Origin of the sequence: Vagococcus lutrae (assembly GCF_003987555.1) — a bacterium.
Lineage (GTDB): Bacteria > Bacillota > Bacilli > Lactobacillales > Vagococcaceae > Vagococcus_A > Vagococcus_A lutrae.
In genome coordinates this window covers 1-57,671 of sequence record NZ_NGJW01000006.1, presented here as the reverse complement: position 1 = coordinate 57,671, position 57,671 = coordinate 1, and the positions used below count along the sequence as shown (strand labels likewise).

The 57,671-nt window shown below is 38.8% G+C and carries 59 protein-coding genes, 1 other RNA gene, 2 riboswitches and 1 other annotated feature (1 of these 63 running past the window's edge); of the genes, 14 read left to right on the top strand and 46 right to left on the bottom strand.

The annotated features are described in order from the left end of the window. From radA to CBF33_RS05535, 7 genes are all read right to left on the bottom strand, one after another. On the bottom strand, positions 1-16 hold the beginning of the coding sequence (gene radA, locus CBF33_RS05565) for a DNA repair protein RadA (protein ID WP_126762355.1). Its footprint begins 1,355 nt before the window's first position; only the first 16 of its 1,371 coding nucleotides appear in the window; the start codon lies at positions 14-16; the stop codon falls past the left edge of the window. A 104-nt stretch (positions 17-120) separates the two neighbouring features. Then, positions 121-654, bottom strand: coding sequence for a dCTP deaminase/dUTPase family protein (locus CBF33_RS05560; protein WP_126762352.1), 534 nt, complete (start codon positions 652-654; stop codon positions 121-123). Between the two features lie 115 nt (positions 655-769). Next, on the bottom strand, positions 770-1,027 hold the full coding sequence (locus CBF33_RS05555) for a metal-sensing transcriptional repressor (protein WP_126762350.1): 258 nt from the start codon (positions 1,025-1,027) through the stop codon (positions 770-772). A gap of 14 nt (positions 1,028-1,041) precedes the next feature. Further along, a complete protein-coding gene (locus tag CBF33_RS05550; RefSeq protein WP_126762348.1) occupies positions 1,042-2,688 on the bottom strand; it encodes an FAD-dependent oxidoreductase in 1,647 nt (548 codons plus the stop codon). Further along, entirely contained in the window at positions 2,689-3,003 is a 315-nt protein-coding gene (locus CBF33_RS05545) for a rhodanese-like domain-containing protein (protein ID WP_023607060.1), read from the bottom strand. A gap of 113 nt (positions 3,004-3,116) precedes the next feature. Further along, complete coding sequence (locus CBF33_RS05540; RefSeq protein ID WP_126762346.1) at positions 3,117-3,836, bottom strand: pseudouridine synthase; 720 nt, start codon at positions 3,834-3,836, stop codon at positions 3,117-3,119. Between the two features lie 59 nt (positions 3,837-3,895). After that, positions 3,896-5,539 (bottom strand): putative polysaccharide biosynthesis protein, encoded by a 1,644-nt coding sequence (locus tag CBF33_RS05535; protein WP_126762343.1) that lies wholly within the window; start codon positions 5,537-5,539, stop codon positions 3,896-3,898. A gap of 186 nt (positions 5,540-5,725) precedes the next feature. Here CBF33_RS05535 and CBF33_RS05530 point away from each other — a divergent pair, with 186 nt between their 5' ends. After that, positions 5,726-6,763 (top strand): M42 family metallopeptidase, encoded by a 1,038-nt coding sequence (locus tag CBF33_RS05530; RefSeq protein WP_126762341.1) that lies wholly within the window; start codon positions 5,726-5,728, stop codon positions 6,761-6,763. Between the two features lie 42 nt (positions 6,764-6,805). Here CBF33_RS05530 and CBF33_RS05525 read toward each other — a convergent pair whose 3' ends face one another. The 10 genes from CBF33_RS05525 to hisS form a co-directional block, all read right to left on the bottom strand. Further along, positions 6,806-7,297 (bottom strand): cupin domain-containing protein, encoded by a 492-nt coding sequence (locus tag CBF33_RS05525; RefSeq protein ID WP_244919691.1) that lies wholly within the window; start codon positions 7,295-7,297, stop codon positions 6,806-6,808. Next, positions 7,297-7,938 (bottom strand): DUF1054 family protein, encoded by a 642-nt coding sequence (locus CBF33_RS05520; RefSeq protein ID WP_126762337.1) that lies wholly within the window; start codon positions 7,936-7,938, stop codon positions 7,297-7,299. Before CBF33_RS05520 ends, CBF33_RS05525 begins: the two co-directional genes overlap by 1 nt. A 3-nt stretch (positions 7,939-7,941) precedes the next feature. Continuing rightward, the gene (locus CBF33_RS05515; RefSeq protein WP_211329529.1) at positions 7,942-8,514 is read right to left on the bottom strand and encodes a GNAT family N-acetyltransferase; all 573 of its coding nucleotides are present in this window, start codon (positions 8,512-8,514) and stop codon (positions 7,942-7,944) included. A gap of 23 nt (positions 8,515-8,537) precedes the next feature. After that, complete coding sequence (locus CBF33_RS05510) at positions 8,538-8,810, bottom strand: chorismate mutase (protein WP_023607053.1); 273 nt, start codon at positions 8,808-8,810, stop codon at positions 8,538-8,540. Between the two features lie 14 nt (positions 8,811-8,824). Beyond that, positions 8,825-9,535, bottom strand: a complete 711-nt coding sequence (locus CBF33_RS05505) for an NAD-dependent protein deacylase (RefSeq protein WP_425330197.1) — start codon at positions 9,533-9,535, stop codon at positions 8,825-8,827. A 70-nt stretch (positions 9,536-9,605) separates the two neighbouring features. Next, positions 9,606-10,514 (bottom strand): EamA family transporter, encoded by a 909-nt coding sequence (locus CBF33_RS05500; protein WP_126762330.1) that lies wholly within the window; start codon positions 10,512-10,514, stop codon positions 9,606-9,608. Between the two features lie 116 nt (positions 10,515-10,630). Continuing rightward, positions 10,631-12,040 carry a dipeptidase PepV gene (pepV, locus tag CBF33_RS05495; RefSeq protein ID WP_126762328.1) on the bottom strand — a complete coding sequence of 470 codons (1,410 nt, stop codon included), beginning with the start codon at positions 12,038-12,040 and terminating at the stop codon, positions 10,631-10,633. 74 nt (positions 12,041-12,114) lie between these two features. Then, positions 12,115-12,990, bottom strand: a complete 876-nt coding sequence (locus tag CBF33_RS05490; protein WP_023607049.1) for a YitT family protein — start codon at positions 12,988-12,990, stop codon at positions 12,115-12,117. A gap of 116 nt (positions 12,991-13,106) precedes the next feature. After that, positions 13,107-14,888 carry an aspartate--tRNA ligase gene (gene aspS / locus CBF33_RS05485; RefSeq protein WP_126762326.1) on the bottom strand — a complete coding sequence of 594 codons (1,782 nt, stop codon included), beginning with the start codon at positions 14,886-14,888 and terminating at the stop codon, positions 13,107-13,109. Beyond that, a complete protein-coding gene (gene hisS / locus CBF33_RS05480; protein WP_126762324.1) occupies positions 14,889-16,193 on the bottom strand; it encodes a histidine--tRNA ligase in 1,305 nt (434 codons plus the stop codon). A 52-nt stretch (positions 16,194-16,245) separates the two neighbouring features. After that, positions 16,246-16,459: a binding site (T-box leader), on the bottom strand. A 168-nt stretch (positions 16,460-16,627) separates the two neighbouring features. Between hisS and CBF33_RS05475 the strand changes: the two genes are divergently transcribed. Next, the gene (locus CBF33_RS05475) at positions 16,628-17,908 is read left to right on the top strand and encodes an N-acetylmuramoyl-L-alanine amidase family protein (RefSeq protein WP_170167756.1); all 1,281 of its coding nucleotides are present in this window, start codon (positions 16,628-16,630) and stop codon (positions 17,906-17,908) included. A 61-nt stretch (positions 17,909-17,969) separates the two neighbouring features. Here CBF33_RS05475 and dtd read toward each other — a convergent pair whose 3' ends face one another. After that, the gene (gene dtd / locus CBF33_RS05470; protein WP_126762320.1) at positions 17,970-18,416 is read right to left on the bottom strand and encodes a D-aminoacyl-tRNA deacylase; all 447 of its coding nucleotides are present in this window, start codon (positions 18,414-18,416) and stop codon (positions 17,970-17,972) included. 17 nt (positions 18,417-18,433) lie between these two features. Further along, on the bottom strand, positions 18,434-20,650 hold the full coding sequence (locus CBF33_RS05465) for a RelA/SpoT family protein (RefSeq protein WP_126762318.1): 2,217 nt from the start codon (positions 20,648-20,650) through the stop codon (positions 18,434-18,436). A gap of 209 nt (positions 20,651-20,859) precedes the next feature. Here CBF33_RS05465 and CBF33_RS09555 point away from each other — a divergent pair, with 209 nt between their 5' ends. Beyond that, entirely contained in the window at positions 20,860-21,012 is a 153-nt protein-coding gene (locus CBF33_RS09555; protein WP_170167755.1) for a hypothetical protein, read from the top strand. Between the two features lie 65 nt (positions 21,013-21,077). Here the strand turns inward: CBF33_RS09555 and CBF33_RS05460 are convergent, their stop codons facing one another. The 6 genes from CBF33_RS05460 to CBF33_RS05435 form a co-directional block, all read right to left on the bottom strand. Beyond that, complete coding sequence (locus tag CBF33_RS05460) at positions 21,078-21,671, bottom strand: TetR/AcrR family transcriptional regulator (RefSeq protein ID WP_126762316.1); 594 nt, start codon at positions 21,669-21,671, stop codon at positions 21,078-21,080. A 58-nt stretch (positions 21,672-21,729) separates the two neighbouring features. Next, positions 21,730-22,422, bottom strand: coding sequence for an ABC transporter ATP-binding protein (locus tag CBF33_RS05455; RefSeq protein WP_126762314.1), 693 nt, complete (start codon positions 22,420-22,422; stop codon positions 21,730-21,732). A gap of 3 nt (positions 22,423-22,425) precedes the next feature. Further along, on the bottom strand, positions 22,426-23,508 hold the full coding sequence (locus tag CBF33_RS05450) for an ABC transporter permease (RefSeq protein ID WP_126762312.1): 1,083 nt from the start codon (positions 23,506-23,508) through the stop codon (positions 22,426-22,428). A 123-nt stretch (positions 23,509-23,631) separates the two neighbouring features. Further along, positions 23,632-24,390: a 16S rRNA (uracil(1498)-N(3))-methyltransferase gene (locus tag CBF33_RS05445; RefSeq protein WP_126762310.1), complete on the bottom strand. Its 759-nt coding sequence runs from the start codon at positions 24,388-24,390 to the stop codon at positions 23,632-23,634. A 2-nt stretch (positions 24,391-24,392) separates the two neighbouring features. After that, the gene (gene prmA / locus CBF33_RS05440) at positions 24,393-25,349 is read right to left on the bottom strand and encodes a 50S ribosomal protein L11 methyltransferase (RefSeq protein WP_126762308.1); all 957 of its coding nucleotides are present in this window, start codon (positions 25,347-25,349) and stop codon (positions 24,393-24,395) included. 11 nt (positions 25,350-25,360) lie between these two features. Beyond that, positions 25,361-25,849, bottom strand: coding sequence for a DUF3013 family protein (locus CBF33_RS05435; protein WP_126762305.1), 489 nt, complete (start codon positions 25,847-25,849; stop codon positions 25,361-25,363). A 121-nt stretch (positions 25,850-25,970) separates the two neighbouring features. On the opposite strand from CBF33_RS05435, the gene CBF33_RS05430 reads away from it, so the two are divergent. The 4 genes from CBF33_RS05430 (at position 25,971) to CBF33_RS05415 (ending at position 28,328) form a co-directional block, all read left to right on the top strand. Continuing rightward, on the top strand, positions 25,971-27,248 hold the full coding sequence (locus tag CBF33_RS05430; protein ID WP_126762303.1) for a replication-associated recombination protein A: 1,278 nt from the start codon (positions 25,971-25,973) through the stop codon (positions 27,246-27,248). 62 nt (positions 27,249-27,310) lie between these two features. After that, positions 27,311-27,501, top strand: a non-coding RNA gene (gene ssrS, locus CBF33_RS05425) — 6S RNA. 92 nt (positions 27,502-27,593) lie between these two features. Further along, positions 27,594-27,878, top strand: a complete 285-nt coding sequence (locus CBF33_RS05420; protein ID WP_126762301.1) for a hypothetical protein — start codon at positions 27,594-27,596, stop codon at positions 27,876-27,878. Between the two features lie 15 nt (positions 27,879-27,893). Next, complete coding sequence (locus CBF33_RS05415; protein ID WP_417168649.1) at positions 27,894-28,328, top strand: universal stress protein; 435 nt, start codon at positions 27,894-27,896, stop codon at positions 28,326-28,328. Between the two features lie 73 nt (positions 28,329-28,401). Here CBF33_RS05415 and CBF33_RS05410 read toward each other — a convergent pair whose 3' ends face one another. The 6 genes from CBF33_RS05410 to CBF33_RS05385 form a co-directional block, all read right to left on the bottom strand. After that, on the bottom strand, positions 28,402-29,739 hold the full coding sequence (locus CBF33_RS05410) for an FAD-dependent oxidoreductase (RefSeq protein ID WP_126762296.1): 1,338 nt from the start codon (positions 29,737-29,739) through the stop codon (positions 28,402-28,404). A gap of 402 nt (positions 29,740-30,141) precedes the next feature. After that, positions 30,142-31,686, bottom strand: a complete 1,545-nt coding sequence (locus CBF33_RS05405; protein ID WP_126762294.1) for a bifunctional metallophosphatase/5'-nucleotidase — start codon at positions 31,684-31,686, stop codon at positions 30,142-30,144. A 6-nt stretch (positions 31,687-31,692) separates the two neighbouring features. Next, a complete protein-coding gene (gene phnE / locus CBF33_RS05400) occupies positions 31,693-32,502 on the bottom strand; it encodes a phosphonate ABC transporter, permease protein PhnE (protein WP_023607032.1) in 810 nt (269 codons plus the stop codon). A gap of 11 nt (positions 32,503-32,513) precedes the next feature. Then, positions 32,514-33,326, bottom strand: coding sequence for a phosphonate ABC transporter, permease protein PhnE (gene phnE / locus CBF33_RS05395; RefSeq protein WP_023607031.1), 813 nt, complete (start codon positions 33,324-33,326; stop codon positions 32,514-32,516). A 4-nt stretch (positions 33,327-33,330) separates the two neighbouring features. After that, the gene (phnC, locus tag CBF33_RS05390; RefSeq protein ID WP_126762292.1) at positions 33,331-34,089 is read right to left on the bottom strand and encodes a phosphonate ABC transporter ATP-binding protein; all 759 of its coding nucleotides are present in this window, start codon (positions 34,087-34,089) and stop codon (positions 33,331-33,333) included. A gap of 83 nt (positions 34,090-34,172) precedes the next feature. Beyond that, positions 34,173-35,219 carry a phosphate/phosphite/phosphonate ABC transporter substrate-binding protein gene (locus CBF33_RS05385; RefSeq protein WP_126762290.1) on the bottom strand — a complete coding sequence of 349 codons (1,047 nt, stop codon included), beginning with the start codon at positions 35,217-35,219 and terminating at the stop codon, positions 34,173-34,175. Between the two features lie 234 nt (positions 35,220-35,453). Here CBF33_RS05385 and CBF33_RS05380 point away from each other — a divergent pair, with 234 nt between their 5' ends. Continuing rightward, the gene (locus CBF33_RS05380; protein WP_126762288.1) at positions 35,454-36,785 is read left to right on the top strand and encodes a C1 family peptidase; all 1,332 of its coding nucleotides are present in this window, start codon (positions 35,454-35,456) and stop codon (positions 36,783-36,785) included. Positions 36,786-36,822: 37 nt separating this feature from the next. On the opposite strand, the gene CBF33_RS05375 is transcribed toward CBF33_RS05380, so the two are convergent. From CBF33_RS05375 to CBF33_RS05365, 3 genes are all read right to left on the bottom strand, one after another. Next, positions 36,823-37,218, bottom strand: a complete 396-nt coding sequence (locus tag CBF33_RS05375) for a DUF4809 family protein (protein ID WP_126762286.1) — start codon at positions 37,216-37,218, stop codon at positions 36,823-36,825. A 121-nt stretch (positions 37,219-37,339) separates the two neighbouring features. Next, complete coding sequence (locus tag CBF33_RS05370; protein WP_126762284.1) at positions 37,340-37,618, bottom strand: GNAT family N-acetyltransferase; 279 nt, start codon at positions 37,616-37,618, stop codon at positions 37,340-37,342. A 103-nt stretch (positions 37,619-37,721) separates the two neighbouring features. Continuing rightward, positions 37,722-38,570, bottom strand: coding sequence for a YitT family protein (locus CBF33_RS05365; RefSeq protein ID WP_126762282.1), 849 nt, complete (start codon positions 38,568-38,570; stop codon positions 37,722-37,724). A 312-nt stretch (positions 38,571-38,882) separates the two neighbouring features. On the opposite strand from CBF33_RS05365, the gene CBF33_RS05360 reads away from it, so the two are divergent. Beyond that, positions 38,883-39,506: a histidine phosphatase family protein gene (locus CBF33_RS05360; RefSeq protein WP_126762280.1), complete on the top strand. Its 624-nt coding sequence runs from the start codon at positions 38,883-38,885 to the stop codon at positions 39,504-39,506. Positions 39,507-39,549: 43 nt separating this feature from the next. On the opposite strand, the gene CBF33_RS05355 is transcribed toward CBF33_RS05360, so the two are convergent. The 12 genes from CBF33_RS05355 to CBF33_RS05300 all read right to left on the bottom strand — a co-directional run bounded on the left by CBF33_RS05355 (position 39,550) and on the right by CBF33_RS05300 (position 50,687). Continuing rightward, positions 39,550-40,368 (bottom strand): ZIP family metal transporter, encoded by an 819-nt coding sequence (locus tag CBF33_RS05355; RefSeq protein WP_126762278.1) that lies wholly within the window; start codon positions 40,366-40,368, stop codon positions 39,550-39,552. Positions 40,369-40,488: 120 nt separating this feature from the next. Next, a complete protein-coding gene (thiT, locus tag CBF33_RS05350; protein ID WP_023607022.1) occupies positions 40,489-41,073 on the bottom strand; it encodes an energy-coupled thiamine transporter ThiT in 585 nt (194 codons plus the stop codon). A 67-nt stretch (positions 41,074-41,140) separates the two neighbouring features. Next, positions 41,141-41,246: riboswitch (TPP riboswitch) on the bottom strand. An 87-nt stretch (positions 41,247-41,333) separates the two neighbouring features. Beyond that, a complete protein-coding gene (locus tag CBF33_RS05345) occupies positions 41,334-41,648 on the bottom strand; it encodes a DMT family transporter (protein ID WP_126762276.1) in 315 nt (104 codons plus the stop codon). A gap of 1 nt (position 41,649) precedes the next feature. Then, positions 41,650-41,979, bottom strand: a complete 330-nt coding sequence (locus CBF33_RS05340) for a DMT family transporter (protein ID WP_126762274.1) — start codon at positions 41,977-41,979, stop codon at positions 41,650-41,652. A gap of 52 nt (positions 41,980-42,031) precedes the next feature. After that, a riboswitch (guanidine-I (ykkC/yxkD leader) is annotated at positions 42,032-42,122 on the bottom strand. 50 nt (positions 42,123-42,172) lie between these two features. Then, complete coding sequence (locus tag CBF33_RS05335) at positions 42,173-42,694, bottom strand: NADPH-dependent FMN reductase (protein ID WP_126762272.1); 522 nt, start codon at positions 42,692-42,694, stop codon at positions 42,173-42,175. 81 nt (positions 42,695-42,775) lie between these two features. Continuing rightward, on the bottom strand, positions 42,776-43,639 hold the full coding sequence (locus CBF33_RS05330) for an ROK family protein (protein WP_126762270.1): 864 nt from the start codon (positions 43,637-43,639) through the stop codon (positions 42,776-42,778). A 17-nt stretch (positions 43,640-43,656) separates the two neighbouring features. Continuing rightward, positions 43,657-44,619, bottom strand: coding sequence for a mannose-6-phosphate isomerase, class I (gene manA / locus CBF33_RS05325; RefSeq protein WP_126762268.1), 963 nt, complete (start codon positions 44,617-44,619; stop codon positions 43,657-43,659). A 15-nt stretch (positions 44,620-44,634) separates the two neighbouring features. After that, on the bottom strand, positions 44,635-45,501 hold the full coding sequence (locus CBF33_RS05320) for an ROK family protein (protein WP_126762266.1): 867 nt from the start codon (positions 45,499-45,501) through the stop codon (positions 44,635-44,637). Between the two features lie 151 nt (positions 45,502-45,652). Continuing rightward, a complete protein-coding gene (locus CBF33_RS05315) occupies positions 45,653-47,287 on the bottom strand; it encodes an extracellular solute-binding protein (RefSeq protein ID WP_126762264.1) in 1,635 nt (544 codons plus the stop codon). Between the two features lie 31 nt (positions 47,288-47,318). Further along, the gene (locus tag CBF33_RS05310) at positions 47,319-48,239 is read right to left on the bottom strand and encodes a carbohydrate ABC transporter permease (RefSeq protein WP_126762262.1); all 921 of its coding nucleotides are present in this window, start codon (positions 48,237-48,239) and stop codon (positions 47,319-47,321) included. Positions 48,240-48,251: 12 nt separating this feature from the next. Beyond that, a complete protein-coding gene (locus CBF33_RS05305) occupies positions 48,252-49,205 on the bottom strand; it encodes an ABC transporter permease (protein ID WP_023607013.1) in 954 nt (317 codons plus the stop codon). A 132-nt stretch (positions 49,206-49,337) separates the two neighbouring features. Next, positions 49,338-50,687, bottom strand: a complete 1,350-nt coding sequence (locus tag CBF33_RS05300) for an alpha-L-fucosidase (RefSeq protein WP_126762260.1) — start codon at positions 50,685-50,687, stop codon at positions 49,338-49,340. A 156-nt stretch (positions 50,688-50,843) separates the two neighbouring features. On the opposite strand from CBF33_RS05300, the gene CBF33_RS05295 reads away from it, so the two are divergent. The 5 genes from CBF33_RS05295 to CBF33_RS05275 are packed head-to-tail and all read left to right on the top strand — an operon-like array spanning position 50,844 to position 57,523. Further along, positions 50,844-52,742, top strand: coding sequence for a beta-N-acetylhexosaminidase (locus CBF33_RS05295; RefSeq protein WP_126762258.1), 1,899 nt, complete (start codon positions 50,844-50,846; stop codon positions 52,740-52,742). 26 nt (positions 52,743-52,768) lie between these two features. Next, on the top strand, positions 52,769-53,239 hold the full coding sequence (locus CBF33_RS05290; protein WP_126762256.1) for a hypothetical protein: 471 nt from the start codon (positions 52,769-52,771) through the stop codon (positions 53,237-53,239). A gap of 12 nt (positions 53,240-53,251) precedes the next feature. After that, entirely contained in the window at positions 53,252-53,878 is a 627-nt protein-coding gene (locus CBF33_RS05285) for a YesL family protein (RefSeq protein ID WP_126762254.1), read from the top strand. Then, positions 53,878-56,142 carry a helix-turn-helix domain-containing protein gene (locus CBF33_RS05280; protein WP_126762252.1) on the top strand — a complete coding sequence of 755 codons (2,265 nt, stop codon included), beginning with the start codon at positions 53,878-53,880 and terminating at the stop codon, positions 56,140-56,142. The genes CBF33_RS05285 and CBF33_RS05280 overlap by 1 nt, the downstream gene beginning before the upstream one ends. 1 nt (position 56,143) lies before the next feature. Then, positions 56,144-57,523 carry a glycoside hydrolase family 1 protein gene (locus tag CBF33_RS05275; RefSeq protein ID WP_126762250.1) on the top strand — a complete coding sequence of 460 codons (1,380 nt, stop codon included), beginning with the start codon at positions 56,144-56,146 and terminating at the stop codon, positions 57,521-57,523. Positions 57,524-57,671 lie beyond the last annotated feature (148 nt).

The window sequence follows — 57,671 nt, the reverse complement described above, 5'->3', positions numbered from 1 at the left end:
GTTGCTTTTTCGCCACGATTTCTCCTCATTTCTATGCACGTTTATTCCTATATTTTAACATAAGACACGTGACTTTTGTGTAGACAACCCATAATCATTTCATGAAACTTTGATGAAGTCTTAGCGCTGGCCAGAAGAACCAAAACCACCCGTTCGTTTTCCATCTGCTTGGTCATCATCTGCTTTTAAAAAAGGTAAAAAGATACCTTGGCCGATTCGGTCGCCTTTTTTTATCACTTTATCTGTTAAGCCAAAATTTAAAAATTGGAACATAATATGTCCTTCATTTTTTTCATTGTTATAATAATCTGCATCAATAATTCCCACGCCGTTCGGTAATACTATAAAGTTTTTCAAAGGATTACTAGAGCGGTTAGCTAATTGTAAATATTCATCTTCTTGCATATAGGCTTTAATACCGGTTGGAACCAGAACGGGCTTTAACATAGCTTGCCATTCAGCCTCTTTCCCTTCACCTTTTCCTTGCCAAATTAACTTAGCTATTTCAACAAGTTGGCCTTTCCAAACACTTGGTATAATGACTTCTTCTGCTGCCTCAAAATCATAACCTGCTGCCCCTTTTGTTGCTCGTTTCGGTAAGTTTACTTTTCCTTGATAATCACGGATAACTTCAAATCCTCGTTTTCGTTTCATATCTCTTTTACTCCCCTTCCCTATTTCTTAAGTCTATAAGATTCATTCCGCCTTGTAAACTAATCAGAGAAAGAAAAAAATCAAACTTAAGATTTCTCTTAAGTTTGATTTTCCCTTATAATTTTTGAATCATTTGGACGGCTTGCGCAAGTCGCTCGGCTTGTGCCTGTTCATCTTCTAAAGGATTTTCATAGCAGTCTTTGATATTTTCTGCTGCCATAATTCCCATAATATTATCGATACCCGACCGAACGGCTGAAAGTTGCATCATGATATCGTAACACTCTTTTTCTTCAAGCATCATTTTTTGAATACCACGCATTTGTCCTTCAGCCCGTCGCATACGATTCATAATTCGTTGATCGCATTGCATTTTTATCACCTGCTTTATTTAATCATATCAGGTTTTACTACACTGTAAATAGCAAACGAACCAGACATATTGCTAACATCATAACCTTCCTGCACTAATACACGTTCAGCCATGTAGCTACGCTGACCACTCGCACAAGCAATCATATAATGTGTGCCTTTATCTAATTCTGATAAACGCTCACGTAATTGCGGTAATGGAATGTGAACCGCTTCTTTAAATTCTCCCGCTGTAAATTCATCTGGCACACGTACGTCGAGTATTTTAGCCCCTTGTGCTAATTTTTCTTCTACTTCATGCCATTGCACTAACGTCGTCAATCCTTCGATGACGTTTAACGCCACATAGCCAATCATATTGACAGGGTCTTTAGCAACGCCAAATGGTGGCGCATAGGTCAATTCTAACTCTGGTAAATCTTCCACAGTTAAACCGCCTTTAATCGTTGTAGCTAATACATCAATACGCTTATCTACCCCTTTAATTCCGACACCTTGTGCACCGTAAATTTGACCGGTTTCTGGATTAAAGACTAATTTTAAAGTCACTGGCGTAGAACCTGGATAGTAACTAGCATGGTCAGCTCCACGTGTATGAGCAACTGCATAGTTTAAACCAGCCATTTTAGCCTGACGCTCACTTAAACCAGTCGAAGCCGCACTCATATTAAAGACACGAACAATCGCTGTTCCAATGCTGCCTTTATTTTTACGTTTTACACCTGAAATAATATCTGCCACTTGGCGACCTTGACGGTTAGCAGGAGAGGCCAGTGAAATCATCGCATCTTCTCCTGTAATTTGTTGCTTAACAATAATCGCATCCCCAACCGCGTAAATGTCAGAAACGTTTGTTTGATAATGCTCGTCTACTAAAATACCGCCACGCATTCCTAATTCAATTCCAGCTGATTCAGCTAAACCATTTTCTGGTAAAACTCCGACAGACATAATCACTAAATCTGTTTCTAGTAAACTACCATCTTCTAGACGAACAGTTTTACCTTCGTTTTCAAAGCCAACTGCTGATTGTCCTAAAATCACGCGAATATCATTTTCCACTAGTTCTTTTTGGACAAATGCTGCCATTTCTTCATCTAAAGGCGGTAAGACGTGAGGAGCTTTTTCGACTAACGTCACTTCCATACCAGTTTCGGCTAAGTTTTCAACCATCTCTAAACCAATGAATCCAGCCCCAATCACTAAAGCTTTTTTCGGTTGTGTTTCTTTAACGTAAGTCATGATTTTATCTAAATCAGGAACATTTCTCAAACTGAAGACATTTTTCGCCTCTGCCAATCCTTCAATCGGAGGAATAAATGGACGTGCTCCTGGAGATAAAATAAGTGAGTCATAAGTTTCCCAGTAAGTTTCCTCACCTTTTTTAATTGCGACTTTTTTATTATCAGGGTTGATTTCCGTCACTTCGCTAGAGACACGTACATCAAGATTAAAACGAGCTTTTAAACTATCGGGAGTATGGAGCAACAGCGACTCACGGTCAGCTATCTCTCCTGAAACATGATACGGTAAGCCACAGTTTGCAAAAGAGACATGCGGGCCTTTTTCCACTACGATAATTTCTGCTTGTTCATTTAAACGTCTTAAACGAGTAGCTGCTGACATCCCACCAGCAACGCCACCTACAATAATCACTTTCATCTATACATTTCCTCCTTTAACAGGTCCTGTCCATCCATTCATGCCGCCTTTAACGCTGTAAGCCTTAATACCACGACTCTCTAATACTTGAACACCTTGTTTACTATTCATACCTGAATAACATACGACGTAAACAGGTTCTCCTTCTTTCACTTTCATACGGTGTAATTTATCTAATGTCATATGTTGCGCACCAGGTATATGCCCCATACGGAACGCATCTTTCTGACGAATATCGACAATAGTTGGTCTTTCTGATAATTTCCCTTCCAATTCCTTTGCTGAAATCGATGGGCCACGGTTAAATAAAAACATAAAGTTCCTCCCTTTGTTTTTTCAAGATAAAATCATATTATACCGTACGGGGTATGTATTCAACTTTTATGCTTAAAAAAAGCAGTCTCATTAAAAAAAGAGACTACTTCTATTTATATAATGGCTAATGCTTGTTTTTCGGCAGTTGTTAAAGCACGAAACGTCCCAACCGTCAAATCTTCGGTTAGTTTTAAAGGCCCCATCGTTTCCCGATGAAGGAGCAATACTTTTTTATCAACTGCTTCAAACATCCGCTTTACTTGATGAAACTTCCCTTCAGTAATCGTTAAACGAATTTCCGACGTTTGTTCCTGTTCATCCACTTCTTCAATAACTAAGTGTGCTGGCGCGACTGACTCGTTACCAGAAATAGTCATCCCTTGTTTAAATAAAGTGACATCGGCTTCTGTTACCACTCCTGCTATTTTTGCCCAATACGTTTTTGGCACTTTCTTTTTCGGAGACAGTAATGCGTGAGCTAAATCACCATTATTCGTTAATAACAATAAACCCGTCGTGTCTTTATCTAAACGTCCTACTGGAAAAATCCCTCTTTTTTGATAATCAGCAGGTAACAAGTCAAGTACCGTACGATGCCGTGGATCTTCTGTCGCCGAAATAACCCCCATTGGTTTATGTAGCAAAAGATAGACATCTGCTTCATAAAATAGTTGCTCACCTTCAACACATATTACTTGTTCGTCAGGATTTACTTGGTATTTTCCATCTCGCTGACGTACCCCATCCACTGTAACATGGCTTTTTTTCAATAGTTGTTTTACTTCTTTTCGACTACCATATCCTACTTCACTTAATAATTTATCTAATCGCATATAACGCTCACTTTCTATGAAAAAAAGCTACCCCACTAAGAGTAACTTTCTTCAATCTTTTAATTAATATGAAATCGTGTTCTTAATTTTGCCACTTTAGGGCCTAATAATTTATCTGCTAAACGAATCTTTAACGTGATGTAGCCATAAAGAGCTATTCCTATAACCGCAACTAAAAGAATAATTAAAAACGCTTGGAACTTACGTGTCGGTGATAGCAACAAATATAAACCTTGTCGTGTCAACCAAGCAACCAACGTCATGACTAACGTTATAATAAAGATTAATAACGTTCGACGTGCAGTTAATCCTCTATCAAATTGAGTTAAATGATAGATTTCTCTCACATTTAACAATGCTGCGATTAAAAAGGCAATCCCGGTCGCTAATAACGGTCCGTACGATTCAAATAACCAGATAGCTGGATACTGTAATAACACTTTGATTAAAAATCCGACACCTAATATACGAATAGCAATTTGATTACCGTATAATCCTTGAAGCGTCGTTGAGGTAATAATATAAAAACCAAGGACTATCCCTACCAAAGCAGCTTCAACTAAAAGCGACGTTCCCAGTGCATCTGCTTCATAAAACATGGTGTTTAACGGATAAGATAACACAATCATCCCAAACGTTGAAGGCAACATCACAAAGAAAAATAATTGAATATTATCACTTACCAGCTTTGCTAATCCCACACGGTCTTTCACCGTAAAGGCCTCTGTTACCAAAGGTAGACTTGTGACAGCAATCGACGTCGCCAACGAAATGGTAATCATCGTCAGCTTGTCCGGGTTGGCACTGAACAACGTGAATAACTCGCCTACTTGCATATCTGAAAAGTTCGTTAACGATTTTAAAATTGGTTCAAACGTGTACTGGTCAAATATTTTAAAGAAAGTAATAGCCGAGCCTATAATAATAAACGGAATCGCTTCTTTAATAATATTCAGCATCAGTTCATTTTGTGGCACCTCTACTTGATTAGCACTTTGAGCTTCCAATGTTTTGAACGTCTTGTTATATCTAAAATAAAACCAACTTAATAACCCGAGCGCAGCCAAAGCACCGATAAAAGCGGCAAACGTACTATGTGTCACTGCTTTAACATAGTCGCCTTTCATCACTTGCATAATCGTATACGTCGCGACCAACATATAAATGACACGCGCAATTTGTTCGACAATTTGAGATAAAGCAGACGGCATCATGTCATGATTCCCTTGGAAAAAGCCTCTCAATGTACTCATAACTGGAAAGATTAAAATCGCAATACTGAGTGAACGCATGGTAGGAATTAATTTTTCATTTCCTCCCGCCAAAATAGGGGCTCCGAAATACATCACACTGGCACAGACGACCCCAAAAATCGCCATCATCGTTAGTGCGCGTTTAAACAGCCGCTTACTAATTTGATATTCATTTAAAGAGTTGTAATGTGAGATTTGTTTTGCAATCGCTGCCGGAATCCCTGCCGTTGAAATCATTAAAAATAACGCATAAATATTGTACCCTTTAGTAAATAAATTGTTTGCGACTTTCGCATGCTCTCCCATCCAAATATACCATGGAATAATATAAGCAGCGCCTAGCAAACGAGAAACGAAACTACCGATAGTCATCCAAATTGACCCTCTCACCATTTTCTCCTGAGAGTTTAAAGTCTTGGTTTCGGCCACCGAATTCTGCGGTTTGTTCATATTTTAAACCAACTTTCTTCTGCATATAGTCCATTTCATTGTAATGCTTATTTTCATTGAATGCAATCCTTTTCGTTTCCCTTAACAACCGAAAAAAGAACACTTACAGTTGTTAGAACGCTTTTAAAACTTAGCGTCTTCTGTTATCGTTAAAGAGATAATATTTAACCATAGGAGGTTTTATTCATGACAGACTCAACTATTCAACTGGTCTCTCAACTGACCAATATCCCTTCCCCAACAGGTAACACCCAAACTATTATGGCTTGGCTCCGTGACTTTCTCACCCCGCATGGCTATCAACCAACGTTTAATCGAAAAGGTAGTCTCATTGTCACTGTGCCAGGTCAAGACACGAATCAAGCGCGCTTTGTGACCGCTCACGTCGATACCCTAGGGGCTATGGTGCGTCAAATTAAACCTGACGGCCGTATTAAATTAGATTTAATCGGCGGCTTTAAATATAACGCGATTGAAGGGGAATATTGCACTATCCACACACAAAGTGGTAAAGAAATAACAGGAACAATTTTAATGCATCAAACAAGCGTCCATGTCTATGCTGATGCAGGAACAGCGGAGCGTAATCAAACGAATATGGAAATTCGTCTAGACGAAAAAGTCACGAATGCCGATGAAACTAAAGCACTTGGTATTCAAGTCGGAGATTTTATTAGTTTTAATCCTCGAACAGTGATAACTGAAACAGGGTTCATTAAGTCACGTCATTTAGATGATAAAGTCAGTGTCGCCATTTTATTACAAATTTTAGTCGAATTGGCAAAAACGAAAACATCCCTTCCTTATACGACACACTTTTTCTTTTCAAATAATGAAGAAATTGGTTACGGGGGTAACTCAAACATTGATGAAAACGTTGTGGAATATTTAGCGGTCGACATGGGAGCTATGGGCGATGACCAACAAACGGATGAGTACTCTGCTTCCATCTGTGTCAAAGATGCTAGCGGTCCTTATCATTTAGGACTAAGACAACATCTTGTTCAACTTTGCGAAAATGAAACAATCCCGTATCAACTGGACATCTATCCTTTTTACGGTAGCGATGCTTCGGCGGCAATGAGAGCTGGCGCAGATGTCAGACACGCGCTTGTCGGTGCAGGAATTGATGCCAGTCACGCTTACGAACGGACTCATATAACCTCTATCGAAGCGACCGAACGCTTAGTTAGAGCGTATTTACATAGTCCTATGTCAGAGTAAAAGTGAAAAACAGATAGCTACCTTTAGGAAGCTATCTGTTTTTTAATTTCTTGGTATTTCTTCATACGCATAGTTTAAAATGATCTCTTCGTACGCTGGATAATCCGCTAATAATTCTGCTTGAGTGAATAATTCAAAATCAGCAAAATCAAACCCCGGTGCGACTAAGCAACTCACTAGCGCTGCATCTTTCGGAACACTTGACGCAAAAATCGTACCTGCTGGCACAACCGCGTGCAGTCTTTCACCCGCCGCTATATCCAACCCTAAATGAATAGCTTCATAACTACCATCTGGGTGTAAACAGTGGACTTTTAAGCTTTCTCCATGATGAAAATACCAGATTTCATCCGATTTTAAACGATGAAAATGCGAAGGCGACTCCTCAGTCAGCAAAAAATAGATACTCGTATACAAGGCCCTAGACCTGCCATTCGCCTCTATTTGCTGAGAATGTTTTTCCGTCTGACGGTAAAAGCCACCTTCTGGATGGGGGATTAACTCTAGCGCTTCGCACCACTTCTTTACATCCACTATTTAGTCACTCCTTTTTCTTGTTGGACTTTACATGCTAAATGATAAATAGGAAGTAACGATTGATAGGTTTCAATGATTACCTGTCCTACTTCTTCTGATGTCTGCGTTCTTACATCATCTGCTGTTAATACTCTACCTATTTGAAACTCGCCTTTTTTAACTTGGCAAAATCGTGTAAGACCTTTTTCTAAATTATCACGCGTTAGTGTCGCATAATCATTTTTCGTATGGTCTAAATTCAACTGGTACTTTTCAAGATAATCATCAAATAAGTCGCTATTTTTTAACAGAGTTTTGCCAATCTCAACTTCTTCATCAGGATTGTCTATCAACGATAACCATATCACAATATGCGTGGCGGTAATTCCCAGTGTAAAATGCGGATAACGTTTATACCCTCTTTTACTGTGACTTATAGCCGACCAAGTAAAATCTGGGGCATTAGCCGTCCGACGTCGATGTTGTGCAATATGTAGATACATTGGTTCTTGAAGCTCTTCAGTTAATACGTCTACCGCTTGATTGCCGTACCACTGAAAGACTGGTTGAATATGTTCACGAATACTCGCCATTCTCTCATCTAGACCCGGTATCGTCATTGTCGTAAAACTTGTTTGATTAAAACTTAATAGTGTCATATTTTAACCCTTCTCTATTATTAATTTTTGATAGCGTGTTTTCGTCATCACGTAATAGTGGTCAGTAACTGGGCGTCCTCGAAACAGACGGTGATTTTCAATCGTTCCTTGTTTTACCATTCCAATCTTTTCCATCACACGCCCTGACTGTGGATTGCGTGCATCATGAAAAGCAAATACCATTTCTAAGGCAAGTTCTTCAAAAGCCAAGGCTAAGAGTCGTGTCGCCGCTTCTGGCACAATTCCCTGACCCCATTCTTCTTTAGCTAGCACATAACCTAGTTCTGCCTTGCGATTCACACGGTCTATTCGAATATCAATAGTTCCAATAAATTGTCGAGTATCTTTTTTCTCAATCCCATATTTTCCAAGAGGCTCTTTCAAAAAAAACTGAGCAATATCACGACGGGTATTGGCTAGTGAATCATGCGGTTCAAAAACAAAGGCCGTTACTTCTGGGTCAGATGCATAGTGATACATGGCGGAAGCATCATTTAAAGAAACAGGACGTAAGTATAAGCGTGGGGTTTCTAAATGGGTATGATCCGCTAAAACTAACCAATCATTTGGTATCATTTGACTCATTTACTCGCCTTCTTTCACTCTTTTATTTCATGATGTTGCGTTTGCAACGTCTTAGACGCATCCATTAATGTTTGATAGACCTGTATAATGGCTTCTTCAAAAATAGGGTTCGTTACTTTGTCACGTAAACGATGAATAATTTTTTGCTCACGCTCTGCGTCCAACACGGGTAGTTGATGTTGCGCTTTAATCGCCCCCACTTCAAGTGAAACAGCAAAACGCTCTTCTAATAGCGCGACAATTTGTTGGTCTAACTGGTCAATTCGTTCTCGTTGCTCTCTTAACATAGTGTGTCACTTCCTTATAACTCTGTCATTTTTAAAAAATCACTCGCATCTCCTGCGATATAAAGATGCTCCTGTGCTAGCTGTATCGGTTCTCGATTTATCACGACAATCCGTGTCTGAGCAGGAACATAATCTATCAAGCTTCTAAACGGATAAACTTGAAAGCTAGTCCCAATAATCATTACTAAATCCGTTTGAATCATGGCTGAAAAAGCTTGTTGAATCGTTGGCTCATGCAGTCCTTCCTCGTATAACACAACATTCGGTCGCAAACGACCTCCGCACCCTTCGTGACAATCACTCTTTAAGTAAGCAGCAGCCGTCACCGATTCTCGACACTTTTGACAATAAATCTGATATAAATTTCCATGAAAATTCAATACATTTTGACTACCTGCTTTTTGATGTAACTGATCAATGTTTTGCGTAATAATCGTGGCTGTTTCTTTTTCATCACTCCACTTTTTTAAAGCACGATGTATAACATTAGGTTTTGCTTCCGGATGATATAATTGCTTTACAAACTCGTAAAACTTATCCGGTTCTTGTTGCAAGCACGTGTGACTTAACAAATATTCTGGTCGTTCATAGCCAGCATAAACACCATCCATTGAACGATAATCAGGTATCCCAGAAGGAACAGATACCCCTGCCCCTGTTAAAAAAACAGGAGCGTTTGCTTCATCTAACCATTGATACGCTTGTTTTTTCTTTTCCATTTTCATCACCTATATCTATTATAACAAAAAGCAAGAAAAGAATCTGAAGAGACAAAAAAAGAGTGCCTAAGCACTCCTATCCATCATAAAAACCAAGTATCGCAATGGCCACCATAATCATCGCAATAACCGCATACTGCTTAGTCGTTAATTTTTCTTTCAAAAAGATGCGCGACAAAATAACCGACACAATGCTATAAGATGAAATCATTGGCGCCACCACTATTGCGTTACTCGCAATCGCTCCCACATAGAAAAATTGACCGAGCGTTTCAAAGCTGGCTGCAAAGAAACGATTTTTTTCACCAGAAAAAGAAAAACGTTGTCCTTTTACTAAAAGTAAATAAACAAGGGCGATCATTCCTACTATGAAAAAGGTCATTTCATAACTGATTAACGCTTGATCTTCAGACATAATTTTTTTCGTTTCTAAATAATAGCCGTCTAAAAATGTTCCTAAACCATCAATTAAACAATATAATATCGGATAAATAATCGCCAAAGTACTCGTCTGATATTTTTTATCTACTTTTTCGCCAGAAGCCGCTAATTCACGGTCTGCTTCTTTCTTTTCAAAATATGACAGTAAGAAAATACCAATTGAAATCATGCCTACCGCTACAAATTGTACCCATCTCATCGAGCTTCCTAATAATAAAAATGATAGCAACGCCGATACTGCTCCGGATGAATTACTAATGGGAGATGAAATCGATAGTTCAATATAACGTAAGCCAACATAGCCAATCGCCATCGATAAAATATACATGGTTGAAACTGGTAAATACTTAATAAGGTTAAACCATTCAAACGATACTTGTTTATAAAACATCATATATAAAATAGCGTGTGCTCCCATCACGACACCGACCATGATAACCGTTCGAAAGGCGCTAAATGATTCTGAAGGATCATTACCTTTCTTATAAAACAAATCAGCTGTTCCCCATGCTAAAACAGTAACCAATGCAGGTATAAACCACATTTTCTTCACTCCTTTCTATATCCTTTATAACGTTACCTTATAACTTTTTAAAATGCAATGCTTATTTTTCGTCAAAAAAAGAGATGGTTTCCCATCTCTTTTAGACGTATTGTTTCTTATTTAATCAAACGATAAATCGCATCAGCATAAATCGCTGTGGCATTGATAATATCTTTTACTGCCATAAATTCATTCGCTTGGTGCATTGTATCGATACTGTCTGGGAACATAGCGCCATAAGCCACACCACGTTCTAATAAACGTCCAAACGTTCCACCACCGATAACTTGTCCTTTACCTTCTAGACCTGTATGTTCTTCGTAAACTTCTAATAACGTCTTCACAAGTTCATCATCTTCTGGTACATAGTGTGGTCCTTTACCGCCAGGTTGTAAATTAACCTGAACCGCACTATCTGCTAAGCTTTTTTCAATATTAGCGACAAGTTTTTCTTCTGTCGTACCTTTTGGATAACGCATATTAAGTGTGACACTTGCTTCTTTCCCTTCTTCAAAAGAGAATAGACCAGCGTTCATCGTTAAAGCACCCATCACATCATCTACAATAGCCATACCAAGTTTTTTACCTTCAGTATCTTGATGAACGAAGTTTGCAATCATATCTAGGTAGCGTTTTGCTCCCTCTTTAAAGTCATAAGATGATAAGAAAGCAGCTAAGTAAGTCGCGCCATTCACACCAGAAGCTGGACTCGCACCATGTGCTGATTTACCTTTTAGGAAAAATGTGGCTTCCCGACCATTGACTTCGACTGTTCCTGTTACTTTTTCTTGCTCTAAGTATGCATCATACGCTTTTTGTAGTGCATCTACATCCGCATCTTCTGGTAAAACAACGACCGCATTTCCAGACTCTGGTACCATGTTCGCTCTTAAACCTGCTTGGAATTGTTTTAATTGATAGCTATCACCATTAGTCGCATCTAAAGATAAAACAATTGTAGCATTTCCTTTTTCTCCGTTAATAATTGGAAATTCTGCATCCGGTGCAAACCCAAAATCAGGCGTTTCTTCCACTTCAAGATAACGCTCCATACATTTCCAACTACTTTCTTCATCTGTTCCAATAATAAAACGAACGCGTTTTGAAGTAGGTAGTTCTAATTCTTTAATCATTTTTAATGCATAATAAGCGGCAACACTTGGCCCTTTATCATCACTTGAACCGCGCGCATATAAGCGACCGTCTTTAATCACTGGTTCAAAGGGATCTGTATCCCAACCGGTACCTACTGGAACCACATCAACGTGTCCAAAAATACCTAGTGTTTCATCGCCTTCTCCAAATTCTAAATGTCCTGCGACGTTTTCTACATTTTTTGTAACAAAACCATCACGCTCACCAATCTCTAAAAACTTAAGCAATGCGGCTTTAGGTCCTGGACCAAAAGGGGCATCTTCAGTGGCTTTATCATCTTCTCGAACACTCGGGACGCGTAATAAATCCATTAAGTCTTTCATTAAATCGTCTTCACGTTTTGCTACTTCTTGTTTCCAATCAATTGCCATACATAATCGCTCCCTTATTTTATACTTTTAACTAGTATAACACAGTTCTATTCTATCTTATGAAAATATACTAATTACATTCCCGGATCGTAAAAATTACCTAAAATATGGACGTTTTCCGACAAACTCACAAACGCATGTGGGTCAGCCTCACGCATAGCCTCTTCAAAAATATGCATTTCATAACGTGTAATCACTGTAAAAAGGACGGTTTGATTGCGACGACTGTACGCCCCTTCGGCATCATGAATAATCGTAATACCTCGACGCAATTTTTCTTGAACAGATTCAATTACACTATCGGGATCTTCCGTAATGATGGTCACTTGCATTTTTTGTTGCTTCGTATAAACAGAGTCCATTACTTTCCCACTAATAAAAAATGACAAAACACTGTAAAACGCGAAAGGCCATCCAAATAGAAAACCTGCTGCTAACGCAATACTACCATTAAAAACAATCGCAACCGATCCTACTGTTTTGCCCGTCATTTTCCGAATCGTCAAGCTAATAATATCTAATCCACCTGAGGAAATACCGTTTTTTAACGCAAAACCAATCCCAAATCCATTGACCGCACCACCAAACAACGCACAAATCATCGGGTCAGTTGTGAGTGCTGTGACTGGCACAATCGCTATTGCAATAGACGTTAAGGTGACAGTTAATAAGGTAAATAACGTGAATTTTCGACTGATTTTAAACCAAGCTAAAACAAGCAAAGGAATATTAAACGCATAATAGAGAACAGAGAATGTGGGGGTCACCCCAATCCCTCTTTCAATCAACGTGGTGACAACTTGCACTAATCCTGTAATCCCACTCGCATAGATATTTCCCGGTCGCCAAAAAACATTTAACGCGACAGACGCCATCATGGCATAGATGACTGCTGCACTCAGTTTGGTTGCATACTCATTTTCCGACACTTTCACTAGACGTGTTTTCATTGATTTATTGGTTTTCGCCCCTCATATTTTAGTTTCATACTCGTCTTCATTATAAGACGAAACAGCTAACAAATAAAGGACTAACTCTACTTGTTAGTCCTTTATTAAACATTTTTTTAGTTTGTCTCTGGAGATTCCTCTTCTTTTTCAACCGAAAGCGATAATTCTTGTAATTGTGCTGTTGAGACTTCACTTGGTGAACTGTTAAGTGGATCCATAGCACGTCCGTTTTTCGGAAAGGCAATAACTTCACGAATATTATCCTCGCCTGCTAATAACATGACTAAGCGGTCTAAACCTAACGCAATACCACCATGTGGCGGGAATCCATACTCTAGCGCATCGAGTAAGAAACCAAACTGGGCTTGAGCCGATTCTTTCGTAAAGCCAACGACTTCTAATAATTTTTCTTGTAAGTCGCGTTGATAAATACGTAATGACCCACCACCAAGCTCATATCCATTAAGCACTACGTCATATGCTTGCGCATAAACTTCTTCAGGTTTCGTCTCTAATAATGGAATATCCGACTCTTTTGGCATTGTAAAAGGATGATGTGCCGCTACATAACGTGCCTCATCTTCATCATATTCTAACAACGGCCAGTCAACGACCCATAGGAAGTTATAAGCCTCTTGATTGATTAAGCCTAACTCTTTTCCTAGCTTCAAGCGTAAAGCACCCAGAGAAGCGGCTACGACTTTCGCACTGTCAGCTACGAATAAGATTAAATCTCCTTCTTTTGCAGCAGTTGCTTCTAGTAAGTTAGCTTCAATCGCTGTTAAGAATTTGGCGATAGGACCGTTAAGACCTTCTTCTGTTACTTTCACCCAAGCTAATCCTTTGGCTCCGTATTGAGAAAGTTCTTTGCCCATATTATCTAAATCTTTACGAGAATATTTGTCTGCCGCTTGTGGTGCCACAATAGCCTTAACTTGCCCACCCGACTCTAATGCCATTTTAAAGACTTTAAAGTCAATATCCGCGACGACTTCTGCCAAGTCTATTAACTCCATACCAAACCGCGTATCCGGCTTATCGCTACCATAACGTGCCATAGCATCGTCATAGGCAAGGCGTGGGAATGGACGTGGAATTTCTAGTCCTTTCACTTCTTTCATCACATAGGCTAACAATGCTTCCGTATGCTCTTGAATTTCTTCAGCTGTTAAGAAACTTGTTTCAATATCAATTTGAGTAAATTCTGGCTGACGGTCTCCTCGCAAATCTTCATCACGGAAACAACGTGCCACTTGGTAATAACGGTCCACCCCTGCTGACATTAGTAACTGTTTTCTTAGCTGAGGAGACTGCGGTAAAGCATAGAAATGCCCTTCATGTACGCGCGATGGTACTAAATAATCACGAGCGCCTTCTGGGGTTGACTTATCTAAATAAGGTGTTTCAATATCTAAAAAGCCTTCTTCGTCTAAATAGTGACGGATGCTACGTGTCACGTGATGACGCATTTTTAAGTTTTGGAACATTTTTTGACGACGCAAATCTAAATAGCGATATTTCAAACGCGTATCCGTATTAACCTGTCCTGATTCTTCAATTGTAAAAGGAGGAGTCTTCGCTTTACTTAAAATCGTAACTTCTTCTCCCACTACTTCAATCTGACCTGTTTTCATTTTTTTATTAACAGATGATGCTTCTCGTTCAACAACGTGCCCTTTAATCGTGATAATATACTCAGAACGACATTGGTCGGCAATCTTCCACGCTTCTTGAGATGTTTCAGGATTAAATACCACTTGTACGACCCCTTCACGGTCACGTAAATCAATAAAAATCAAGCCACCTAAATCACGGCGTTTTTGAACCCATCCTTTTAATACGACTGTTTCGCCGATATTTTCGCTTGTCACTTGACCACAATACATCGTTCTTTTCATTTACTTCTCTCCTCCGTTCATCCCTACCGCTTGACGGTAAACATGACTAAAATCTTGATAAATCTCTGCTAAGGGAACTGTTATCTCTTCCCGTGTTGCCATTACTTTTAGTTTTACTTCTTTTTGAGCTAACTCTGTTTCACCTATTGTTAATACGATTTCAGCGTTAGAACGATTAGCTGCTTTAAACTGAGCTTTAGGACTACGTCCCATTACATCTCGGTCAGCTGAAAAGCCAAACTCGCGAATCGTTTGTACTAGTTTCAATGCTTCCAGATTCGTTTCTGAGCCAATCCCTACAACATAGACATTTACTCCTTTTGGCTCAGGCAATTCGTGTCCTTCTGATGCAACAGCTAACAATGTTCGTTCTACTCCTAAACCAAAACCAAAACCTGAAACGTCTGGACCGCCAAGTTCTTCAACCAAGCCATTATAACGTCCACCAGCGCCTATCGTCGTCGTTTCACCAAATACTTTGGCATCGCTCATAATCTCAAAAATAGTGTGATTATAATAATCTAAACCACGAACCATACGGTGGTCGATTTCATAAGAAACGCCTAAATAATCCAGCATTTCTTTCACCGTTTCAAAATACTCACGCGCTTCATCCGTTAGATAGTCTAAAATGGACGGAGCGTTTTCAACAATTTTCTTATCCCCTTCATCTTTACTATCCAAAATACGAAGAGGGTTGTGTTCAAAACGATTTTTTGAGTCTTCACTTAACGCATCATAGTGCGGTCGCAAATAATCTAACAATCCTGTGCGATAATTTTGACGACTTTCACGATCTCCTAGTGAATTAATCACTAAGCGAATAGATGTTAAACCAATCTGGCGATAGTAATCCATTGCCATCATCATAATCTCTACATCCGTTGCGGGGTTATCACTACCCAACGCTTCAACGCCGATTTGATGAAACTGACGTAAGCGCCCTGACTTTGGACGCTCATAGCGAAACATTGGACCAATATAAAAAACTTTATACGGTTTAGCATGCTCTGGACCATATAGTTTATTTTCAACGAAAGCACGAACAATTGGTGCCGTCCCTTCTGGTCTTAACGTAACATGACGATCTCCCTTGTCATAGAAATCATACATCTCTTTTGAAACGATATCCGTTGTATCTCCAACACTCCGTGCAATCACTTCATAATGTTCAAAAAGTGGCGTGCGAATTTCTTTAAATTGATAATCCGAAAATAATAAACGAGCAGTTTCTTCTAAATATTGCCACTGTCCTACCTCACTTGGTAAGATATCTGCTGTTCCTCTTGGACGTTGATATGCCATAATAAAAGTTCCTCCTTCATCTTTAAAAGCACAAAAAAAGTCCTTGTTTTTACACAAGGACGTATAATTCGATACGTGGTACCACCTATAATTGAAAGAAATTCTATTTTCTTTCCACTCAACCGACTAACGCCTCGTAAGCGGAATAGCTTTTCACTACTCATCTCCAGAATGTCTTTCACTTCTGCTAAAGTCAGGCACTTTCAGCCAAGGTACCTGTTTCTGAGTCCTTTTCGCAGGGTTACTCTTTCTATCATCGATTTTTAATATTATATTCTAAACTACTAGACATAAAGCAATTTGTCAAGACTTTCTCATCTGGATTTAGAGTAAAATAAGAATGATTACCATTATAAGCTATATATTCTACTCCTTTTTTGGTATAATAGACAAAATCATAAAAATTAAAAGATAGTAATATGGGTGAAAGCGAAATGACAAAAAAGCAAACAATCAAAAAATGGTGGGGACTCCATCTCGCTTTAATTATAATAATCGGTATAATATATGCCACCCTTAGCCTGAGTAAATCTGTAACCGTCGTGGCTACCGCTATGAACGTCAGAACAGGTCCGGGTGTTGAGTACGATATTGCGGCACAAGTAAAAAAAGGACAAAAACTAAGAGTTCTTGAAGAAGACAGTGAATGGCTACATGTTAAAACAGAAAAAGGAAAATCTGGTTGGGTAGCGAGTTGGCTCGTTGAGAAAGAAGATGCGACACCTGCTACAAATATTCCAGCATTTATTAACACTAACAAAACTAAATTACGAGAATTTCCTGATCAAGAAAGTAAAGAAATTGCTCAATTAAAGAAAAAGACCGAAGTAACGATTACAATGGAACAAAATGGCTGGTCACAAGTAACCGTTGGCGATAAAAAAGGTTGGGTTTTTTCTGATTTAATCACGCTAGCGACGAATTCTAATAAAGAACCAGCAACTGAAAAAATCAAACAATTATATGCTCGACAAAATGAAACAAAACTGCGACAATCTCCTTCCATAGAAAGTGATATTATTGGCACTGTTGACCGCGGCGAAACATTAAAAGTGTTGGCAATTGAAGATGATTGGTACCAAGTGGAAACGAAAAATAATCAAACAGGATATGTTGCTAACTGGGTAGTAGCGACAGCTAAACCTAGCAAAAAACAAGATTCAGTCAACTCTTCCATTGCCGAAACCACTATTGTTTTAGACCCTGGTCATGGGGGGACTGACGTTGGAGCACAAAGTAATGATGGAAAAATCTTCGAAAAAAATGTCACACTTGCAACAGCCAAATACGTACAAAAGGCCCTACTTGACTTAGGTGCCAATGTCATCTTAACTCATCAAGGTGATGAACTATTAGGACTGTCTGAAATCGCTGAAAAAAGCAATCGCGCAAATGCTGACGTCTTTATTAGTTTCCACTACGATTCTACCGAAGATAGTAACGAAGCAAGCGGCACGACAACTTACTACTATGATGAAAAAAATCTACCATTAGCGAATGCCGTTGAAAATGAACTCGCTAAAAACTTACCGCTCATCAGTCGCGGTGTTGAATTTGGCGATTATCAAGTATTACGTGAAAATAATCAACCTGCACTATTGTTAGAATTAGGTTATATGAATAACGATAATGACTTAGCTCAATTTAAAACCAAAAAATACCAAGAACTTGTTGCGAAAGCCGTTCAAAATGCTTTACTCGAGTACTTCAAATAAAAAAGAAGCCTTTAATTATCAAGAAGCTCAAACATCTGAGCTTCTTGATAAAGGCTTCTTTTTATTTATTATCTGTATCTAATATAATCGTCACAGGACCATCATTAACACTTTCAACTGCCATATCGGCACCAAAAAGGCCCGTTTCAACTTTCAAGCCATATGCTCTAAGTTGTTCATTAAAGTATTCATATAGACGATTCGCATCTGTTGGGTCTTCCGCTTCCACAAAGCTTGGACGATTTCCTTTCTTTGTATTCGCTAGTAATGTAAACTGCGATATAGAAAGAATCTCTCCTTCAACAGCTGCTAATGCTAAATTCATTTTACCTGCTTCATCTTCAAAAAGACGCATATTAGCTACTTTTTTTGCCAAATAATCAGCTTCTGCTTTTGTATCGCCTTTTTTAACACCTACAAGGAGTAGAAATCCTTGGTTAATTTTCCCTACTACGTCCTCATCAACGGTTACTTTCGCTGACGTTACCCGTTGTAATACAATTCGCAAAATCCACTAACCCCTTTCTAGCCATTTGTTCGACGAACACTATAAACATCTGGTATTGTTTTAATTTTATCGACAATTTGTTTCAAGTGCGATAGATTTTGAATCGATAACGTTAAATGAATGGTTGCCGTCTTATTACGACCGGGACGTGCTTCCACACTGATAAGATTTTTTGTCATCCCATTCACAACGAGTAAGACGTCATTAAGTAAACCGCTACGATTATAGCCATAGATTTCTAAATCGGCATTGTACTCTTGATCGCTACTTGCAGCTGTGTCTTCCCACTCTACCTCGATTAACCGTTGAGACGCTTCATCATTGTTTACAATATTTGGACAGTCTTGACGATGAATCGAAACGCCACGTCCTTTAGTAATATAGCCGACAATATCATCGCCCGGCACAGGATTACAACATCGACTAATGCGAATTAATAAGTTCTCCACTCCTTGGATGACGATGCCACCCTCATGGCGTACTTTAATCTTTTCTGAATCCTTTTTCATCGGTTGTTGTAACAATTCATCTGCTTCTTGCTGTTTGCGTATTTTTTCGCGCTCTCGTCGCTCAGATTCTGTTAAACGATTCGCTATCGTTTGCGCTGTAATCTCGCCATTTCCAATGACTGCATAGAGATCTTCTTCATTATGATAGTTTTGTTTTGATAAAAACTCTGTCATCCGCGCCTTACTCATAATTTCTTTTGGTGAAAAATCCATCGCAATAAGTTGTTTTTCCAGACTCTCTTTACCTTTTGCGATGTTTAGCTCGCGGTCTTGATCTTTGAAGAAACGTCTGATTTTATTTCGAGCACGCGACGTTGCGACAAGTTGCAGCCAATCTCGACTTGGACCGAATGAATTAGCCGATGTCAGCACTTCAATGATATCGCCATTCTTCAATTTATAATCTAACGGCACCATTTTGCCATTAATTTTAGCGCCGGTTGTCTTATTCCCAATTTCTGTATGAATGTTATAAGCAAAATCTAACGGGCCTGAACCTTTCGGTAACTCTGTCACATCTCCTTTAGGCGTAAACACATAGACTTTGTCACTAAAAATATCGCCTTTCACACTTTCCATAAAGTCGGATGCATCGTGACTTTCATCTTGCAACTCAATAATGTCATGAAACCAGCTTAACTGACGAGACTCTTCTGTTTCTGCAACGCCATCGGTTTTCCCTTCTTTATACGCCCAATGTGCCGCCACCCCGAACTCAGCTACCTCGTGCATTTCGTGCGTTCTAATTTGAACTTCCACAGGATTGCCATTAGGGCCAATAACAGTCGTATGAAGCGACTGATACATGTTCGTCTTAGGCATTGCAATGTAGTCTTTAAAACGGCCGGGCATCGGTTTCCACTTAGTATGAATCGCACCCAATACCGCGTAACAATCTTTAATGGTATCAACCAAAACACGAATGGCTAATAAATCATAAATCTCTTCAAACTCTTTTTTCTGATCTTTCATTTTACGATAAATAGAGTAAATATGTTTAGGACGCCCATATATCTGAGCATAAATATCTAACTCTTCCGTCGCCACACGAATATCTTCCACTGTGCGATCAATATAGGCTTCTCGTTCATCGCGCTTTGAGTTCATTAAATGGACAATGCGATAATACTGTTGTGGATTTAAATAACGGAGAGCGGTATCTTCTAGCTCCCATTTTATCCGACTAATCCCCAAACGATGTGCTAAAGGCGCATATATTTCCAATGTTTCTTTAGCTATTCGTCTTTGTTTATCTGCGCGCAAATGCTTGAGCGTGCGCATATTATGCAAGCGGTCTGCTAATTTCACCATAATCACTCGTAAGTCTTGCGCCATAGCTAAAAGCATTTTACGATGATTTTCCGCTAATTGTTCTTCATGTGATTTATATTTGATTTTCCCAAGCTTCGTAACACCATCTACTAACATTGCAACCGTTTCACCAAATTCAGCTGCAATATCTTCCTTTGTTACCGGTGTGTCTTCTACGACATCATGTAAAAAGCCTGTTGCTACGGTATAAGGATCCATTCTCAATTCTGCTAAAATCCCTGCAACTTGAATCGGATGCATAAAATAAATCTCACCAGATTTGCGTACTTGTCCTTCATGTGCTTTTTCGGCAAAGGCACATGCCCGTCTCACGAAGGCAACATGCTCTTCTCCCATATATCCTGATACTAAACGAATCACGTCTTCTGCTGATAGCACTTCTTCTTTAGGCATGTTATCACTCCTCCATGATAGAAAAAAGCACGACAAATCGGTGCTTTCCTTCTGAATTTATTGTTTCTATTATACCGATAATCTAGACGTTTGACAACGATAGGCTTTCAAGGTGTTTTCATCCATAAATCCAATGTAAGCATGTTCAATGCATAAATAAAATCCTTATGATAATCTAATACTATCAAGATAGAGGAAGGTGCTTATTCATGAGAAAATGGCTAAATATAGGCGCCGGCATTGCTTTGGGGATTATTTTTGGTGCTGCTATGGAAAGCTGGGCGGTCGGCATTGGTTTTGCTATCGGTCTAGGAACGATGTTTTATAACAGCTCTAAAAAACCTCAAGGCTCCCCCGGCTGACGATTCAGACCTTAGCCGGGCGCTAAGTTTCAAAAAAGACGTACACGCTAAAACGTGCACGTCTTTTATTTTTTCTTCACAATGCCAAATAACATCATATTTACCATTTTTTCCACTTGTTCCCGTGTCGATTCTGTATGATAACGTCGGTCGATACTCATCAAAGCACTCACATTATACAAAATAAACGTGACTGCTTCATTCAATGTGATATCTGCCGGTTGTTCCCAATCTGATTCACTTAACAGCTTACGAAATGGCTCTTGATACGTTGTTTGAAATAACTGATAAAGTTGATAATGATACTGTTCATCTACCTCTTTTGACATATCATCCAACATGCCAAACAAATTAGTAGGATGTTCCTCAATTAAAAAGACGACCATCTCTACTAAACGACTTTTAACAGACGTTTGTTGCTGCAAAATATCGTGCATTCCTATTTTCACTTGATCAGTTAAACTTTCAATGACTGCTAAATAAATGACCTGTTTATTAGCAAAATGATGATACAAATTAGGTTGCGTAATCCCGCAACGATTTGCAATCTCTCGCGTAGACGTTTGCTTATAACCATTTGTCATAAATAAATCCGTCGCTGTCTTGATAATACACTGTTTGGTTTTCTTCGCTGCAACCTGCCTTGGCGTTAAATTCATTTTCACACCTTCTTTAAACACTATCTTATCTGTTAGTATATCATATTTACGTCAGGTTTTAACGCGTTTTTCTTTTATCTGTTTCCTCTGTTAACGCACCATCTTCGATAAGGAAAACACGATGACAGTAAGATAATAACCTTTCATCATGTGTCACCATCAAGATTCCTTTTTCTTGTTTTTCCGCTTGACGAGCTAGTAGTTCGACCACTTCATACGCACGGTCTGTATCCAAACTAGCAGTGGGTTCGTCTGCCAAGATAATATCTGGTTGGTGGTAGAGCGCCGTCGCAATCGCAACTCGTTGACGTTCTCCTCCAGATAAGTCATTAGGATATTGATTTTTCAAATCTTCAATATCTAATTTTGATAACAACGTTTGCTTGTACTCCTCATCTTTTTTTTGAGCATCGACTTTTTCAATTAATTGAAATTGTTGAGCAACAGTTAAAAAGGGGACTAAATTGGAACTTTGTAAAATAAAACCAATTTTGTCAAAGCGCATTGCCACACGTTCCTTTTTACTCAACTTAGAAATGTCTTTTCCGTCAACTAAAACAGTCCCTTCAGTAGGGTCTTGTAAACCCGCCATAACCGTTAAAAAGGTGCTTTTACCTGAGCCTGACGGTCCAATCACCCCTACCAATTCGCCTCGATTAACAGTAATATTTATATCATCTAAGGCCTTTACCTTCGTATGACCTTGCCCGAACTCTTTACTAACATTTTTTAAAGCTAATACTTCTGTCATTTTTTATCCTCCAATCGCATCTAAAGGATTTGCTTTTGCTACTGTACGTATCGAAAAAGCTCCTCCAATCACAGCTACAATAATCAAGCCTACCGCGTAAATTGCCATTTCTTTAATATCCGCTGCAAACGGCATACTTTCTGGCAAGAACAACGTCGTTATATACGTAATGAGTGAGCCTAATGCAACTCCTAGTACCGCAAGTAAAAAAGTTTGTAAAAGAACAGAACGAGCTAAGAAGCCATTTGGAACTCCTTGAACTTTCAAAATACCAAACATGTTCAGCTTTTGTAATGTCATCACGTAAATAAAGACACCAATTACAAATGCGGCAATCACTAGTAAGAAGTAAATCATCCCGTCTAATGTTAAATTTTGCTCGGTATATCCGGGAATGTTGCTAATAAATGTTTCTGTTGGTAAGCTTTCATACTTATCTTTATCAATGACTTTTTTGGCAGGTTTTCGATATAAAACCCCACTGACTTGCTGATCCTCCATTTTCTCTGTCGCATCTTTTCCATATTTTAATGCCGACCAATTTGGAATGGTCGTGTATAAAACAGGTGCAATATTATAAGTACTTGAACCAAAAGCTCCTACAATCGTTTGTTCCTCTTCATTACTACCTAAAATAATCTTATCGCCAACTTTATAGCCTAAGTTTGCCATTTCCTCTGACATGATGACTTCACCATCTGTTTTTGGATAGTCACCTTTCGTCAATTTTGGTAAAAAAGAACTTTTTTCTTCTAAACCAAAGACAGCTACATTGTCGCGTTCTTCTTGTTTGATTCCAGCTTTTTCAGCAGCAAAAAAAGCATAACCAATAGGTTCTTTTGTTTTGGCATCTACATCATCCACTACTGATGTCGGCAACACTGATGCGGTTAAGCTCTTATTCGAATCCTCCGCTAAAACAATCCCATCAATTTCCCACTGATCAATCGCACGGCGATTTCCTTCACTTAAACCATTAGCTAATCCCGATAAAATAAAAACTAACCAAGCAATGAGTAACATTATAAATACAATTAAAAAGAACTTTCCTTTAGAGTGTTTCACTTCATTATAGGCTAAAAACATTTTCAACATCCTTTCACTTATCATCTGATAAACATATTATCACTTATCAGTAGATAAGTGAATTTTTTTGCTCAAAAAAAGAATCAACCCTTTTAAGATTGATTCTTGCATAAGATTTTTTAATTAACCTTGCATTTCAAGTTGATAACTAATAGCACTTAATAAGTATAAAGGAGCTGTCTCCGTCCTTAGAATACGTGGTCCCAACCCACAAGCAAGCGCCCCGGTTTCCGTAAGCTGTTGTACTTCTTGTGGTGTTAATCCGCCTTCTGGACCAAATACACACGCTACACGCATGCCTACTTCTAACTGATTTAACGTGCGGCTTAGTTGTGTCATTTCTCCTTGTTTGGCTGATTCTTCATAGGCTACTAACACAACATCATACTCTGCTACACGTTGTATTAATTCCTTAGTATCAGATAACAATGTAATCGAAGGAACGCGTTGACGATGCGATTGTTCAGCTGCTTCTGTCGCAATTTTTGTTAAACGTTGTTCTTTAGCCAAACGTTTTTTATCATTCCATTTCACAACAGAGGTTTTAGCAGGAAACCCAATAATTTCAAACGCACCTAGCTCCGTTGCTTTCTGCGTTATCCACTCTAGTTTATCCCCTTTAGGAAACCCACAAAAAAGCGTCACATCTACGGGCATTTCGCTGCTTTTTGTAATAAACTCCTCTTTTGAAACAAGCACACATTCTGGCGTGACCTCTCTGACTTTCACACGCCACGTTTGCCCTTCACTATAAACAAAATAACACTCATCACCGATTTTCATTCGCATGACAATTACCATATGGTGATAATGCTCATCCGGTACTCTTATCAAAGCATCTGCACTTTCAAAATCTTTTTCTTTCATAAAATAACGTTGCATACTTACGCCTCTTCCGTTATCAGTGGTTTTTCATAGATTAAAGCAAGCCAGTCTTCTTGTTGGAATTTTTGATAAAGTTTAAACCCAACTTCTTGCATCTTGTCGTGAATGGCACTTTCTTTCTCTGTAATAATTCCTGAAACAATAAATTTACCGCCGTCATTTACTAAGTTCCAAGCGTCTGGAATCATTTTTTCAATAATGTGCGGGAGAATATTCGCGACAATGACATCTGCTGTTTGTGTAATCCCGTTTAGTAAATCGTTAGCTGCCACCTGGACATCCGCTGCAATAGGATTTAAATCTAAATTTTCTTGCGCAACACGGACGGCGACTTCGTCTAAATCATAAGCATAGACGTTTTTTGCGCCAAAATGTTTCGCTGCAATACTTAACACTCCTGAACCAGTCCCTACATCTAGTACGGTTTCGCCACCTCTTAACGTAACTTCTAACGCATGTAGCGTTAAAAAAGTAGTCGGATGCGTTCCCGTACCAAAGGCCATGCCCGGATCCATCACAATAATACGCTCATCAGCATGCTGAGCTTCATATTTTTCCCACTCAGGTACAATCGTTAAGAAGCGACTGACATGTACGGGATGATAGTATTTTTTCCAAGCAGTCGCCCAATCATCTTCGACGACATCATTGAGCGAAATCTTACCAGCTCCTTTGTCTAAACCAAAAGACGGTAATTGATTGACGTGATGTTGAAGAGTTGGCACGATTTCAGGAAGAAAAACTGTTTCAGGGAAATAGGCCATTACTTTGGCTCCCTCTTTGATGTGAAGCATATTTTCCTTATCGACCAATTCTCCATAAGCGTCTGATTCATACGCTTGTAAATCCAACGCATCTTCAATAGCGACACCACTTGCGCCAGCTTCCATCAAAAAATGGGAAACGGCTTCGACCGCTTCACTACTCGTTTCAATTGTTAACTCTGTCCACTCCATTTTTTCACTCCTTAATATCGTGGGTATAAAACACGTTCTGAACCGTGTTTCATCGCCTCTCTAGTTTTTAAGACTTCTTGATAACGTGCTTGATTCCACACTAGTTCAAATGTTGAAATCGTTTCGTCCGCTAAGAATTGATTCAATGCTGTTGTTCCTTCATCCAAAACTGCTTTTAATTCAGAAGCGATGGCTTCAGCTTCGGATTTACTCAATCCTTTTTTTCCGGCGTAAGGCAAGGCAACTAAATACTCATCTGCTTCACTTAGCGGTTTTCCTTGAGGGTATAAAAGCAAACTATCTTCAAACTCGATAATATCTTCTTCCGTTTCCACCCCATTTAAATCTTCTAAGGTCACAGTCGCGTCATTATTAGCATATAACACCACAATAATTTCGACTAAATGATTTTTGGTATCCCAATCAATAGCAAAATCATAATCGCTCAAACTTTTTTCTAATTGACGCTCTAAGTATTCCAACATATTTTCTTTTTTCATGATTTTCCTCTTTCTAATCTTCGTATTCGCTTTTAATCATACAAGAAATCAAGCATTTTTACCATTCTTCTTTCTTGCATGCTCTATGCTATAATAACAATAGAATAAAGGAGGAGCTACTATGCAACAACCCTTAGCGTATCGCATGCGACCACGCGTCCTTAGTGAAGTCGTAGGCCAACAACATCTCGTCGGTGAAGGTAAAATCATTCACCGTATGGTCACTGCCAAAATGTTATCTTCCATGATTCTTTACGGTCCTCCCGGCACAGGAAAAACGAGTATCGCCAGTGCGATTGCTGGTTCTACCAAATATGCCTTTCGGACGTTAAATGCCGCAACCGATACAAAAAAAGACTTACAAATTGTAGCAGAAGAAGGTAAAATGAGCGGCACGGTCATCTTATTACTCGATGAAGTGCATCGTCTTGATAAAACAAAACAAGATTTTTTATTACCACATCTTGAAAGTGGCAGAATTATTATGATTGGGGCTACGACTGAAAATCCATATATTAGTATTAATCCGGCGATTAGAAGTCGAACCCAAATTTTTGAAGTCACACCGCTCAGCGAGAAAGAAATGACGACGGCGATTCAATATGCCCTAGCCGATAAAGAACGTGGATTAGGCAATGAAGCGATTGAACTGGATGACAACGCCTTACAACATTTAGCAAGAAGCACTAATGGCGATTTACGAAGTGCGCTCAACTCACTCGAACTGGCTGTCAAATCTACTCCTAAAAATGAACAAGCGGTCATACACATCACGCTCCCAATTATCGAAGAATGTTTGCAACGAAAAGCCATGACACACGATAAAGATGGAGATGCGCATTATGATGTGATTTCTGCTTTTCAAAAATCGATTAGAGGAAGCGATGTAGATGCAGCGATGCACTACTTAGCTCGCTTAGTCGAAGCAGGTGATTTATTTATTATCTGTCGACGTTTAATGGTTATTGCATACGAAGATATTGGCTTAGCCAATCCGCAAGCTGCTGCTAGAACTGTCACTGCCGTGCAAGCTGCTGAAAAACTAGGTTTTCCTGAAGCAAGAATTCCTCTAGCTCAAGCTGTTGTTGATCTATGTTTATCACCAAAATCAAATTCCAGTTACTTAGCAATTGATGCCGCGCTTGCTGATATTCGTAAAGGTAGAATCGGACAAATTCCTGACCATTTGCGTGATAGTCACTATCAAGGCGCTAAAGAGTTAAATCGGGGTGTTGGTTATCAGTACCCTCATGACCATGCTCTTGCTTGGCTGCCACAACAGTACCTTCCAGACGGATTGGCAAACCGAAAATATTATCAACCGAAAGAAACGGGTCGGTATGAAGAAGCTCTTAGCAAACGCTACCAACAGCTAGAACAATGGAAAAAACAGTCATAAAAAATATAAAAGACAGTCACTTGTATTTGATGAAATGATGACTTTGTGCTACTATATAAGTGGGTAGTCTGTGATGTTCGCGTTAGACCACTTCAGTGTTGACCGAACATATTAGTATTATATTGGGATTCAACGAGCCCAAGAAGAAAACATGCCTTATCACTTGGTAGTTTGACGCTTGGACAGAGAAGCCCACCTGCTTACTTTGCGGGTTCAATACTACGGTTTAACTAACGGCATCGACGGATTTTCCCATTTTTATGTTTTTAAAAGCAATTTGCATTGGCAAATTGCTTTTTTCTTCCTTATAAATATAAGTAAAATGATAAAAAACGAGGTGTTCCTATGATACGCTTTTTCACCATGACAATTGTCATAATCCTTGCACTTGTCAGTGCAGGCTTAAAAAAATATTACCCAACATTGAGTCAAGTTTTAGGAGGTCCAACAAATCAAGCGACCATTACACAGCTATTTCAGTTTTCGTTAAAAGTCACACAAGTGCTAATCATTTTAGGCGTCATGTTTGTTTTTATTAACAATAAATCAGCGTCATTATTTTATATCTCTTCAGTGCTAATCGCTTCTGGTATTTTCAGTTACCGCTTATCGAAACGAATCAAAAGTTAGAGGAGGAAACGTATGATAAACCAATCCTATCCAACCATTATGGTAGCTGTCGATGGATCATCCGCAGCAGAAAAAGCGTTAAAAAAAGCGATTCATGTCACACGTGTCAATAGCGCCCATCTCATCATCGCTCATATTATTGACACTCGTGCCTTTCAGTCACTGACTTCTTACGACCAAGAAATGGCAGATCAAGCTTTACGGGTCGCAACCGAAACACTCGCCGTGTATCAAGAGTTAGCTGAAGAAAATGGATTAACTAACACTAGCACCGTCATTGAATTCGGTTCTCCAAAACACCTACTAGCCGAAGCCTTACCTGAAAAACATAATGTCTCACTCCTCATGATGGGGGCGACTGGGATGAACGCTATGGAACGCTTATTATTAGGTTCTGTTTCACAATACGTTTCACGACACGCGCTCTGCGATGTCCTCATCGTGCGCTAATTAGCCTGACTAAAAACAAAAAAGCGACTATCTGGTAGAAACTTCCTTTCTTACCAAATAGTCGCTTTTTATTTTATTTTATTTCTAACGCTTTTTGAGCTAATAAATTCAAATAGTTCCACGGACGATCGAAGTGAGGTTGGAAAAAGAAGTCGCTGATTGCTAAATCTTCTACTGTCATTTGATTTTGAACAGCTAGAGAAAGCGTATTAGCTGACTGTGTCACATCATAGCGCGACATTAACTGTCCCCCCAAAATGGTTCCTGTTTCCGCATCAAACACGAGCTTCATTTGCACGTTTTCAGTCGAAGGCATAAACTCGGGACGATAGTTATCTTCCAAATAGGCTGACTTTACATTTAGTCCTGCTGCCCTCGCACCGGCTTCAGTCATACCAGTAGACCCAATATTATAACCAAAAAGATGAAGCCCTGACGTTCCTTGTGTCCCACGATATGCTAGTCTAGGTTCGATGATATTATATCCAACTAACATCCCTTGACGAACAGCATTTGTCGCAAGTGGAATATAGTGATGGCTATTCGTTGGATTATAATGTACGACTGCACTGTCACCCGCTGCATATATATCTGAATCCGAAGCACGCATATATTCATCTACCACAATCGCACCATTTCCAAGACGCTCGACTTTTCCTGCCAATAATTCTGTCATCGGTCTAAAACCGACACAGACAATAACCAACTCTGCTTCATACGTTGCTCGACTTGTTTTGACATGTGATACTGCTTGACCATCTCCTATGAACGCTTCAACATTTTGGTTGAGTGCCAATGTTACTCCCTGATTAATCAGTTCTGCCTCTAAAACATCGGTCAGCTCAGTGTCTAAATATTTATTTAGAATGCGGTCCAATCCATCAATTAATGTCACATCTTTACCAGACTGGGCAAAGGCTTCGACCAGTTCAATCCCGATATATCCTGCTCCGACAACGGTAATCTTATTTACACCTGCTGCTTTAGCAATCAGTTGTTGGGCTTGATGATAATTTTTACAAAGCACAATATTATCTTGTTCAATCCCGGGAATAGGAGGGATGATAGGCCAAGAACCAGTTGTCATTACCAATTTATCGTAGGTGTCTTCTTTTGTCTGACCAGTTTGTAAATCAGTTACCCATAATTTTTTATTGACAGTGTCTATTTCTGTCACATCATGTTCCATCCAGACTTTAGCACCTAAACTGGCAAGTTCTTCAGGATTCGAATAAAACAACTCTTCAGGATTCTTAACAACACCGCCTACATACAATGCAATACCACATGATAAAAAGGAAACATTATCATTTCTTTCGTAAACAGTCACATCTACTCCTGGATTTTCCTTTAATATATTTTTAACAGCTGATGTCCCAGCATGTGTACATCCAATAACGATAATTTTCACAAATAACACTCCTATATCTCTATATTTTTGTTACAAGATAAACTTAACACATCGATAATGATTATCACTATCATTATGCTTGTGAATAAAAACAAGGATCAAAACGCCATTTATGCTTATTATCATGTTTTTAATACCTTAATTGAATGACTTTTATATGATAACAACTATTAAATAGAGTGCTATATCTATTGAAATACTTTACACAAATAAATCAAATCGAACATGTGAATTTTTTCTTTTAATATTCACATAAATAAATTAATAATGACTGAATATCAAATGATACGTTGTCTAGAAAGACGATAGTCATCTATTTAACTATCACCCAAAGAAAGCTAGAACATAATAAAAACCCTCTAAAAGAAAACTTTCTTTTAGAGGGTTAAACTAAAACTAGTATTAATATATAACATCAAAAGTATGCTCGGTAATCGGCGTTAATTTAGGATGTTTTTTAAGAAAATCTGCGATCAACTCTGTCATATCCACTGTCACTTCTTTGACAATCTTATCCGCTCCAAACATTGTATAATCACCACCACCGACTGCTCGGTACTGATTCATCGCTACTTCTAATATTTGATCATCCGTCACTGGTTTACCAGCATAAGTTAAGGCCTTCACGCGCTGTCCTACCGGTTGTCGGATATCCAAAGTATACGAGATTCCTGCATACATATCATAATTAAAGTGCTGAATCTTCGGCTCTAAAAATGCTGGGCTGACAGTTAACGTGCCATCATGATTAATCGCAAAGTATCCAGCCGAACGTTCCAAAGCAGCTTTCAAGTCAGTCCCTGTAATGCGAACGACCGCTAATGTATTAGGATATATGTAGTTTGTCACGATATCGCGCATGGTAATGGACGCGCCAAAACCTTTTCCGTTGTTATCAAAAAGTGCCGTTCCGGAAATATCTGTCCCTGTCGCATCCATTTGAACTTGATTGATAAATTCAATGTACGGATGCCCCTTTGCACGAACAGCCATCGGATCTTCAATCCACATCGTCCCATCTACTTCGCCGATTTCTTGGTCGAGCCACTTATTCACTTCTTCTAATAACGGTAAATACGTTTGACTGAGTGTTTCGTCCACTTGTTCAGACGGCGTTAATAGTTTTGCTGAACGTGAGAGAACCTGACGGGTTGTTTCTTCTATTTCCAACGTCACACATCCCATAAAACGTCCCTTATCTCCCGGTTGCGTCCCAACACATGTGTCGGTTTCAAATGTCAACTCGCGATGTTGATGTCCTGTTAAAAGGACGTCAATTCCAGGCACATGATGTAACAACTCATAGCCTTCATTTTCACCCGTTAACATCTCGGTTGGCTCACCGGTTTCCAAGTCACGTTCAAAGCCACCGTGATAACTGACGACTACTATATCCGCTTGCTTTTTCAATTCAGGAACATATTTTTGCGCCGTTTCAACAACGGGTAGAAATTCCAACCCCTTAATCGTAGCTGGTTGTTCCCAATGCGGAATATAAGAAGTGGTTAATCCTAAAATCGCAATCTTAACCCCTTCGCGTTCAATAATATGATAAGCGTGACCTGTCAAAGGCGCTCCTGTTTCATCGAGAATGTTCGCACACAATACCGGATAGTCGAGTCGTGCTAAATTTTCTTTTAAATACGACAAACCATAGTTGAATTCATGATTTCCTAGTACACCCGCATCATACCCCATATCATTCATAACATCTGCCATGATTGGTGTACTTTTTTCTTTTGCCACATAATAACTTAACGGTGAACCTTGTAAAAAATCACCATTATCAATCTTTATCAGCGCAGAGCCAATCTCTTGTGCCAGTTGATTCATGCGCTCCTTTACTTTAAACGCACCAAACGGTAACGATTGATGTTGTTCACGAAAATCAGTTGGATATAAATACCCATGTAAATCACTGGTCGATAAAATGGTAAGACGTACCATAGCTTTCTACCCCTTTACTAATTTGGCTCTCAGTTTATTAGAAATCACTTCGACAATTAAAATTAATACGATTAAACCGATTAAAATGGCCCCGACTTGATTCCAACGATAAGAATTCATCGCAAAGATTAACGGTGAACCAATGCCCCCCGCTCCTACCAAACCTAAAATCGTTGCATCGCGAAGGTTCATATCAAATCGATAAATCGTAACCGATGTAAAATTGGCAATCAATTGCGGTAAAATACCAAAACGTATCTTTTCAAACGTATTACATCCCATAGCTGTCATCGATTCTAAAATACCTGTATCTAAATCCTCAATCACGTCGACATATAACTTTGATACCATACCGATAGAAGTTAAAGACATGGTCATCACCCCTGCGAAAGGACCAGGCCCTGTTACACGAACGAACATTAAGCCATATACAAGTGCTGGTATCGTACGAATCACAATGACGATAAAACGTGTGATGACATAAACTGGCTTTGGTACAATACTTGGCGCCATTAGAAAAGCGACAGGTATCGATAAGATGGCACCAAAAACGGTTCCTAGAAAAGCAATACATATTGTTTCAAATAACAAGTAAAAAACACCTTGTTGACTAAAATTCCATAGTAAATCCATATCCGGTTTTAAAATACCTTGAATAATGCTAACAGCAATCTTCCAACCGCCGTCATCCACCGCATTAAATTGAATCGCCGATAGCGACCAAATAAATGCACCTACTAGGACGGTGACAATCATCAGATATTGAACTTTTTTCGATGTTTCTTTATTTAATTGTGCTTCTATTGCGTGATTCATTTTTCACCCTCCTATTGTAGTTTTCGACGACAGTATTCACTTAGCGACTCTATAAGCGCCACTGTCACAACTAAGACGACTAGAATCGTCCCAACATTCGCATATTCACGCCAACCTAAGCGTTCATTTAAAATAATACCAAGACCACCTGCACCTACATATCCTAAGATAGACGCATAGCGTAAATTCCCTTCAAAGTTAAACAGAGACGTCGACAAGTACGTCGGTAGAATTTCTGGTAGTACAGCATAACGAAACGCTTGTAAACGAGTTAAGCCCATAGATTCTAGAGCATAGAACGTTGACATATCTAACGACTCTATTTGTTCATAGGTTAGCTTCCCAACATACGCCACTGTAAATAGAAAAATCGCCAATGTCCCTGCCATCGTTCCTAATCCAAAAATAAATGTGGCAATTAAAGCCGTCACTAACGTAGGTAAGGTTCTCAAAACACTTAAAAATAACTTGAAAAACCCAGCAATAAAACGATTGTTGACAATATTTGCTGAAGCTAATAAGGCAAGCGGCATAGCTACTAGAGCACCTACTAGTGACCCTAATAAAGACATTTTTATCGTATCAAAAAGCGGTTGCCATACCCGATTTAAAAAGCCCCAGTTAGGAGGCATCATATCTCCTAAAATAACAAAGAATTGTGACCCTCTTGTCATCAATGTTGAAAAGTTAAAGCGTGTGACATCCATCGCTAACCAAGTAAAAATAAGTATTAACAAGACATATACCGGTACCCACGAGCGTTTTTCTGTGACCGTTTTGCCATTCGCCAGTTGAATCGTTTTACCTTTTACTAATTTATCCATTTGGCTACGACTCCTTTGCGTTGGTAGTATCTTCTAAGTAAATTGTATCTAATACATCCTGAGTAACCTCACTAGCACCACCATCATATACAATTTGACCCTTGCGAATACCAATAACTCGGTCAGCGTATTCTAAAGCCAAGTCCACATGGTGAATATTAATCAGAATGGAGATATTCATCTCTTGATTGATACGTTTAAAATCATCCATCACAATTTTTGCTGTCACGGGGTCAAGCGACGCAACGGGTTCATCTGCCAAAATAATATCCGGTTGACGTGCTAACGTCCGTGCTAACGCCACACGTTGTTGCTGTCCTCCTGATAATTGATCCACACGTGTGAAGGCCTTATCTAAAATCCCAACATTATCCAGCGCTTCTAAGCCCACCACTTTCGTTTCTTTCGGAAAAACACCTAAAATACGACGCCATAATGGCATATCCGGTACAGAAGAAATCATGACATTTTTTAAGACAGTCGCTCGAGTAACTAAGTTAAAGGATTGAAAGATCATGCCTATTTTCTTACGAAATTCACGAATTTCCTTGCCTTTTAAATCATTCACATTTACATCGTTGACTAATAAACGCCCTTCATCAATATCATGCATGCGATTAATACAATGAATGAGAGTCGATTTACCAGCTCCTGACAACCCAATAATCGCAACAAACTCTCCCTGTTCAATTTCTAAATTTACATCTTTGAGTGCCGTATAACCATTCGGATACGTTTTTTGCACGTTCTCAAATTTAATCATAAAAAGTCCTTCCTTAAAAATAAACTGTGACTAGTTACTAATCACAGTTTATTTTTATTTACTATTCTATTATACTAAGCGTTTTATTTTGCTAATTCTTGAATTAATTTTTGTGCTTTACGTTCACTATCGTAGTCTTCAGATTTTGCTTTTACATAGCCTTCATGACTATAAATAGCAATCACTTCTTTACCTTCTTCGCTTTCGCCAATGTTAATAAACGCATTTTGTAAAGCTTGTTTTAAATCATCATCCATTTTTTCAGAGTTTTTACTTACTGAAATAGTATCGTTATAGATGGCAGGAGTCACACCAATGACGTCTGTTTCATCCCAAATACTCTTTTCACGGTTGTAATCAGTTGTCCAAGTGTCTTCATAGTCACGACGACCATCTGCGTAAGTTAATAACACATCCACTTGTCCAGCAGCTAAACGAGCAAACGCACTACCATAAGAGTCAGATTGTACGATGTTTTTTAGTTCTGATAAGTTTTTGTCATAGTTTTCTTGTAACCATAGACTTGGGTAAATGTAGCCTGCTGGAGAAGATGAAGACATGACACTCCAAGAAGCGCTATTTAAATCTTCCCATGATAATTTTTCGCCATCATTCACTTTTTTCGCTAATTCTTGTCCTTTTGATGAAGGTCCAGCAATCATCAACGCACGATAAGAAGCTGCTTGTTTGTCTGTTGGTGCTGTTGGTTTGTTATCGTTCCAGTCTTTTGGCTCATCTGAATCAATTGAAAGACCTGCACGTGTTGCTGTCAATAATACTTCTGCGCCATCATCGTATAAAACATATGTACCACCTGGAATAAACCCTACATCTAATGTACCGGCAGATAAAGATTCTCCTACTGCTTCAAAGTTCGTTCCCACAGTGATATCTACTTTTTTAATATCGTAACCTTCGTTTTTCATTTCTTTGATAATCAAGTCTTTTAAAGGTTCAGTTACAGAGACAATTTCTTCTGGGTCACGTGATGGTACAAACCCCACTGTCAATGTATCAAGTGATTTATTCCCATTTTCTTCTTTTGACCCCTCAGCTTCTTTTGACCCACATGCTGTTAATGTTGCGGCTAAACCTAAAATCGTTGCGTATTTCAGAACTTTTTTAAACAAAGTAACTCCTCCTTATTATTGTTGTTTCCCCACCTTTCGAGTATACCACCCCATTTCACAAATATCTATGCTTATTAAGCAATTAAAACTGAGAATGTATAAGAAAACGAAGAAAAACTGATGAAAATAAATTGAGTTTCTTTTTGAAAATGAGAATCCTTTAATTATCTGAAAAAGAGGCGTATAATATGACCCATGAGATAAATAATTAGTTAAATATAGAGGAGTGATTCAATGTCTCAAGAAATTACTAAAGAAGATTTATTACGCTATCAAACTGCCTTCGCTGCACAACCTAAAGCAGCAGCCCGTCAACGAAGCATCGTGGCTAATGGCTTGCTTGAAGCAACTGAGGACACCTTTGCGTACCAAAACACGACGCCAACCTTTTCTATCGATTTAGATACTGGTCATGTATCAAATCAAAAACAAAGCGGTCGTTGCTGGATGTTCGCTGCACTTAACACATTTCGTCATCATATCGCTAACACGCTTAAATTAAAAGATTTCGAACTTTCTCAAAACTATACATTCTTTTGGGATAAGTTTGAAAAAGCGAATTACTTCTATGAAAATATTTTAGCAACGGCAGATAAACCCCTTAATAGCCGTAAAGTTGCCTTTCTTTTACAAACACCTCAACAAGATGGTGGACAATGGGACATGCTTGTCTCGCTCATCGAAAAATATGGTGTCGTGCCAAAAAGCGTGATGCCTGAAAGTAAAAACAGCTCTTCATCACGCGCGTTAAATACCTATTTAAATAAAAAATTACGTAAAGATGCTATCACACTACGTCAGCTGGTCGCTGATCAAGCAAGTCCTGAAACGATTAAAGAAACAAAAGAACGCTTATTACAGGAAGTATACCAATTACTTGCCTTTTCACTTGGAACGCCTCCAACTTCTTTTGATTTTTCTTATCGTGATAGCGATGAAGTGTATCACTATGAGGAAAATTTAACACCACAAACTTTTTATGAAAAATATGTGGGACTGAACTTAGCGGACTACATCAGTGTCATTAATGCACCTACAGCTGATAAGCCTTATAAAACACTTTATACAGTCGAAATGTTAGGCAACGTTGTCGGCGGTCGCGAAGTTCGTCACTTAAATGTCGATATGCCAACTTTCAAAGATTTCGCCATTCGCCAATTAAAAGCAGGCGAAGCCGTATGGTACGGCTGTGATGTCGGTCAATCCTCTAATCGACAAACAGGCGTCATGGCACTAGATATCTATCCGATTGATGACACATTAGACATTGACTTTTCAATGACCAAAGCCGAACGCCTCGATTATGGGGAAAGCTTAATGACACACGCGATGGTGCTAACAGGTGTTGACTTAGTCAATGAACAACCCACTAAATGGAAAGTAGAAAATAGCTGGGGAGAAAAAGTCGGTCACAAAGGTTACTTCGTCATGAGTGATGAGTGGATGGATGAATATACTTATCAAATTGTCATTCATAAAAAATATCTACCAGAAGAACTCCAACCCGTACTAGCCACCGATCCTATAATGCTTGACCCTTGGGATCCAATGGGCGCTTTAGCTTAATAAAAAACGACTTTGATTTTTAATCAAAGTCGTTTTTTTATGACATTTCAAAGGTGTAGCCGTCTACATCAAAAAAGGTCGTTAAGATTTCATTAGCTTTTTGCGTCACCTCATTGGGTATTTCTAGAAAATCACGGGTAACAAGACGTTGACTGCCTTGACTAAACGTTAATTGGTCATATTCTTCTTCTAATTTCACTTGCTTAGAATCTTTTCGGTACACCACATGTTCATCCAACATTCCTACTACTAACTCTTGACGCCACCCTTCATGAATAGCTAATGCTCTTACTAATTCATTTACTGCCATGTTTTCTAAGGCAATTTCACGACCGTCTATTTCCAATGTATACATAACACATTTGACCGTCCCACAAGCATTACATCCACCTTCTGTTAAATCCACCGCACTACTCACTTTAATCTTTTTCATACTTAAGCCTCTTTCCACACTCGTGTTATGCTTCACATATACAGTGTATAAGTCCTTTTTTAGTTTTGCAACTTTTCTGTCCGTAAAAAAGAGCTTGCCTTTTCTAGACAAGCTCTTTGACTTATTGTTCTTTTAACACATCGGCATATTCTGGCACACGTTCAAACTCTCGAACGGCAAAAGAACATTCTGGAATAATTTTTTTCCCTTCACGACGTGCTTTATCTACTGCTAAAGCCATTAATTTCTGAGCAATTCCTTGCCCACGGTAATCAGGATTAACACCCGTATGGTCTAATACAAGCGTATCTTCTCCCAATTGTTGAAAGGTAATTTGACCGATTTGATTCCCTTCATCATCTACAAACGCCACACGTGTATCTGTTTCTACTGTTTTCATCTCATACCCCTTCCCATTTATAATATCGCTTACATCTAGTTTACTTCATTCTCGCTTTTTTTCAAATCATCTTGCTCAATAAAAAAAGCTGGTTTCCCAGCTTTTAACGACTTAAACTAAACCCCTTGCCCATTACTTCACTCGCAGCCATTGCCACAACAAAGGCATGAGGGTCAATAGCTAAAACTTCTTCTTTTAATGTATGAAATTCCTTCTCTGGTATCACACACATGAGCATTTCTTTTTCTCGACGTTCAAACCCACCTTGAATGGCTAGATGAGTCACGCCTCGATCCATTTTTTCAATAATCATTTTATTAACCTCATCGGAAGCTTCAGAAATAATCATCACATTCTTAGAACGATCAAACCCAACTTGAACTAAATCCACCACGCGTCCGATAATAAATAAACTAATCAAAGAATATAATACACGGTCAACATCAAACACAAGCAACGCACCTATAATAACAAAACCATCAACAATTGAGACCGCTAGTCCCAAAGGTAATTTAAAATATACGTTGACAATTTGTGAAATAATCGCCGTTCCACCTGTCGAAGCATTTCCTTTAAACACTAACCCTAAACCTATTCCTGTAATCACACCACCAGAAAGTGCTGCTAGTAAAGGCGTATGCGTTAAAGTAGGGATATTACCGATTAATCCCACAAAAAAAGGGAAAATCATACTTCCATAAATCGTCTTCATTCCAACTTCTTTTCCCAACAAAATAAAACATAAAATAAGTAAGGGGATATTAATCGCATACAATATAACAAAAGAAGGAATTCCGGTGACATGATTTAAGATAACACTAACCCCCGTTGCTCCCCCTGCTACAATTTGATTTGGCTCTAAAACTGACTGCATAGAGACCGCTAATAAAAACGCACCGACTGTTACATACAATAAAGAAACAATGCGTTCTTTTGTCATTATTTTTTTCATTTCAACCCTTCCGACCTTTCCCCGTAATTTTACATGCCTTTCAAGTATAACGAACACAAAACATGACTGTCAATCACGCATTTAAAAGAATTTCTTCTATGAAAATAACAGTTGATTTTTACGTCTTTTTATGAGATTATAATGAATAAGATTAGAAACAAGTTAAAATATAGCGTGATTGTTTTTAATCTTGTCGTTTCCCCTTTTAAAGCACAAGAGTTCATCGTCTCTTGTGCTTTAATCTTTTTACTTGTCCTATCTGTCGTTTTCACTGATAATAGATAGTGAAAAACAGAAGGAGGATATCTTAATATGACAACGTTTTATTGTGTACGACATGGCAAGACAGAGTATAATCAACATCATATTTTTCAAGGCGGAACAGCCGACTCACCGCTTTTACCAGAAGGAAAGCAGGCAGCGACTACTCTTGGAAAGTATTTTGCGAGTGAAGAGATTCAGTTTGATTATGTTTTTGTAAGTCCTCAAGGTCGCGCACAAGATACTGCTCACTATATTGTCGCCGAACTATCGCCTCAGCCAGCACTCACTACCGTCCGTGATTTACGTGAAATGGAATTTGGAAAGTGGGATGGCACACCTGAAGCCGATTATCACCACTTACCAGAATTTCAAAAGCTTGTCCATGAACCACATCTCTACGAAGCAAGCGCACATGGTGGCGAAACTTTTTCTGAGTTATTAGAGCGGACGCTCAACGTGTTTAAAAAAATTCAAACTGAGCATCCTGAGGCTACCGTCTTAATTGTGGCACACGGACTTTTACTTCAATCTATTATTAAATACTTTCAAGGTGTTCCTCTTTCAGACATTCGAAAAGGGGAAGCATTAAAAAATACGAGCGTCTCCATTATTGAAGGTCACGCTGATTTATCATTTGACGTAACATCTTGGAACGACACGCATTTTCTATAATATTAAAAAGCTTAACAGCGGTTTAAGGCTGTTAAGCTTTTTCTTATCCCAACGCTACATCTAAAATCATCATAATGAGAAACCCAACCATTACCCCTAGCACACCATAGTGCGTACCGCTTTCTGTTGTTTGTTGCGCTTCCGGTATCAGCTCTTCTACTACGACATAAATCATCGCTCCCGCAGCAAAAGCTAGGGCGTAAGGAAGTAGAAAGGTAACTTTAGCTACAAGTAACGCCCCTAATACGCCAGCGATAGGCTCGACGACTCCAGACGCCTGTCCATATAGAAACGATTTCCACCGACTTAAACCCTCTTGCCTTAAGGGAATCGAAACAGCGGCTCCTTCAGGGAAATTTTGAATACCAATTCCTATCGCCACCGCAGCCGCAGCCAAAACAGCTTTTTCCGGTTGATCAGCATGTGCCGCGGCCCCGAATGCCACCCCTACTGCTAAACCTTCTGGAATATTGTGCAACGTAATCGAAAAGACGAGTAATATCGTTCGTTTTAAATGATTGGGCATACCTTCTTTTTCTTGGTTAGGACCAAAATGCATATGAGGAATAATACGGTCTGCTAGATATAAAAATAAACCACCTGCTGAAAAGCCTATTCCTGCCACCAACCATGGAATATCACCATTTTCCGTCGCCTGTGCGATAGCCGGGTCTAATAGCGACCAAAAACTAGCAGCAATCATCACCCCTGATGCAAACCCTAACATTAAATTCAATACATTTTTCTTAATATCTTTGAAGAAAAAAACAAGACCCGCGCCTAATGCGGTCATACCATAGGTAAAAAGTGTTCCTACCAACGCCTGTTGCCAAGCCGCTAATCCAACCATCCAAGATAACATCCTTGCCACTTCCTTTATCATTCTATAACACTATTTTACCAGTTTTATTTGTAGGTAGTTAAAAAAACACTTCTTTTTCTAACAGAAATTTTCTGCTGAAAAAGAAGTGTTTAAATACGATTATTCAGAAACGCTTGATGTCACTAGACGCTCAGCTGTAAAGACTTGTGGATACACTTGATATATTAGCACTACGCCAATCGCTGTGACCACGGCTGTTAGCAAGCCACTAATTCCATTCGCTACTAATGAGAAAGCGACCGGACCTAATCCCCACAGCGCGTATTTACCCCAGAATATGAATCCTGCAACAAAGTGCCAGAAGAAACGAGCTAACGTCCCAATAAAGACCGCTCCCACCATTAATGATAACGTCCCTTTTTGACCGTTATGCATATTCTTTTGAATACGCGATGTAAAAATACCGGCAAATCCTGCAAAAGTAAAAGCAATAACATATTCAATAATGACCTGCGAAACTGATAAGAACCAAACATCTCCTGTTACAAAATGTAACAAGCCCCACACTAACCCGGAAAATAAACCGGCTGCTAAACCTCTGCGTATCGCATAGATTGATAATGGAATCATCCCTAACGAAATGGTAAAGCTCGTTCCAATCGTTGTGGGAATCATCGACAAGACGATGGCTAAAGCCGCCACAATCGCGCCTTCAATCCACACACGTAATTTTACTGATGTCATAAAAAAACTCCTCCTTTAATATTGTATAGAAACTTCCATACAACAAAGGAGGAGTAATAATTGGCTATTATTACTCCATCACAATCCCTACGCAAGTATTAACAAGTTCAGGTTCGAAGGGTCTAAGCCTGTGCTTATTCTCAGCCTTAAAAAAGGCTCCCCTTTGTGATGGTAAGTTCTATTTAGTTTTCTGACATCCCTATCATCTCATGCTCTTTTCACATAGTCAACTTTTTAAAACCTTTTCTAATCTTGTTATCTTACGAGGTTAGTTTGAGGCCAATCGCACTCACTAATATTAAGCTAATACAAATAAGACGTTTCCAATCATATGGCTCTTTAAACAAAACAATCCCCAGAATCGCCCCGCCTGAAGCGCCGATACCCGTCCAAACCGCGTACGCTGTCCCCATAGCGAGATGTTGCATACTATACGCTAATAAAATAAAGCTCAATGAAAAACTGCCAACAAGTGCTAACAAACGTATAAACGAACGCTTTTGATGAAAATAGTGAATCATTAAGACGCCAACCATTTCAAATAAACCGGCTACCATTAAACTCATCCAAACCATTTTAATCTATTCCTTTCTCTGTTGGAGTCACCAGTTTCAAACCTACAACTCCAATTAGTAACATCACAATAAACATAATGCGGACAAATGAAAGTGGCTGTTTGAAAAGTAACGCTTCTAATAACACCGTCCCTGTAGTACCAATCCCGACAAACACAGCGTACACCGTTCCGACTGGCAAATGATTGCCCGCCTCAATCATCCAATAAAAACTTAGAAAAATAGCGACTAGCGTCACTCCCCATTCAATAGGACTACTTGCATGCTTTAATCCAATAACCCATACTACTTCAAATAAACCGGCTATCACAACTTGTACCCAATACCTCATACCATTACTCCTTTCCAATCAAAAAAGCCTGAGACATACTGTATCTTACAGTATCTCCCAGGCTTTTATCCTTCCGTGACGTCTTGCGACGCGTTTTCTCTCGGACCAGACCATGTACATGCGGAACCCTAGAAAACATTTTGATTTAATTCATTATAGTATAAATAAAATTAACACATTTAGCAAGTCAAAACTAGCGAATCGTTTTAAACGCTTCTGACCATAATAATAATTCATCTAACATATCATTAATCCCCGGTAAATGGTGGTCTCCCGGACGGAATTGACTAAAGTTTTCAAAGTCAGTAAACAATGAGAAAGCAGGATTCGTTCTTACTACTGCCACGTATTGCTCACCCATCACTTGACGAAGATGCTCAGCAGCACGTACACCACCTGCCGAACCATAGCTCACAATACCTGCCGCTTTGTTAAACCATTCTTCACGAGTATGATCAATCGCATTTTTTAAGGCAGCTGACATGGAATGATTATATTCTTGTGCAACAAAAATATAGCCGTCTAATTCAGCAATCTTATCATTCCAACGTTTGTCGCCTTCTCCAGTGCCTAAAAAAGGTAAATCATAGTCTAAAATATCAATGATTTCAAACTCATGCTCTGAACGTTGATCTGCGACTTCTTTAACAAATGCAGCAACTCCTGGACTAACACGTCCTTCTCTTGTACTTCCCATAATGATACCAAATTTCATATTATTTCCTCCTAATTTCATCTTGTAATGTATCTCAACTATAACAACTTGTAATTAGTAAGTAAAAATATATGCTCACATCTATTTTGCTTCCATTGCTAAAAGTAAGCAACCGGTAATACCACTATTATCCCCTAAGCCTGTTGGCACGATATAATCGTCCAAATCAGGGGTCACGACATAATCGGCCATTTGTTTTTTAAACGACTCGCGGATAAGAGGAAACAGATGTGCTTGTTTCATCACGCCACCACCTAGAATAATCCGTTCAGGTGACAATACTAGTGTATAAGCCATTAGACCTTGTGCGATGTAATAGGCTTGTGTTTCCCAAACGGCGTCATCTTTCTCTATTTCTGCTCCTGGTTTTCCAGCTCTCTCGCCAAGAGCCGGCCCCGCTACCAGTCCTTCCAAACAGTCACTGTGATAAGGACATTTTCCTTGGTATGTATCATTTTCTAAACGTTTTAACTGAATATGTCCCATCTCAGGATGACTAAATCCTTCTAATACCTGACCATTTACGACGGCACCACCGCCAACTCCCGTCCCAATTGTTAAATAAATACAACTGTTCGTTCCTTGCGCTGCTCCTCGATGTAATTCTCCATATGCTGCCGCATTGACGTCAGTCGTCCAAGCAATCGGCACATGATAACGATTTTTTAATGCCCCAACAAAATCAAACCCTTCCCAACCAGGTTTGGGTGTCGCCATAATATGACCGTATGTTTTAGAAGTCGGATTGACATCTATCGGTCCAAATGATCCGACACCTATGCTGTGTAACGCATATTGATCAAAAAAATCAAATACGGCTTGAATGGTTGTTTCTGGATTTTCCGTTGGGATACTCACACGTTCTTTAATTTCCAACGCTTCATCACTCACTGCACAAACAAATTTTGTTCCCCCAGCTTCAATTGCACCATACCATTTTGTCATGATTTTCTCCCTCACTTTTAGCTATTTTTCGGTCCAGGTGTTGCAACAATTAGCGTCATATTTCCTTCAAATGTCCATTCTGTTAAAGTCGCAGGAATAATAAAATGAACGCCTTTTGTTAATTCCCACTCTCCTTCTTCCGTTTTAATTACTCCTTCGCCTTCTAATACACTGACTAAGGTATATGTCTTTTCATGAGAAAGCGTTAAAACGCCATCAACGTCCCAATGTGCCACATTAAAGTAATCGCTGCGAATTAAAGGTGTTAAAACAGATGACTCTTGTTGAACAGCTTCATATACAGGTTGTTCAACATGATGCGGAATAGTCGTGACATCGATTGATTCTTGAATATGTAACTCACGCAACTGTCCTGCTGCATCAGGTCGATCGTAATCGTACAAACGGTAAGTCGTATCACTACTTTGTTGTGTTTCAAGCACCATTACCCCAGCACCTATCGCATGGACAGTACCGCTTGGAACATAGAAGAAATCACCCGCTTTGACTGGTACTTCTACTAATAATTCCGACCACTTACCGTCTTCAATCGCTTGCGCAAAAGCTTCACGCGTTTTAGCTGTATGACCGAAAATAATTTTAGCACCAGGATCAGCAGAGATTACGTACCAACATTCTGTCTTCCCTAATTCTCCTGCATGTGATTTCCCGTATGCATCATCTGGATGAACTTGAACAGATAAATCTTCTTTTGCATCAATGATTTTAGTTAATAAGGGAAACTCTGTCACGGATGGATGCGCAAATAATGCAGGTTCCTTTTCAAAAAGCTCTTGTAAACTTATACCTGCATATATTTCTGGTGAACTGACATAACCCATGCCATTTTTATGCGCACTGATGGCCCAACATTCTCCTGTCGTTTCACTTGGAATATCATAACCGTATATATCTCGTAACTTTGTCCCACCCCAAATTTTTTCTTGTAAGACTGGTTTAATAAATAATGGTTGTTTCATTCTCTTATCCTTTCTTTATCGCCCTTGATTTTCAAAATTTAAAGCGGCACCAATCAGATTGGCATCATTTAAGTAATCACAACGCACCACTTTTGGCATCACACTTTCCACTCGTTCTTCTTGTAAACGACGGAAAAGCTTAGTCCTTAATTGTTCTGCGATATCGTGTCGCTGTGAAATACCGCCACCAATAACAATCGTATCTGGATCAAATGCCACTTGAATATTATAAAGTCCTTCGCTAATATTTTCGTACAACTCGTCCACTGCCAAAACAGCGCGTTCACTACCGCTATCTGCTTCTTCAAAAATAGCTAGACCAGTATAATCCGTACCATACTGTTCATTAAAATGACGTGACATCGCCACTGCCGTCCCTGACGAACTAAAAATCCCACCATTTAATAAACGCATTAAGCCAAACTCTCCACCAAATAAATGAGCCCCTTTATATAACTTGCGATGTATGAAAATCGACCCACCAACACCTGTTCCTAAAATGATAAACACGATATGCTCGCCTTGACGACCAGCTCCAATTTCCACCTCACAAATCCCTGCGCAGTTAGCATCATTCTCAATCGTAAGTGGGAGTTCAAGTAGCGTTTCAAGCTCATCAAAAATAGGACGGTTATGAATATACGGAACCGCACTAATCCCCTCAATTTGACGTGTTTTAGTGTTGACCGCTCCAGGCATACTCATTCCAACACCTGTAATAGTGTATTCTTGACTAGCGCGCTCTTTTATTTCTAATAAATTCTGTTTAAATGTTTCATAATCTTTAGGAGTAGGGATAGCGTCAAATGTCGTCAACTTCCCTTCTGACCAAACACCATTTTTAATGGCTGACCCTCCAACATCTATCGTTAAAATTGCCATTCTGTCACCTCAATCTTCTATTATTAACTCTTACTCTTCTATTATACCTGTTTCAAAAATTGAGAACAATTTTTCTCATTAAAATGAAAGAAAAAACCAAGCGAACTTTCGCTTGGTTTTTCGCCAATAGCACTTGAACGTTATAGATAGATTAAGCGTCTGACCAACGATCGTATGCTTGTTGGTAAACTTTCACGTAATCTTTAACTCCCATTGATTCAATCGTTTTAATGAAATTATCCCAGTTGTCGAGAGATTCAACCCCTGTAATAAATTTCGCTTCCATTTGCTCAACATAAGTTGTTAAGTCTGTTGCCATATCACCAATTTGATCTTGCTCTTCTTTTGTTAAGTAAACAATTGGGAACGGAACTTTAGCGTATGGTTCAATCTTATCTTGCGTTTCCTTCTTGATAAATTCTTCAAATGGGAATGTATCTGGATCATTAGGGTCACGTTTAATACCAGGAATAGATACTTGTTTCGCTGGAACTGGGATACCGTAATCCACTGTAATCTTACCACGTTCGTCCTCAGTCTTATCTAAATCAATACCCTTTGCATAAACACGAACTTTTTCACCTTTATCGTTTTCAGCGTATTCCCACAATGCGCCTTCAGGACCTTGGTTCAAGAATGTTAAGCCTTCTTCTGTGTAGAAGTAATCTACCCAGCGTAATGCTGCTTCTGGACTTTTCGCATTGTTCGTTACTGCGAATACCCCTGTTGTTAAACGTGGGCTTCCTGGAACTACTGGATCTTTAGAGTACTCACTTGTTAATGGACCAAACATTGGGTCAGTTAAACTTTCCTCTTCATTTTTACCTGTTGTAAAGTAAGAGAACCAGTCTGGGAATAAACCAAGTTGATTGTTGTTTCCTTTTGCTTTCTTTTGCTCATCCGCTTGTGAATAGACTTCTGGGTCTAGTAATTTTTCTTTGTAAAGTTTATTCATGAACGTTAAGTAAGCTTTATAGTTTTCTGTTGTTGGGTTAAATTGTACTTTCCCATCAATCTCTTCGATACCTTGTGTTGTTAAACCAAAAGCAGATAATAACCAGTCACGACTACTGTTCATCTCAACGTCAGTCAATGGAATCTCATCTTTTTTACCGTTACCATTTGGATCTTCATCGCGGAAACGAACGAGTAAGTCGTAAAACTCATCCACAGATTTTGGTAATTCTTTCACGTCTAATGCTTTCAACCAATCTCCGTTATACCATAGTGGACCACGTGGCCAAATAGACGTATCCCCCATACCGATAGTTGGTAAGCTATAAATATGTCCATCTACTGATGTAATAGATTTCTTAATTTCTGGATTTTCTTCTAATACTTTATTTAAGTTTGGTGCGTATTCAGGGATTAAGTCTTCTAAAGGTACTAAGATTCCTTGTCCACCATAATCCACTTCCATCGCACGCGTTAAGTTAGTTGAGCCTGCTCCAAAAATAATATCTGGTAAATCACCACTAGCAAATGCTAAGTTTAACTTTGTAGAGAAGTCACTTAATGGCGGTGTTGTATATTTAAAATCAATATTTGTCATCTTAGCATATTCTTTTAGCATTGGCATATCTGACCACTCTGCTAAACCTGTTCCTGGCGCAATCATCCCCATACTTAACTTATCTTTGGTAATTGGGAATCCTTCTTTATTGACTTCAATCGAAGCGTCAGCTTTGCTTTTCGCTTTGCCCCCTTCACTTCCACCATTGCCACAGGCAACTAATGCTAATGAACAAACAAGTAAACCACTAACTAAAGCTTTTTTCTTATACATTTTTTTCTCCCCTTTACTATTTTTATGTTGACTACCCTTTCAATGAGCCAATCATCACACCTTTAACGAAATAACGTTGAAGGAATGGATAAACGACAATCACTGGCAGTGTAGAGACAATCATGACACCATATTTAATAACTTGAACCAATTGTTGCTTACTGTAAAGCATTTCCGCTGTACTCGCCGAAACATTTGTTGCGGTTGAGTTAGACGATAAATCTTGTAAAACGAGAATTTCTCTTAATACCATTTGTAACGGATACATACTCTTGTTAGAAATATAGATTAACGCGTTAAAGTAACTATTCCAGTGCCCAATCCCATAGAACAATCCCATAACAGCGATAATTGGCATAGATAAAGGTAAAATGATTTTAATAAACATTTTAAAATCCGAACAACCATCGACAATCGCGGCTTCTTCCATCTCTCTTGGAATACTTGACTGGAAGAACGTACGTGTCACGACAATATTATAAACCGAGGCTGCGTTTGGAATGACTAACGCCCAAATCGTATCAATCATACCTAAGTTTTTAATTAGTAAATAACTTGGAATTAAGCCACCGCTGATAAACATCGTGAGTAACATAAAGTTCATAAATAGTTTTTTCCCATAAAAGTCCACTCGCGATAACGCATAGGCTGCTGGTAACGTCACTGCTAAGTTAATCGTTGTTCCTAAAGCAGTGTAAAAAATCGTATTACGATAACCGCGCCAAATATTTTCATTTTGAAAAATCGTCTTATACCCTTCAAACGTAAACCCTTTTGGCAATAGCCACATCTCTCCAGAGTTAACAAACTGCGGCTCACTAATTGAAGCACTGACGATGTAAATCAATGGATATAAAACAATGACCAATGCGAGCGCTAAGAAAAGGTACACGAATCCCACAAAGATTTTATCAGCTTTTGTATCTTTAATTTTTATTGCATTTGCTGCCATGTGTATCCCCTCCTACCATAAACTAACTTCGCTGACTTTACGTGACACTTTGTTCACGACAATCAGTAAGGTTGCATTAATTAATGATTCAAACAAACCAACGGCTGCGGCATAACTATATTGCGCATCTAACAAACCTTGTTTATAAACGAATGTTGCAATCACGTTAGATGACTCTAAGTTTAACGCATTTTGTAATAGCAAGATTTTTTCATATCCTGTTGCCATTAACGAGCCAAAGTTCATAATTAACAAGATTACCATCGTTGGTAAAATTGTTGGAATATTAATATACCAAACACGTTGTAAACGCGTTGCTCCATCTACGGTTGCTGCCTCATGTAACTGTGTATCAACACCTGAAAGTGCTGCTAAATAAATGACTGAAGCCCAACCCGTTCCTTGCCAAACGCCTGATAAGACGTATAACGTTTTAAACCATTTTGGATCCGTCATAAACGCAATTCGTTCCATTCCTAACGCTTCTAACAAGTGATTGATAATCCCGGTTGAAGGAGATAGAAAAGAAATCAACATCCCACTAATAACGACTACCGAAATAAAGTGTGGCGCATACGTTACAGTTTGAGTAAACTTTTTGAAAAAACCGTCTTTCGCTTCGTTTAATGCTAAAGCTAAGATAATAGGTAATGGAAACCCTACCACTAAACTGTATAAGCTAATACCCAATGTGTTTTTCAATAAGTCCCAAAAATAATACGAATTAAAAAATCGTTGGAAATGTTTGAAACCTACCCAAGGGCTTCCCCATATTCCTAATGATGGCATATAATCTTTAAAGGCAATGACCACCCCATACATCGGCCCATAAGCAAAGATTAAGAAGAATAAAAATGCAGGAAGGACAAAAAGATAAAGTTGTTTACTATTTTTAACTTTTTTCCAACTAATTTTTTTCTTCTTCGGCGATTCATTGGTGATTTTTTTTGTTGCTACTTCTGCCATGTGTTCCTCCTCCTTATCCCTTTTCGTGTTTTATCGTTGTCGATAACACGAAACGATAGAACGCTTTCATTTTCACTCTAATCATAAAGTGCAGCGCTATCATTTGACAATATGTTAATTTTATTCAATGTGTTAGTTTTGTTTTACAAGCTTGAAACCCCAATAACCATGCGTTTTTATAAGACAATCAGGTAAGGTGACTACTAGTTGATTTCCTTCCGTATGAAGTAATAACTCCGAGTGATTAGCCATGTCTACACAGGCAGAAAAAGCAAAATCATGGATACCTAGCTCACTTAAATAGAGTCGATTTTCTGTTGAACCTTCATTAACTTTCGTAAAACAATAATACGCATCTGCTGTTTGTGTCACATACCACCCAGAATCTATCACACGATTTTTTAAAGCCCGCGTGCCATAAATGCCTTCGCTATACACCGACATAAATTCACCCAAGTCCATTAAAATTTGTGTCTCTTCTTCGGTAATAGTGCCATCAGGTTTAGGCCCTACGCCTAAGATAACGTTACCGCCTTTACTCACGACTTCTAAAACCGTTCCAATGATTTCTTCACTGGATTTAAATGTGTCGTTTGGCACATAGCCCCAATCGTTTCCTAAGGGAATATTACTTTCCCATGGTTTATTTGGAATGTCACTTTCATCAGGAATCTTACGTTCAGGGGTAACATAGTTTTCATGACGCCCCCCCATCATCCGATCCACCATGATTAGCTCTGGATTTTTTTCTCGAGCAATTTCAGCTAGTCGGTCCATATCTAAGTCTTCTTTTCCTTGACCACACCACCCAGCATCTAACCATAATAAATCAATCGAACCATAGTGATGTGTCAACTCGTGAATTTGACGATGAACAAATGTCACATATTTTTGCCAACGCTCTGGATGGGCTAAAGGATTGTAGCTAGCCGTTCGCCCCTTCTTTTCTCCGTCGTCCGTCCAGTAGTAACTCGAATACCAATCTGCTTTAGAATAGTATGCTCCCACACCTAGATTGGCTGCTCGGAAAGCCTCGACAAACTCTCCCACTAAATCACGTTTACAAGGACTTAACTTCCCACCGACCTTAAATCCTGTTTCTTCCGTATTAAATAAATTAAAACCATCATGATGCTTCGTCGTTAAAATCCCGTATCGAATACCTGCTTTTTGACATAATGAAGCCCACATGTGTGGTTGATAATGGACAGGATTAAATGTTTCGATCAAATTCCAGTAATCGCGTTGCAATACCTCTACCGACTCTCGCCAACTTCGTCCTTCTCGCGCCCATTCATCTTCTTCTGATAACTGCCATGACTCCACAATGCCCGCTTCTGAATAAAGGCCCCAATGAAAAATCACACCGATTTTCATATCTTGAAACCATTCCAAACGTGCTTTTAACATTTCTGTTTCTGGGTAATTAGTCGTGTCTTCTTCGTGCGTTCTCGTCACAATGTCTCCTCTTATTTGATCCATTTTCTCACTCCTCGCCTTGGTTAATGAATGGAATTAACTTTACTTTAACGAGATTAGAGAGCGCTCGCAATATGTATCTTTTTTCCGCTATGTATCTTCGCCAAGCGATTGCAACCGCTTTATTTGAACCGTATAATACACATTGAGGTGATAATAATGAAGAAATTAAATTTGATAACTGTTGACACATCGCTCCAAACCATCTTGAATCACTGGCAACATAATCATTCCGCTTTTTCCATAGACACAGAAGGGTTTCCCGTTGACATTACTGTTAATGCCAGACTGGATGAAACCATAAACGTTAGTAAAGATATACACTCTGGTACCATCAGCATCGCAGAACCGCGTTACTTATCTCGCGCGCTATTTCTGTGGCTAACGCTAGCTGATAAGCAACCCACTTTTTCTTACTCTGAAAAAGCTGCGTTTAAAGAAGTGGGGACGATGATTGATTGTTCTCGTAACGCTGTTCCAACTCTCGACACTTTAAAGTCATGGGTACGCTTTTTATCAGCCTTAGGTTATACGCAACTCATGCTTTATACGGAAGATACATATGAAGTCCCAGAACTTCCATATTTTGGTCATTTTCGCGGACGATATACAGCGGAAGAAATCAAAGAGCTTGACCAATATGCTTCCTTATTTGGTATCGAGCTCATTCCATGTATTCAGACACTAGCGCATCTTGAAAATGCACTCAAATGGTTCCCTATGTCAGAACTACGAGATACAGAAGATATCTTACTTGTTAATTACGATGCGACGTATCAGTTTATTGAACAATTAGTCGCAACCATTGCAGAAAACTTTACCACTCGTCGTATCCATATCGGTATGGATGAAGCGCAACGTCTAGGATTAGGACGCTACTTAGAAGAAAATGGTTATCACAATCGTTTTGATATTATGAATCAACATCTCACTAAAGTCATGGAAATTTTAAATCACTATCATTTAAAACCGATGATGTGGAGTGATATGTTTTTCCGACTAGGATCTAAAACGGGTGATTACTATGATTTAGATAGCCATATTCCTGCAGAAGTGAAAGACAAAATACCTGACATTGAAATGGTTTATTGGGATTATTACCATACTCAACAATCAGAATATGAAACGTTAATTAAGAGTCATCAATCGTTAGAACGTCCTCTTATTTTCGCGGGTGCAACGTGGACATTTAATGGGATGGTGCCTAATTATAGTAAAACGTGGCGCACGACCCAAGCTGCTCTTTCCGCTTGTAAAAAACAAAATGTCAAAGAAGTTTTCTGTACTCTGTGGCTTGATGACGGTGCTGAAACCTTATTAGAAACTGCTTATCCGGGACTTAGCTATTTTGCTTCTCAAAGCTATCCGTCTGAAACAGGCATAGACGTGACAGCTGAATTTTTTGAAACACTTTTTAAAGCACATTTAAATGATTTTCTATCCTTAAATGATTTCGACTGCACACCGGGTGTGGATAAAGAGAATATTACCGCTAGTCATCCAGCCAAATTTAGCTTATGGCAAGACCCATTACTAGGCTTGTATGATGGCAATACTGCGAAGCTCTCATTAAAAGACCATTATGAGCAGTTGACAATAAAATTGCTAAACGTTTACAATAAAGAGAATCCGTTATTTAACCATAGTTGGCAATTTTATCAACAACTAGCACGTGTTTTAACTATTAAAGCCGATATTGGAAAAGAAATTCGCTCGGCTTATTTGAAAAAAGATAAAAAACAAATGGCTGACTTGGTGATTCAGATAGATTTACTAACCAAAGAAGTGGATACCTTACGTACTTATCACCGTGATGCTTGGTTCCATGCGAATAAACCGTTTGGTTGGGAAGTGCTCGATATTCGCTATGGGGGATTAATAGCGCGCCTTCATTCGACTTTATGGCGTCTCGCGCAATGGATGCAGCATGACGTAGCAATCGAGGAACTAGACGCTGAGCGCTTAATTAATCTGCCACAGTCTAGTCTTGATAAAGGGAATCTTGGCCGTCAGCTTTATCAACACATTGTTAGCCCTAGCAAATTATCAAACGTTTAATATCGGTAAGATAAAGGAGTGTATATATGAAAAAACTCGTATGGGCAATTCCCTTTCTCATCTTGTTGGGTCTACCAACGATTTGGCAAAAGTTACAAAGTCAAACCATTAGCTATCATGACTATCAAATCACAGGGAAGATAACAGATGAAGAAAGTATTAAAGACGCAGTCGACGTCGTACTTATTAACAACGATGCGGCTAATTCCGAAAACATTGAGGCGTATCTCGATACACTCTCACCAGAAAGTCGCAAGGCTACCAAAAAAGAATTAACGACTTTTTTTAAAACTTACGATGTTACTCACGATATTCTTTCGATAAAGGTTTTAGAACAATCTAATCAAAAAATCGTTTTAGAAGTAACAAAAGAATCTCATAATCACAATCAAGCAACCTTCACTGATCATCGTGCTGAAAATGTTATTACCTTACAAAAACAGGCAGGAAACTGGCAAATCGTGGAAACATTTTTAAACAATACTCAAAAATTATAAAGGAGGGATACGATGAAAGGTCTTGTTAAAACAAGCTACACTGTGGGTGAGTTTCTCTTAACTCTTATCAAGCTACAATTTTACTGGATTGTATTTACATTAAAAGGCGGTATCATTCTAGGCATTTTCCCAGCTACTGCTCTGGTTATAGACTATTATTTGCAATCCTTTAATCATACCCCTTTCACACTTTCCTATCAGTCGCTCAATCAGAAATGGCGTGCTTATTTAAAAGAGACAAACATACTAGGCTATCTCATGACTGGCGTTTTAGCCGTACTCTATCTTGATTTACGAATTTCTCAACATTTTATAGGCAGTACTTTTTTACACTTTTTCTTAATTTTCTTGCTATGTTTAGCTTTTGGTACCTTTTTATATGTGTTACCAAGCTATTTGCGATATGAAATGCCGACATTACAACATATTAAACAAGCATTCTTCCTGCTTATTGCAAATATCTTAGATGTTGTTGCCATGCTGCTAGGTGTCATGATTGTTACAGGTGTTTTCGTCTTATTACCGATTTTATCTATTGTAGGCTTTATGCCGCTACTTGCTTTACCAGTTGCTTGGTTTAGTCTAATCAGTATGAAAAAAATCGAAACACAACAAACCCCTTCTTCAGGTGATGTTTAATGTTAGATTTTCTAAAAAATTATAAAGAGAAAGTACTAAAAAAGTACTTTCTCACCTACTTATTAATTTTTCTCATCCCGTTTATTATCCTAACTATTTCGCTCTATCAATTTTCTGCAGGAAGTTATAAAAAACAAATTGAAGAAGCGAACCTCAATAACCTAGCACAGTTAACGACTTACTTGGATAATGAATTTAAAGGATATCAGAATACGGCAAACAGCATCCGAGTCAATCAAAAACTTAGCTCATTTTACTTGAATCATCCTTACTATAGCTTGGATGCCAAATTAGAGCTGAATAAATATAGTGTCAATAATATGTTTGTTAAAGAACTATTCATCTATTATCCACAAAAAGAACAATTTTACTCGCAACACGGAAATTATGACTTAAACACATTATTACGCTATAAGTACGACATGATTGACTTCAATGAAAAACAGTTTTATGACAATCTCACCACCCATTCTTTACAAATTACTTCAGATAGTTTTAAAGAAAACAATCAAGAAGCGTTATTAGAAATCTTTATTCCTATTTCAAATAAAGACGCCTTGCACAGTGCGACCGTTGTATTTTTTATTGATGCAGGGAAGATGAAACAGTTTTTAAAAGAGATGAACCACGACTTTTCTGGTGAAATCTTTTTGTTTTCTAACAATGGAAACCTCGTCGCTAGTACTAGCAATGACTTCAGCCAAAAAGATATTGCGAAACTATTTAATGCGCAAGGAAACGAAAATACAATTAACAGAGAAACCTATGTTCTCGCACGTTCAACGCTTGCTAATGACAGTCTCAGCTTAATGACGATTGTAAATAAAAGTGAGCTTTACACACCTTTCTTAAAAGTCCAGGCCATTTTCTTCTTGACTATGTTAGTGTTGTTTGTGATTGGTATTTTGTTAAGTCTCTTTATGAGTTACAACCAGTACAAACCCATTCAACATCTCAACACACTTTTCGATGAAATTGCCAAAAAAGAAGAGGAACAACCAACGGCTTCCCAGCAAGATGTGTTAGCAGCACTTAATCAGCAAACATCACATTTAATTGAAACAAACTATGCGTACAATCAACAACTTCAAGAACAACATGTTCAATTGAAATCCCAGTTGTTAACTCAACTTTTAGAAGGTAAGCTAGATAATCAAACAATCCAGACTTTTATCGAGCGTGGTTTACTTTCACAAATGGCTGGTCACTTCTGTGTTGGATTGATTGGTGTTCGTGCGAATGACACATCATTTAATGTAAAATTTAAATCTATTTTAATGGCGACGTTCCCTTTAGAAAATGAAGATGTCTATATTGAAGCCGTAGAATTACCTTTTAAAAAAGAATACATTGCTATCATTATTCAATTTTCTCAAAAGATGAAGAATACACAGCGTATTGAAAAATTAGCATTAAATATTACACATCAAATCGATGAACTCGTGAAACACCGCAACACGTATTATTTTGGTTCAATCTACGACGACTGGGCGAAGATTAATCAATCTTATATTGAAGCCATTTCTTGTCGCGACTATTACGCATATCGCTTAGAAAATCGTAACATCTATGCGTATCAACAACTTCCTAATAAAGAGGAACAGGATGTCTTGTATCAACTCGATACCGGTATGATTGTCCAACTCGAAAATGCCCTAGCAGACGGAAATGAAGAAATTAGCCGACAAGCTATTGAAACACTTCTGACTGCATCAAATACCCAAACGCTACCACCTTATTTATTAAAATCATTATGCTTTGAAATTTTAAATACCATGATTAAGACTGCAAACAAGATGAACGTCACTCTGGAACCAGAATGGATTAAAAATGTTGTCAATGCCAGTACCCTTTTCACCATCATGACAGAGTTACAACAACTCGCGCATTTTATTTGTGAAAAGGTAAAGGCAAACGCGACGGTAGAAGAAAGTCAAATGAAGCATGACATCTTCGCCTACATTCATGAACACTTCCGCTCTCATGATTTCTCATTAGAGGAGTTAGCTCTTGAGTTTGATTTTTCAGTATCCTATCTCAGCAAATTAATCAAAGAAGAGACAGGTGAAACATTCTCAAAACACGTTCAACAACTAAGATTAGACTACATTCAACAACAGCTGATTGAAACGGATGATACCATCAAAGTAATCATTCATGATGCGGGATACTACGATGTTTCAAACTTTACACGTAAATTCCGTCAGCTCGTTGGTGTAACACCTGGACAATACCGACTATTAAATCAGAAGAAGGAGAATTAACATGACAAAATCATTTCCAAAAGGCTTTTTATGGGGAGCAGCAGCATCTGCCCCACAAACAGAAGGTGGCGCTAATTTAGGAGGTAAAAGTCAATCTACTTGGGACGTCTGGTTTGAAAAAGAACCCGAGCGATTTTTTAATCAAGTAGGCCCTAGCAACACGTCTGATGTTTATCATCGCTATGCAGAAGACGCCGGTCATATGAAAGCGATGAATTTAAACTCTTATCGAACTTCTATTGCTTGGACACGCCTGTTACCAGACGGCAAAACACTCAATCCAGAAGCGGTTGCATACTATCGTGACTATTTCCAAACATTGCGTGATAACGGCGTGGAACCTGTGATTAACTTATTCCACTTTGATATGCCATGGTGGATGATGGAAAAAGGCGGTTGGGAAAATCGTGAGATTGTCGACCACTTTGCTTATTATGCCGATCAAGCATTTCAAGCATTTGGTGACCTTGTAAAAAAATGGGCGACATTTAACGAGCCAATGGTTCATATCGAATGTGGTTACCTAGGAGACGCTCACTGGCCAATGGTCAATGACATGAAACGTGCGGTACAAGTTGGCTACCATACATTACTAGCACACTTTGCAGCCGTTAAAGCGTTTCGTGAAGGTAACTATGACGGAGAAATTGGTACTATTTTAAATCTATCACCCGTCTACCCTAAAGATGACGCACCTGAAAATATTGAAGCAAAAGAAATCGGCGAAGCTATTTATATTAAAAGCTTGTTAGACCCTATTGTCTTAGGACATTTCAACCCTCGTCTAACAGCTATCTTGAAAGAAAACGACCTAATGCCTAATAAAGAAGCACATGACGATGACTATCTAAACTATCGTATTGACTTCTTAGGCGTCAACTATTATCAGCCCGTTCGCGTCCAACATCAACCAGAAGGAAAACGCCCTATTGAAAGTCGTGGCGATTTAGTACGCGGTTATAACTGGCCTGATAAAAAGATGAACCCACATCGTGGCTGGGAAATCTACGAAAAAGGGATTTATGATATCGGTATGACGATTAAAAATGATTATGGCAATATTCCCTGGTTTATCTCTGAAAATGGAATGGGTGTTGAAGGAGAAGAGAAATTCGCAGATGCAGACGGTATCATACAAGATGACTACCGTATTGAATTTATCGAAGGACATTTATCTTGGCTACACCAAGCCATTGAAGAAGGTTCTAACTGTTTTGGCTACCATTTATGGACCTTTGTCGATTGTTGGTCTTGGCTTAATGCGTATAAAAACCGTTACGGATTTTATCGCATCGACCTCGAACAAGATGGTAAACGAATTCCAAAACAAAGTAGTTTTTGGATGGCCGATGTGATTAAAAATAACGCCTTACCAAAATAAAAAAAACGTGAAGCAAGGAACGGAACTGACCCACTTACGTGGGACACAATAAAAAAGCACTTCTTGTTGAATTCAAGTAAAATGAATTTAACAGGAGGTGCTTTTTAGCATGGGAACAAGAGTATCGTATCCATTAGAAGTAAAGCAA

Excerpts from the sequence above, each read along its gene's own strand:
- prmA (WP_126762308.1), bottom strand. The coding sequence starts at position 25,349 with ATGGAGTGGACAGAGTTAACAATTGAAACGAGTAGTGAAGCGGTCGAA.
- CBF33_RS05505 (WP_425330197.1), bottom strand. The coding sequence starts at position 9,535 with ATGAAAATGGAAAAGAAAAAACAAGCGTATCAATGGTTAGATGAAGCA.
- CBF33_RS05520 (WP_126762337.1), bottom strand. The coding sequence starts at position 7,938 with ATGACACTATTAAGTTTTAATCAAACAAGTTTTACGACAATGACGATA.
- CBF33_RS05500 (WP_126762330.1), bottom strand. The coding sequence starts at position 10,514 with ATGTGGTTTATACCTGCATTGGTTACTGTTTTAGCATGGGGAACAGCT.
- CBF33_RS05430 (WP_126762303.1), top strand. The coding sequence starts at position 25,971 with ATGCAACAACCCTTAGCGTATCGCATGCGACCACGCGTCCTTAGTGAA.
- CBF33_RS05475 (WP_170167756.1), top strand. The coding sequence starts at position 16,628 with ATGACAAAAAAGCAAACAATCAAAAAATGGTGGGGACTCCATCTCGCT.
- CBF33_RS05515 (WP_211329529.1), bottom strand. The coding sequence starts at position 8,514 with ATGATACCAAATGATTGGTTAGTTTTAGCGGATCATACCCATTTAGAA.
- CBF33_RS05555 (WP_126762350.1), bottom strand. The coding sequence starts at position 1,027 with ATGCAATGCGATCAACGAATTATGAATCGTATGCGACGGGCTGAAGGA.
- CBF33_RS05315 (WP_126762264.1), bottom strand. The coding sequence starts at position 47,287 with ATGTATAAGAAAAAAGCTTTAGTTAGTGGTTTACTTGTTTGTTCATTA.
- CBF33_RS05510 (WP_023607053.1), bottom strand. The coding sequence starts at position 8,810 with ATGTTAAGAGAGCAACGAGAACGAATTGACCAGTTAGACCAACAAATT.
- CBF33_RS05345 (WP_126762276.1), bottom strand. The coding sequence starts at position 41,648 with ATGGTTTGGATGAGTTTAATGGTAGCCGGTTTATTTGAAATGGTTGGC.
- CBF33_RS05420 (WP_126762301.1), top strand. The coding sequence starts at position 27,594 with ATGATACGCTTTTTCACCATGACAATTGTCATAATCCTTGCACTTGTC.
- CBF33_RS05550 (WP_126762348.1), bottom strand. The coding sequence starts at position 2,688 with ATGAAAGTGATTATTGTAGGTGGCGTTGCTGGTGGGATGTCAGCAGCT.
- CBF33_RS05450 (WP_126762312.1), bottom strand. The coding sequence starts at position 23,508 with ATGTTTTTAGCCTATAATGAAGTGAAACACTCTAAAGGAAAGTTCTTT.
- CBF33_RS05380 (WP_126762288.1), top strand. The coding sequence starts at position 35,454 with ATGTCTCAAGAAATTACTAAAGAAGATTTATTACGCTATCAAACTGCC.
- phnC (WP_126762292.1), bottom strand. The coding sequence starts at position 34,089 with ATGATTAAATTTGAGAACGTGCAAAAAACGTATCCGAATGGTTATACG.
- CBF33_RS05340 (WP_126762274.1), bottom strand. The coding sequence starts at position 41,979 with ATGAGGTATTGGGTACAAGTTGTGATAGCCGGTTTATTTGAAGTAGTA.
- CBF33_RS05365 (WP_126762282.1), bottom strand. The coding sequence starts at position 38,570 with ATGAAAAAAATAATGACAAAAGAACGCATTGTTTCTTTATTGTATGTA.
- CBF33_RS05545 (WP_023607060.1), bottom strand. The coding sequence starts at position 3,003 with ATGTTTTTATTTAACCGTGGCCCATCGATTTCAGCAAAGGAATTGGAA.
- CBF33_RS05330 (WP_126762270.1), bottom strand. The coding sequence starts at position 43,639 with ATGACAAAATGGTATGGTGCAATTGAAGCTGGGGGAACAAAATTTGTT.
- CBF33_RS05460 (WP_126762316.1), bottom strand. The coding sequence starts at position 21,671 with ATGAATTTAACGCCAAGGCAGGTTGCAGCGAAGAAAACCAAACAGTGT.
- CBF33_RS05310 (WP_126762262.1), bottom strand. The coding sequence starts at position 48,239 with ATGGCAGCAAATGCAATAAAAATTAAAGATACAAAAGCTGATAAAATC.
- CBF33_RS05355 (WP_126762278.1), bottom strand. The coding sequence starts at position 40,368 with ATGTTATCTTGGATGGTTGGATTAGCGGCTTGGCAACAGGCGTTGGTA.
- CBF33_RS05335 (WP_126762272.1), bottom strand. The coding sequence starts at position 42,694 with ATGAAATTTGGTATCATTATGGGAAGTACAAGAGAAGGACGTGTTAGT.
- CBF33_RS05290 (WP_126762256.1), top strand. The coding sequence starts at position 52,769 with ATGAAAAAACTCGTATGGGCAATTCCCTTTCTCATCTTGTTGGGTCTA.
- CBF33_RS05320 (WP_126762266.1), bottom strand. The coding sequence starts at position 45,501 with ATGGCAATTTTAACGATAGATGTTGGAGGGTCAGCCATTAAAAATGGT.
- hisS (WP_126762324.1), bottom strand. The coding sequence starts at position 16,193 with ATGGCATATCAACGTCCAAGAGGAACAGCAGATATCTTACCAAGTGAG.
- pepV (WP_126762328.1), bottom strand. The coding sequence starts at position 12,040 with ATGGCAATTGATTGGAAACAAGAAGTAGCAAAACGTGAAGACGATTTA.
- CBF33_RS05295 (WP_126762258.1), top strand. The coding sequence starts at position 50,844 with ATGAAGAAATTAAATTTGATAACTGTTGACACATCGCTCCAAACCATC.
- CBF33_RS05560 (WP_126762352.1), bottom strand. The coding sequence starts at position 654 with ATGAAACGAAAACGAGGATTTGAAGTTATCCGTGATTATCAAGGAAAA.
- CBF33_RS09555 (WP_170167755.1), top strand. The coding sequence starts at position 20,860 with ATGAGAAAATGGCTAAATATAGGCGCCGGCATTGCTTTGGGGATTATT.
- CBF33_RS05375 (WP_126762286.1), bottom strand. The coding sequence starts at position 37,218 with ATGAAAAAGATTAAAGTGAGTAGTGCGGTGGATTTAACAGAAGGTGGA.
- CBF33_RS05490 (WP_023607049.1), bottom strand. The coding sequence starts at position 12,990 with ATGAAAACACGTCTAGTGAAAGTGTCGGAAAATGAGTATGCAACCAAA.
- CBF33_RS05455 (WP_126762314.1), bottom strand. The coding sequence starts at position 22,422 with ATGACAGAAGTATTAGCTTTAAAAAATGTTAGTAAAGAGTTCGGGCAA.
- CBF33_RS05370 (WP_126762284.1), bottom strand. The coding sequence starts at position 37,618 with ATGAAAACAGTAGAAACAGATACACGTGTGGCGTTTGTAGATGATGAA.
- CBF33_RS05530 (WP_126762341.1), top strand. The coding sequence starts at position 5,726 with ATGACAGACTCAACTATTCAACTGGTCTCTCAACTGACCAATATCCCT.
- CBF33_RS05405 (WP_126762294.1), bottom strand. The coding sequence starts at position 31,686 with ATGGTACGTCTTACCATTTTATCGACCAGTGATTTACATGGGTATTTA.
- CBF33_RS05360 (WP_126762280.1), top strand. The coding sequence starts at position 38,883 with ATGACAACGTTTTATTGTGTACGACATGGCAAGACAGAGTATAATCAA.
- CBF33_RS05445 (WP_126762310.1), bottom strand. The coding sequence starts at position 24,390 with ATGCAACGTTATTTTATGAAAGAAAAAGATTTTGAAAGTGCAGATGCT.
- CBF33_RS05300 (WP_126762260.1), bottom strand. The coding sequence starts at position 50,687 with ATGGATCAAATAAGAGGAGACATTGTGACGAGAACGCACGAAGAAGAC.
- phnE (WP_023607032.1), bottom strand. The coding sequence starts at position 32,502 with ATGAATCACGCAATAGAAGCACAATTAAATAAAGAAACATCGAAAAAA.
- CBF33_RS05465 (WP_126762318.1), bottom strand. The coding sequence starts at position 20,650 with ATGCCTAAAGAAGAAGTGCTATCAGCAGAAGACGTGATTCGTTTAGTA.
- CBF33_RS05535 (WP_126762343.1), bottom strand. The coding sequence starts at position 5,539 with ATGAACAAACCGCAGAATTCGGTGGCCGAAACCAAGACTTTAAACTCT.
- thiT (WP_023607022.1), bottom strand. The coding sequence starts at position 41,073 with ATGACATCAGTAAAATTACGTGTGTGGATTGAAGGCGCGATTGTGGCG.
- CBF33_RS05275 (WP_126762250.1), top strand. The coding sequence starts at position 56,144 with ATGACAAAATCATTTCCAAAAGGCTTTTTATGGGGAGCAGCAGCATCT.
- CBF33_RS05435 (WP_126762305.1), bottom strand. The coding sequence starts at position 25,849 with ATGAAAAAAGAAAATATGTTGGAATACTTAGAGCGTCAATTAGAAAAA.
- aspS (WP_126762326.1), bottom strand. The coding sequence starts at position 14,888 with ATGAAAAGAACGATGTATTGTGGTCAAGTGACAAGCGAAAATATCGGC.
- CBF33_RS05285 (WP_126762254.1), top strand. The coding sequence starts at position 53,252 with ATGAAAGGTCTTGTTAAAACAAGCTACACTGTGGGTGAGTTTCTCTTA.
- CBF33_RS05540 (WP_126762346.1), bottom strand. The coding sequence starts at position 3,836 with ATGCGATTAGATAAATTATTAAGTGAAGTAGGATATGGTAGTCGAAAA.
- phnE (WP_023607031.1), bottom strand. The coding sequence starts at position 33,326 with ATGGATAAATTAGTAAAAGGTAAAACGATTCAACTGGCGAATGGCAAA.
- manA (WP_126762268.1), bottom strand. The coding sequence starts at position 44,619 with ATGAAACAACCATTATTTATTAAACCAGTCTTACAAGAAAAAATTTGG.
- CBF33_RS05280 (WP_126762252.1), top strand. The coding sequence starts at position 53,878 with ATGTTAGATTTTCTAAAAAATTATAAAGAGAAAGTACTAAAAAAGTAC.
- CBF33_RS05305 (WP_023607013.1), bottom strand. The coding sequence starts at position 49,205 with ATGGCAGAAGTAGCAACAAAAAAAATCACCAATGAATCGCCGAAGAAG.